Source organism: Chryseobacterium indologenes, from assembly GCF_001295265.1.
Lineage (GTDB): Bacteria > Bacteroidota > Bacteroidia > Flavobacteriales > Weeksellaceae > Chryseobacterium > Chryseobacterium indologenes_A.
Genome location: NZ_LJOD01000021.1, coordinates 1 through 49,788 on the forward strand (window position 1 = coordinate 1; position 49,788 = coordinate 49,788).

The 49,788-nt window shown below is 38.5% G+C and carries 51 protein-coding genes, 1 tRNA gene and 1 pseudogene; 32 read left to right on the forward strand and 21 right to left on the reverse strand.

What is annotated here, in order from left to right; genetic code table 11:
- The 4 genes from AOB46_RS20985 to AOB46_RS21000 all read left to right on the forward strand — a co-directional run.
- The coding region (locus tag AOB46_RS20985) for a hypothetical protein (RefSeq protein ID WP_131724432.1) at positions 1-236 on the forward strand (236 nt) is incomplete at its 5' end.
- Between the two features lie 207 nt (positions 237-443).
- Complete coding sequence (locus AOB46_RS20990) at positions 444-1,358, forward strand: bestrophin family protein (protein ID WP_062703102.1); 915 nt, start codon at positions 444-446, stop codon at positions 1,356-1,358.
- Between the two features lie 82 nt (positions 1,359-1,440).
- Complete coding sequence (locus AOB46_RS20995) at positions 1,441-1,932, forward strand: DUF488 family protein (protein ID WP_241489254.1); 492 nt, start codon at positions 1,441-1,443, stop codon at positions 1,930-1,932.
- A gap of 59 nt (positions 1,933-1,991) precedes the next feature.
- On the forward strand, positions 1,992-2,771 hold the full coding sequence (locus AOB46_RS21000; protein ID WP_062703106.1) for a hypothetical protein: 780 nt from the start codon (positions 1,992-1,994) through the stop codon (positions 2,769-2,771).
- A 104-nt stretch (positions 2,772-2,875) separates the two neighbouring features.
- On the opposite strand, the gene AOB46_RS21005 is transcribed toward AOB46_RS21000, so the two are convergent.
- The 4 genes from AOB46_RS21005 to AOB46_RS21020 form a co-directional block, all read right to left on the reverse strand.
- A complete protein-coding gene (locus AOB46_RS21005) occupies positions 2,876-3,247 on the reverse strand; it encodes a VOC family protein (protein WP_062703108.1) in 372 nt (123 codons plus the stop codon).
- 134 nt (positions 3,248-3,381) lie between these two features.
- Entirely contained in the window at positions 3,382-3,900 is a 519-nt protein-coding gene (locus AOB46_RS21010; RefSeq protein WP_062703110.1) for a DinB family protein, read from the reverse strand.
- A gap of 55 nt (positions 3,901-3,955) precedes the next feature.
- Positions 3,956-5,134 carry an FAD-dependent oxidoreductase gene (locus tag AOB46_RS21015; protein ID WP_062703112.1) on the reverse strand — a complete coding sequence of 393 codons (1,179 nt, stop codon included), beginning with the start codon at positions 5,132-5,134 and terminating at the stop codon, positions 3,956-3,958.
- Positions 5,135-5,159: 25 nt separating this feature from the next.
- Positions 5,160-5,915 carry a helix-turn-helix domain-containing protein gene (locus AOB46_RS21020; RefSeq protein ID WP_062703114.1) on the reverse strand — a complete coding sequence of 252 codons (756 nt, stop codon included), beginning with the start codon at positions 5,913-5,915 and terminating at the stop codon, positions 5,160-5,162.
- A 174-nt stretch (positions 5,916-6,089) separates the two neighbouring features.
- On the opposite strand from AOB46_RS21020, the gene AOB46_RS21025 reads away from it, so the two are divergent.
- The 4 genes from AOB46_RS21025 (at position 6,090) to AOB46_RS21040 (ending at position 9,850) form a co-directional block, all read left to right on the forward strand.
- Complete coding sequence (locus AOB46_RS21025; RefSeq protein ID WP_062703116.1) at positions 6,090-7,232, forward strand: tetratricopeptide repeat protein; 1,143 nt, start codon at positions 6,090-6,092, stop codon at positions 7,230-7,232.
- A 173-nt stretch (positions 7,233-7,405) separates the two neighbouring features.
- A complete protein-coding gene (locus tag AOB46_RS21030; RefSeq protein ID WP_131724433.1) occupies positions 7,406-8,128 on the forward strand; it encodes a hypothetical protein in 723 nt (240 codons plus the stop codon).
- Positions 8,129-8,529: 401 nt separating this feature from the next.
- Positions 8,530-8,892, forward strand: a complete 363-nt coding sequence (locus AOB46_RS21035; protein WP_062703119.1) for a hypothetical protein — start codon at positions 8,530-8,532, stop codon at positions 8,890-8,892.
- A 22-nt stretch (positions 8,893-8,914) separates the two neighbouring features.
- Positions 8,915-9,850, forward strand: a complete 936-nt coding sequence (locus AOB46_RS21040; protein ID WP_062703121.1) for a ketopantoate reductase family protein — start codon at positions 8,915-8,917, stop codon at positions 9,848-9,850.
- A gap of 101 nt (positions 9,851-9,951) precedes the next feature.
- Here the strand turns inward: AOB46_RS21040 and AOB46_RS21045 are convergent, their stop codons facing one another.
- From AOB46_RS21045 to AOB46_RS21065, 5 genes are all read right to left on the reverse strand, one after another.
- Positions 9,952-10,302: a 4Fe-4S dicluster domain-containing protein gene (locus AOB46_RS21045; protein ID WP_062703123.1), complete on the reverse strand. Its 351-nt coding sequence runs from the start codon at positions 10,300-10,302 to the stop codon at positions 9,952-9,954.
- Between the two features lie 145 nt (positions 10,303-10,447).
- Positions 10,448-10,765: a 2Fe-2S iron-sulfur cluster-binding protein gene (locus AOB46_RS21050; protein WP_062703125.1), complete on the reverse strand. Its 318-nt coding sequence runs from the start codon at positions 10,763-10,765 to the stop codon at positions 10,448-10,450.
- A 12-nt stretch (positions 10,766-10,777) separates the two neighbouring features.
- Positions 10,778-11,347 (reverse strand): NADPH-dependent FMN reductase, encoded by a 570-nt coding sequence (locus AOB46_RS21055; protein ID WP_062703127.1) that lies wholly within the window; start codon positions 11,345-11,347, stop codon positions 10,778-10,780.
- A 6-nt stretch (positions 11,348-11,353) separates the two neighbouring features.
- The gene (locus tag AOB46_RS21060) at positions 11,354-11,854 is read right to left on the reverse strand and encodes a DUF2480 family protein (protein WP_062703129.1); all 501 of its coding nucleotides are present in this window, start codon (positions 11,852-11,854) and stop codon (positions 11,354-11,356) included.
- A gap of 25 nt (positions 11,855-11,879) precedes the next feature.
- Positions 11,880-12,506 carry a superoxide dismutase gene (locus tag AOB46_RS21065; RefSeq protein WP_062703131.1) on the reverse strand — a complete coding sequence of 209 codons (627 nt, stop codon included), beginning with the start codon at positions 12,504-12,506 and terminating at the stop codon, positions 11,880-11,882.
- Between the two features lie 194 nt (positions 12,507-12,700).
- Between AOB46_RS21065 and AOB46_RS21070 the strand changes: the two genes are divergently transcribed.
- Positions 12,701-13,318, forward strand: a complete 618-nt coding sequence (locus AOB46_RS21070) for a helix-turn-helix transcriptional regulator (RefSeq protein ID WP_062703133.1) — start codon at positions 12,701-12,703, stop codon at positions 13,316-13,318.
- A gap of 115 nt (positions 13,319-13,433) precedes the next feature.
- On the forward strand, positions 13,434-14,159 hold the full coding sequence (locus tag AOB46_RS21075) for a sterol desaturase family protein (protein ID WP_062703135.1): 726 nt from the start codon (positions 13,434-13,436) through the stop codon (positions 14,157-14,159).
- A 12-nt stretch (positions 14,160-14,171) separates the two neighbouring features.
- Here AOB46_RS21075 and AOB46_RS21080 read toward each other — a convergent pair whose 3' ends face one another.
- The 5 genes from AOB46_RS21080 to AOB46_RS21100 form a co-directional block, all read right to left on the reverse strand.
- Positions 14,172-14,459, reverse strand: coding sequence for a hypothetical protein (locus AOB46_RS21080; protein WP_062703137.1), 288 nt, complete (start codon positions 14,457-14,459; stop codon positions 14,172-14,174).
- A gap of 45 nt (positions 14,460-14,504) precedes the next feature.
- Complete coding sequence (locus tag AOB46_RS21085; RefSeq protein WP_062703139.1) at positions 14,505-15,266, reverse strand: hypothetical protein; 762 nt, start codon at positions 15,264-15,266, stop codon at positions 14,505-14,507.
- 156 nt (positions 15,267-15,422) lie between these two features.
- On the reverse strand, positions 15,423-21,002 hold the full coding sequence (locus tag AOB46_RS21090) for a hypothetical protein (protein WP_062703141.1): 5,580 nt from the start codon (positions 21,000-21,002) through the stop codon (positions 15,423-15,425).
- Positions 21,003-21,076: 74 nt separating this feature from the next.
- Positions 21,077-21,922 carry a tail fiber domain-containing protein gene (locus AOB46_RS21095; protein WP_062703143.1) on the reverse strand — a complete coding sequence of 282 codons (846 nt, stop codon included), beginning with the start codon at positions 21,920-21,922 and terminating at the stop codon, positions 21,077-21,079.
- 44 nt (positions 21,923-21,966) lie between these two features.
- Positions 21,967-22,503, reverse strand: coding sequence for a TetR/AcrR family transcriptional regulator (locus tag AOB46_RS21100; RefSeq protein WP_062703145.1), 537 nt, complete (start codon positions 22,501-22,503; stop codon positions 21,967-21,969).
- Between the two features lie 215 nt (positions 22,504-22,718).
- Between AOB46_RS21100 and AOB46_RS23725 the strand changes: the two genes are divergently transcribed.
- The 8 genes from AOB46_RS23725 to AOB46_RS21140 all read left to right on the forward strand — a co-directional run bounded on the left by AOB46_RS23725 (position 22,719) and on the right by AOB46_RS21140 (position 30,549).
- Complete coding sequence (locus AOB46_RS23725; protein ID WP_206542268.1) at positions 22,719-23,333, forward strand: hypothetical protein; 615 nt, start codon at positions 22,719-22,721, stop codon at positions 23,331-23,333.
- Positions 23,334-23,521: 188 nt separating this feature from the next.
- Entirely contained in the window at positions 23,522-26,089 is a 2,568-nt protein-coding gene (locus tag AOB46_RS21110; protein ID WP_062703147.1) for a M1 family aminopeptidase, read from the forward strand.
- Between the two features lie 218 nt (positions 26,090-26,307).
- Positions 26,308-27,420, forward strand: coding sequence for a hypothetical protein (locus tag AOB46_RS21115; RefSeq protein WP_062703149.1), 1,113 nt, complete (start codon positions 26,308-26,310; stop codon positions 27,418-27,420).
- 35 nt (positions 27,421-27,455) lie between these two features.
- A complete protein-coding gene (locus AOB46_RS21120; protein ID WP_062703151.1) occupies positions 27,456-28,367 on the forward strand; it encodes a hypothetical protein in 912 nt (303 codons plus the stop codon).
- A complete protein-coding gene (locus tag AOB46_RS21125) occupies positions 28,354-28,989 on the forward strand; it encodes an ATP-binding cassette domain-containing protein (RefSeq protein WP_062703152.1) in 636 nt (211 codons plus the stop codon). The genes AOB46_RS21120 and AOB46_RS21125 overlap by 14 nt, the downstream gene beginning before the upstream one ends.
- A gap of 12 nt (positions 28,990-29,001) precedes the next feature.
- On the forward strand, positions 29,002-29,568 hold the full coding sequence (locus tag AOB46_RS21130; RefSeq protein WP_062703154.1) for an AAA family ATPase: 567 nt from the start codon (positions 29,002-29,004) through the stop codon (positions 29,566-29,568).
- A 187-nt stretch (positions 29,569-29,755) separates the two neighbouring features.
- The gene (locus AOB46_RS21135; RefSeq protein WP_062703156.1) at positions 29,756-30,103 is read left to right on the forward strand and encodes a DoxX family protein; all 348 of its coding nucleotides are present in this window, start codon (positions 29,756-29,758) and stop codon (positions 30,101-30,103) included.
- A 20-nt stretch (positions 30,104-30,123) separates the two neighbouring features.
- Positions 30,124-30,549: a hypothetical protein gene (locus AOB46_RS21140; protein WP_062703157.1), complete on the forward strand. Its 426-nt coding sequence runs from the start codon at positions 30,124-30,126 to the stop codon at positions 30,547-30,549.
- Positions 30,550-30,603: 54 nt separating this feature from the next.
- Here AOB46_RS21140 and AOB46_RS21145 read toward each other — a convergent pair.
- The 3 genes and pseudogenes from AOB46_RS21145 to AOB46_RS21155 form a co-directional block, all read right to left on the reverse strand.
- Positions 30,604-31,653: pseudogene (locus AOB46_RS21145) on the reverse strand (serine hydrolase domain-containing protein).
- 78 nt (positions 31,654-31,731) lie between these two features.
- The gene (locus tag AOB46_RS21150) at positions 31,732-32,439 is read right to left on the reverse strand and encodes a hypothetical protein (RefSeq protein ID WP_062703159.1); all 708 of its coding nucleotides are present in this window, start codon (positions 32,437-32,439) and stop codon (positions 31,732-31,734) included.
- A 181-nt stretch (positions 32,440-32,620) separates the two neighbouring features.
- The gene (locus AOB46_RS21155) at positions 32,621-32,986 is read right to left on the reverse strand and encodes a VOC family protein (protein ID WP_062703161.1); all 366 of its coding nucleotides are present in this window, start codon (positions 32,984-32,986) and stop codon (positions 32,621-32,623) included.
- A gap of 291 nt (positions 32,987-33,277) precedes the next feature.
- On the opposite strand from AOB46_RS21155, the gene AOB46_RS23495 reads away from it, so the two are divergent.
- Positions 33,278-33,421, forward strand: coding sequence for a bacteriocin-like protein (locus AOB46_RS23495; protein ID WP_157845090.1), 144 nt, complete (start codon positions 33,278-33,280; stop codon positions 33,419-33,421).
- A gap of 30 nt (positions 33,422-33,451) precedes the next feature.
- Positions 33,452-33,598: a bacteriocin-like protein gene (locus tag AOB46_RS24125; RefSeq protein ID WP_410470278.1), complete on the forward strand. Its 147-nt coding sequence runs from the start codon at positions 33,452-33,454 to the stop codon at positions 33,596-33,598.
- Positions 33,599-33,865: 267 nt separating this feature from the next.
- Here AOB46_RS24125 and AOB46_RS21160 read toward each other — a convergent pair whose 3' ends face one another.
- Positions 33,866-34,813, reverse strand: coding sequence for an NADP-dependent oxidoreductase (locus AOB46_RS21160; protein ID WP_062703163.1), 948 nt, complete (start codon positions 34,811-34,813; stop codon positions 33,866-33,868).
- Between the two features lie 123 nt (positions 34,814-34,936).
- On the opposite strand from AOB46_RS21160, the gene AOB46_RS21165 reads away from it, so the two are divergent.
- Positions 34,937-35,275, forward strand: coding sequence for a winged helix-turn-helix transcriptional regulator (locus AOB46_RS21165; RefSeq protein WP_062703165.1), 339 nt, complete (start codon positions 34,937-34,939; stop codon positions 35,273-35,275).
- A gap of 79 nt (positions 35,276-35,354) precedes the next feature.
- Here AOB46_RS21165 and AOB46_RS21170 read toward each other — a convergent pair whose 3' ends face one another.
- Entirely contained in the window at positions 35,355-35,732 is a 378-nt protein-coding gene (locus AOB46_RS21170; RefSeq protein ID WP_062703167.1) for a winged helix-turn-helix transcriptional regulator, read from the reverse strand.
- Between the two features lie 91 nt (positions 35,733-35,823).
- Between AOB46_RS21170 and AOB46_RS21175 the strand changes: the two genes are divergently transcribed.
- From AOB46_RS21175 to AOB46_RS21190, 4 genes are all read left to right on the forward strand, one after another.
- Complete coding sequence (locus tag AOB46_RS21175; protein WP_241489255.1) at positions 35,824-36,828, forward strand: alpha/beta hydrolase; 1,005 nt, start codon at positions 35,824-35,826, stop codon at positions 36,826-36,828.
- Between the two features lie 18 nt (positions 36,829-36,846).
- Positions 36,847-38,001 carry an MFS transporter gene (locus tag AOB46_RS21180; RefSeq protein WP_062703169.1) on the forward strand — a complete coding sequence of 385 codons (1,155 nt, stop codon included), beginning with the start codon at positions 36,847-36,849 and terminating at the stop codon, positions 37,999-38,001.
- 205 nt (positions 38,002-38,206) lie between these two features.
- On the forward strand, positions 38,207-38,659 hold the full coding sequence (locus AOB46_RS21185; protein WP_062703171.1) for an Hsp20/alpha crystallin family protein: 453 nt from the start codon (positions 38,207-38,209) through the stop codon (positions 38,657-38,659).
- 227 nt (positions 38,660-38,886) lie between these two features.
- On the forward strand, positions 38,887-40,041 hold the full coding sequence (locus AOB46_RS21190; protein ID WP_082377330.1) for a serine hydrolase domain-containing protein: 1,155 nt from the start codon (positions 38,887-38,889) through the stop codon (positions 40,039-40,041).
- 2 nt (positions 40,042-40,043) lie between these two features.
- Here AOB46_RS21190 and AOB46_RS21195 read toward each other — a convergent pair whose 3' ends face one another.
- The gene (locus AOB46_RS21195) at positions 40,044-40,235 is read right to left on the reverse strand and encodes a hypothetical protein (protein ID WP_062703173.1); all 192 of its coding nucleotides are present in this window, start codon (positions 40,233-40,235) and stop codon (positions 40,044-40,046) included.
- Between the two features lie 541 nt (positions 40,236-40,776).
- Between AOB46_RS21195 and AOB46_RS21200 the strand changes: the two genes are divergently transcribed.
- From AOB46_RS21200 to AOB46_RS21230, 7 genes are read left to right on the forward strand one after another with little or no spacing between them, the layout of a single operon-like run.
- Positions 40,777-42,024, forward strand: a complete 1,248-nt coding sequence (locus tag AOB46_RS21200) for an efflux RND transporter periplasmic adaptor subunit (protein WP_062703175.1) — start codon at positions 40,777-40,779, stop codon at positions 42,022-42,024.
- On the forward strand, positions 42,014-43,486 hold the full coding sequence (locus tag AOB46_RS21205; RefSeq protein WP_206542269.1) for a TolC family protein: 1,473 nt from the start codon (positions 42,014-42,016) through the stop codon (positions 43,484-43,486). Before AOB46_RS21200 ends, AOB46_RS21205 begins: the two co-directional genes overlap by 11 nt.
- Before the next feature lie 27 nt (positions 43,487-43,513).
- Positions 43,514-44,179, forward strand: a complete 666-nt coding sequence (locus AOB46_RS21210; protein WP_062703177.1) for an ABC transporter ATP-binding protein — start codon at positions 43,514-43,516, stop codon at positions 44,177-44,179.
- A gap of 7 nt (positions 44,180-44,186) precedes the next feature.
- Entirely contained in the window at positions 44,187-45,425 is a 1,239-nt protein-coding gene (locus tag AOB46_RS21215) for an ABC transporter permease (RefSeq protein WP_062703179.1), read from the forward strand.
- 17 nt (positions 45,426-45,442) lie between these two features.
- Positions 45,443-46,627, forward strand: coding sequence for an ABC transporter permease (locus AOB46_RS21220; protein ID WP_062703180.1), 1,185 nt, complete (start codon positions 45,443-45,445; stop codon positions 46,625-46,627).
- A 21-nt stretch (positions 46,628-46,648) separates the two neighbouring features.
- Positions 46,649-48,025, forward strand: a complete 1,377-nt coding sequence (locus AOB46_RS21225) for a sigma-54-dependent transcriptional regulator (protein WP_062703181.1) — start codon at positions 46,649-46,651, stop codon at positions 48,023-48,025.
- A complete protein-coding gene (locus tag AOB46_RS21230; protein WP_062703182.1) occupies positions 48,009-49,265 on the forward strand; it encodes a sensor histidine kinase in 1,257 nt (418 codons plus the stop codon). The genes AOB46_RS21225 and AOB46_RS21230 overlap by 17 nt, the downstream gene beginning before the upstream one ends.
- Before the next feature lie 440 nt (positions 49,266-49,705).
- Here the strand turns inward: AOB46_RS21230 and AOB46_RS21235 are convergent.
- Positions 49,706-49,788: transfer RNA gene (locus tag AOB46_RS21235), tRNA-Ser, on the reverse strand.

Here is a 49,788-nt window from a genome sequence, read left to right on the forward strand (position 1 = left end):
AAAAAGCATATGCTTATCTGGTGAAATCCATAGAGCCTATTGATAAAAAATTCAATGTTTTCATCAAAGAGCTTCAGCAGATGGGTAAAGAAAAGGCGGTGAAAGAATCTGAAAACGTACAGAAAATAACCCCTTTCTACCAGTATTTATTTGATGTGATGGAGCCTTTTGATTCTACTTATTCTAAAGAAAAAGAAGAGCAGATCACCAAAGCGCTCATCAAAGCAACTCAGTAATTTTTTCAATAAAAAGATCCTGTTTTAGCAGGAGAAGCAGAGCCCTCCGGTCCATGGCCGGGGGCTTTGTATTTTTGTAGGATTTCCGGCTTAAATAACGGAAAGAATTGTCTTATGGGCTTGCATGTTTACCTTTTACAGCTGCGGTATTGAGTAAACCGCCGGAAATCCGTATTATTGTAATGTTTAAGGTATACCACGGGAATTATGATTATAAGAAAAAAAGAACATTGGTTCAGAATGCTTTTTGTATGGCATGGTTCGGTACTTCCGGGATTACTGCCCCGGTTGGGGCTTCTTTTCATTTTATCGTTGATAGTGGTGTATTTTCATGGGACTATTTTGAATTTCAAAGTACCGCTTAATCCGGCTCCGCTTACCCTGTTTGGTTTTGTGCTGGCTCTTTTCCTGGGATTCCGGAATAATGCAAGCTATGAAAGATTCTGGGAGGGAAGGAAGCTTTGGGGAGCTTTACTTAATATTGCAAGAGCACTGACACGCCAGGCACTCACATTAGGAAAAAAGGCAGAACCGGCTGCTGTTGATGACTTTCTGAATATACTCAGCTCCTTTTTATATGCACTGAAACATCAGCTGAGAGGCACTGATCCACATGAAGACCTGCAAAAAAGACTTCATCCTCAACAGCTGAAGATTGTTGAAAATGCAAAGTATAAACCGGCTATTCTGCTGAGGTTACTGGCAGAATGGGTGGAAAAAGCCAGAGCGGAAGGGAGAATAGACTCTATTCAGCAGGGGCGGTTTGATGAAAATTTTGACCGGTTAGCAGATGTTGTGGGCGGATGTGAAAGGATTTTGTCTACACCTATTCCATACAGTTATCGCGTACTGCTTCACCGTACCGTCTATATTTACTGTTTTCTTTTGCCTTTTGGCCTGGTAGACAGCTTAGGGTGGTTTACACCGCTTATCGTTGTATTTATAGCGTATACTTTTGTTGCTTTTGAAGCCATTGCGGATGAGATTGAAGAACCTTTCGGAACCGAAGACAACGATCTGGCACTAAACAGTATGTGTGAGATGATCGAAAGTACCATGCATGAACTCGCCGGAAAACATCTTGAAGCAGTCTCCAGACCTGTAAATAATATTATCAACTAAATGACGACGCTGTTGTCGTGTATTCGGGATGCAGTCGCAAAAACCTCAAATCATATACACTATAGGCCATTCTACCCGGAGTATGGACGATTTTCTTGGCCTGCTGAAAGAGTTCGGAATTGAAGTGCTGGCAGATATAAGAAGATTTCCCGGCTCACGGAAATATCCCTGGTTTAATAAAGAAAATCTGGAAAAAGATCTTCGGGAAAATAATATCATTTATATTCATATGGAAAGTCTTGGCGGGAGGCGGAAAGTACAGGCGGATTCACAGAATGACCGATGGAAGAACGACTCTTTCAGAGGTTATGCAGACTATATGGAAACCGGTGAATTTAAGAACGCAGTGAAGAAATTAGAAGAAACAGCATCAGAAAAAACTACGGCGTATATGTGCTCGGAAGCCGTATGGTGGAGCTGCCACCGGTCTATGGTTTCTGATTATCTGAAAGCCGCAGGATGGAAAGTTCTTCACATAATGAATCAAGGAAAAGCAGAAGAACATCCTTATACTTCGGCAGCCCGTATTGTGGACGGGCAGGTCTGTTATTCGGATGAAAATTTATTCAGCTAAACCATAAAACACCGCTAATGAAAACAGAAAATTAAACGTGAAATACACAATATTAGATAATGAAAAAAAGAGTACTTACATTCATCCTTTTTGCTGTTTTTTTGCAGTCCTGTTTCAACAAAAAGGAAGAGCAAACAGTTACCAAGACAGCTTCTGAAACCAAAGGCTCCGATATTATTCAAAAAAAAGAACCTTCAGTAAAAGATATTCAATACGGTGTTGAAGTTGAAAAAATAGATTCAATACAGTTTTACACCGCAGAAAGAAAAGCAGGAAGCCGGCAGGAGAAAATAACGAAAATCGAGAATTTTGATGAAGCCCGGAAATTGTTGAAAGGCGTTGTGGAGTTTTCTGAAAAAAATGAATACGGCGAAAATCAGGCTGTAAAAAAGATCCGCTTCAGAAACGGAAAAGTATTTCAGAACGAAAGTGATTTTGACGGTGAATTTTTTATTGCCTACTTTCCTGAAGAAGATATACTGCTGTGCGAAGGCGGCCATACAACCGACATAAGCTTTAATCTGAAAAACGGCCAGAAAACGGAAGATACCGGAAACCCTGATATGATCGTAACTTCACCCGGGAAGACATTCAGACTGAATGGTCATTTCGGAGGGCAGGAATGCAGTTTCTATTTTATCCAGCGTAAAATCAACAATGAATATGTAAAGATTATACAGCTGGATGAAGAGTTCGAGAAACAGACCCAAACCTGGCTATGCATGATGGGAAAATCTTTCTGGGCAGACGAAGCAACACTTTATCTTACAGAAGGGAGCGATTATAGAGAAAATGGCATTAAAAAACGATATTATAAAATCAGGATTATTGAGAAATAAAATAGTACAGGATCAATGATCTGAGTTATAAAATGCTGAAACTCTTTATGTAAATTTTCGGCGGGCCGAAGGCCCGCCGAAAATTATATTATCTGCATACAATATTAATCAATCGGTTCCCACAGCTGAATTTTGTTGCCCTCAAGATCTAAAATATGAATGAATTTTCCATAATCATAAGTGGCAATTTCATCCAGGATCGTCACATTTTCTTTTTTCAGATCTTCTACCAGGGTTTCAAGATTTTCTACCCTGTAATTAATCATAAAGTCTTTTTCAGAGGGTTCAAAATACTTTGTATTCTCAGCAAAAGGGGCCCATTGGGTAAGTCCTTTTTTGCCATCAGTCTGAAGCCATTCAAAGCTGGTTCCGTAAGGACTGGTTTCAAGTCCGAGGTGGGTTTTATACCATTCGTTCATGGCATTTGGATCTTTAGATTTGAAGAGGATCCCTCCAATTCCGGTTACTTTTTTCATGTATTATTTTTTTATCGTTAGGGGTGTTCGGCAGAAGCTGAGACAGGCTTCAAATATAAGTAAAAACAGGAAACGCTGTATTGCATTTTGATTTCAAAGAATTTTTTCACAGACATTTATATGTTCCAGAGCTCTTATCCGTTTGAAGGAGTAGGCTTTACACTCATTTCCTGAACTTCCTCTGCCGAAAAACCATAAATCTGAGGTGTTTTTACATCCAGTAAATTAAGGTAAATATATAATTCACCCCTGTGATGGATTTCATGTTCAGTCATAGCCCGAAGCCATTTCCATATTGATATTTCACTGCCTGCGGGGGTGAGACAGCGCCGGTTAAGATCTTCGTCAGAAAGTCCATTAAGAATTCCCATCATCTGCCGGTGCATTTCATTAAAATATTTTACCGTATCATCATAGCCGTCAGCAAGTTCTTTACCACACCCCTGATAAGCGCTTTTTCTTCCGGAAATAGTTTCTCCGTACATATTCCGTTCAATAGCGGCAATATGCCTGATCTGGTCTCCAATGGTAAACTTTCCGGGTTTATAGGAAAAATCAATATGCTCGGGAGGAATCACTTCAATAAGCCTTATCGTCCGGGCTCTTATTTTCTCATAATAATCAATAAATGCTGCTGCAGATCTTATTTCCATGATCAGTTTTTTGTAGGGTTAAAGTATGGAAAAATAAAAAATATACAAAGGAATATTAATCGTTTTCATTACCCTGATGTCCGTTAAAAAATGCAAGCATTGTTTCCAGAGCTTTTTCTGCATGCATTCGTTCACCATTTTCAAGAGATTCCTGTATGGCTTTGGTGGCGCGTTTCCGCATTTGGCTTTCATACAGGGCAATGGCTTCTTCCATTGAGTGGCAGTTGTCGTTGGTAAGGTATTTACTGAGTTCCAGGGCGTCAAGCATTGCCATATTGGCACCTTCTCCTGCAAATGGAGGCATCACATGGGCGGCATCACCAATTAACGTTAAATTAGAACGGGTTTTCCAGCCTTGTGCTAAAGGCATGTAATAGATTGGGCGGGGAATAAAAGGAGATTCAGCATTCTCAAAAAGTTCATCCCAGATGTTATTCCATTCAGAATATTCTTTTTTATACCAATTCAGGATCTGTGGCTGATCAGAAAAATCAAGGCCGCTGGCTGAAGCCCAGTTTTCATCCGCTCTGAAGCTTGCATAAAACCCAAGGTTACCGTTTCCTTTCTGTCCAAGCAGTAAATTCCGATTATTTCCGAAGGCCATAATTTTTCCGCCTTTAAGAAAAGCTGTAATGGCAGGAGCTGTTTTTTCGGCCTGAAGAATATTTCCTTCAAGCATGGTAATTCCTGAATAGGCAGGCTCAATATCAGTGAGATAGGGGCGGACCTTAGAGTTGGCACCGTCTGCGGCAACAACGAGATCTGCATAAGCTGATGAACCGTTTTTAAAATACAGCATCCAGCCCTCACCGTGTCTCTCCATAGAAATAAAATGGCTGTCCCAGACTACGGTTTCCGGATGAAGAGATTTAAGCAGCATATTTCTTAACGGGCCACGGTCAATCTCCGGTCTGAAATGGGCATTCCCGAAATCCTCATCCGGTTTGCTCTCATGGTCGCTGTAGAATATTTCAGCTTGGTTGTTGACAATCAGGGTTTTGTCTGCTCCGGGACGGAAATTTTCTTTGAACTCTTCCAGAAGTCCTGCCCCGCGCAAGGCCGCCATTCCGGATTCTTCATGCATATCCAGAGGTGATCCCTGTACACGGGCCTTGCTGTTAAAATCTCTTTCGTATACTTTTACATCTGCATTTTTAAGCTGTAATAGTCTGGCCAGCGTAAGACCGCCGGGTCCCCCGCCAATGATAGCTATTGATTTATTTTTTATAAGCATCTTGATTGAATTTACAGATGCAAAGTTATTTTTGTTTTAAAACAGATAATAGTATAAATCGGTCGTCTTTATTTTTTGCCAGTTCTTTGGGAATCACCCCGGAAAATTTTTTGATTTCCTTAATGAAATGGGTCTGATCCGTAAAATTAAGCTCCGGGAAAAGCTTTCCTTCCGCAATATGTTCCAGAGAAGCCCGGAAACGTAGAATCGTAGAATATGATTTTAATGAAAGCCCGAACTGCTTATTGAAATAACGGTTGATCTGACGGCTGCTCCACGAAACTTTTTCAGAAAGTTCCATGACGTTGATCTCACCTTTTGAAGCATAAATGAATTCAAACAGAAGACGTTTTCTTGAATCTGTTTTTTCAGGAATCAATTCTTTTATAGTGTGGGAAATATAGTGGTAAAATGTTTCAAAATCATTCATGAGATCTTTTGTGAAGTTCCAGAAATCAATAGGAAGCTCTTTTGCCGTATTTAAAATATCCGCAATGGAAGTCCGCAGAATATATTCGGCTCCCAACGGCCGGAAGCTGACTACAAATGCCAGGGTATGAGGAGGAATGACCCTTTGTTCAGGAGCAGTTTCCAGCCCTATCAGCAGAATATGAAAGGATTCCGGCCCGGATTGTAAAAAAAACAGATCAACCCTTCCATCCGGAATAACCACCACTTCTTTAGGCTTATCCGATGGATTATGAAACATTCCTATGCTTTCAACAAAAATATCAAGGGAAGGGTCAGGAGAGAGAAATCTGCAATAAAACTCAGGGTTCATATTAGCCGGAATATATGATGGTGAATTTACAAAAAATGCTTAATTAAAACCTGAAACACTATATAATTGCTATTTTTTATTTCAAATGATGAAAAATATCCATGTGGTGAATTATACGGCTTAAAATTTGGAAAATCCGTAAATAACTGATATTTTAGTCAAAAATGACTAACCATGAAGAAATGGATTTCGATGTTTATTATTGTATTAGGGTTCAATACAATAAGTGCTCAGGCTGTAAATGTAGATAAAGAAAAACTGCTTGAATATTATGAGAACCAACGTTATGCTGATGCCGCACGATATCTGGAAAGCATTTATCCGCAGGACACTAAAGATGTAAAAGCACTTACTCAGATAGCCTATTGCAATATGATGGCAGGAAAACTTCCGGAAGCAGAAAAAAATTATATGAAAGCCAATACGGCAGAACCCAATAACCTTTCTGTTTTATTCAGCCTGGCGAATATCAACTCGCGCCGGGGAAATGCAGGGAAAGCTAAAGCCTATCTCACGCAGATCATGCAGCTGGACAGCCTTAATTTCAGTGCCTGTAAACAGCTGGCCGTTTATGCGGAAACGGCTGAAGCCAGGCTCAGCTACCTTAAGAAAGCAAACCGTCTGAACACTACTGATCCGGATGTTGCTTATGATCTCTCCATGGCCTATAAAGAACTGAAACAATATCAGCCTGCTTACGATGTTCTGAAAATAGCTATTGCAGCAGATACAGAGAATTTTACCCTGCAGCAGGCACAGCTTCCGGTAGCTAACCTTCTTGGAAAATATCAGGAAGTAATTGATACGGGAAAAAAGCTGATGAAAAATAATACGGACGCCAATGTGATTAATGAAATGGGGCAGGCTTATTTTTATTTAAAAGACTACCAGACCTGTGCCTCTCTTTTTAAAACCCTGGAAGATATGGGGATTCAGAATGAGGGTACCCTGTATTTTATGGCTTTAAGCTACCGGGAACTGAAAAATTATGATCTTGCAGCAACTTATGCTAAGAAAACCATTGAAGAAGGAATATCAAAACATACAGCCCTTTATTATACGGTGCTTGGAGGTATTTATGAAGCAAAAAACCAGTTTCCTGATGCAGTGACCGCCTATAAAAGAGGACTTACTTTTGATAGCAGCAATACGATTAATTACCGCTTGGGACTGCTTTATGATCTGAGTATGAAGCAGACTAAAAATGCTTTATCTTATTATAATCTATACCTTAAAAGCAAACCGGATCCGGAGAAAGAAAAAGATCAGATTGGCTATGCAAAAGCGAGAATTGCTGTGCTTACTACCTCAAAATAACAATTTCCTGTTTTAATACTTATGCAGATTTTCACCCCATGCTACCGCACTAACCTTTTAATGTGGCAGATAATAACACAAAACCCTGATGTTTTATCTGTAATGTGGTCACAATCCAGGAAAAATGGAATATTAAAATAAAAAACCTGTCAAACACAGACACTAAAAGAAGAATGAATAAAAATACCCGTTCTTTCCCGGTCTATGCCGCTGCCGACAAAACAGTTACATGGATGACGCGCATATTGTCATTGATTGGGCTTGCCGTTTTATTTTTATTAGTTCTCTTATTACCGGTAGCTTTTGCTGTTGATGATGGGTATAGGGTCTCATACAGCAGGAGTCCGGTGAATGCAGTGATATTTATTACACTCTATGAACTGTGCTTCTTCTTTCTTTGCCGATGGTTGGTAAAATGCTGGAAACGGGACCAGAATAAAGCAATTGTAAAAATGTGGATAGATGAGAAAGGACTGTACCGTCAGCAAAAAGATGGCCATATCCTTTCCATTTTATACAGCCGGCTGCGTTCTGTTCCGAAAGAAGGCAGATATGATGTTTATACTCAACAGGTCGGGACCGGAAAATATTCCAGAACCGCGCTGATGGTTAAGTACAGAGACGAAACAGGCGTTGTGAAGCCTGTAGAAGCCGAATTTATGATGAATATCTGGCATGCTTTCTATCCTGCTAATTCCATGGAACTGAGAGCCGCCTTTTTTCAGAATATAGCAGACTGTAAAGAAATAAGAATAAATCCTGAAGTATACAGACATTACCATATAAATCCTGTTACCTTTGAGTTTGATGCAAAAAAATACTGGATACAATGGACCCTGGTTTCTCTTGTGGTAATTTCCGTATTCATCGTTATTTTATTGTTGATAAAGGATTAAAAGTTATTGAAACTGCATATTCAACTTGATTTTAAATACATGAAAAAGCGTGTTATAAAATTTTTCATCATCAGTTTGGCCGTACCGTAGGGAATTGTTTATTAGTCTGGTCTTACTGACAGCAGCTTTTCCAAGTTTATCCTTCCGGAAATACAGGATCTTATTTTTTAATTCTTTAAAATATTTTGTTTTTTGAGTGCTGTCATTTTGCAGGCAGGTATTTGAGGCTACTGGAGCGCTCTTTTCCTCAGAACAGATGGAAAAAGGATTATGAGAACAGAAAACGAAGCGGAATTCTTTAGAGTATTCATAAAATTCCGATATTCAAAGGTTTTTGCGCTACACAGCCATTAAAAGTATTATATTGGCGGAATAAAAACAATAAACCAGATTCTCTTCCTATGAGTTATAATATCCAGCTTTTCAGATCAGAAACAAAAGAAAAAGAACAGACCGCTAATGACGAGAGTTTTTTTGACCGTGAAGACAACCTTATACCATTTGAAAAACAGCAGATTTCTGATTTAAAAGAACGCCTTTTGAGTTACAGGTATGAGCTGGTCAGAGAAGATGATTCGGGACTTCACTTCAGCCATCCTGATGAGGATTTTGGAAATGTATTGCTTTCAGGAAGAGGACTGTATTTCAGGGCCGGGCTCAGCGAAAGTTCTATTTTTGAAGTCGGAATGACAGCTTCAGAATTTACCGATACCGGAGAATTTGCAAAATACGATCCGCAGCAGGAAGGCTGGGAAGAATTTTAACTATTTTGTTGAAAATAAAACTATGAATAAAAAGCATATCGTTATAATTGGCCTCGGTGGTGTAGGCGGATATTTCGGATTTAAAATTAATCAGTTTAATGAGGCTTCAAAGCTGTATAAAATAACCTTTACAGCCAGAGGCGAAACCTATGAAAAAGTAAAAAAGGACGGTCTTGTTCTGCTGTCTCCGGAACATTCGGTAGATCATACTTTTCCTGATGCCGTTGAACAGCAGATCAGCAGCATTAAAGATCCGGATCTTATTCTGATTTGCGTCAAAGAATACGACCTGGAAAATGTCTGCACACAGCTGAAGCAGATCATCCATAAAAATACAGTACTGCTTCCCATGATGAATGGAGCCGATATTTATGATAGAATCAGAACAATTATTCCGGATAATGTTATTCTTCCCACCTGTCTCTACGTAGCTTCCCATATTAAGCAAAAAGGAATCGTAGAACATAAAGGGAAAGCCGGAAAAATAATCATGGGCAGAGACCCGCAGCATTTTTCAGCAGATATAGACTGGATCACTGAGCTGATGAAAGAAAGTAAAATTGATATCGATTTCAAAGATGATTCATTAACCGATATCTGGACCAAGTTTATCTTCATTGCAAGCTTCGGACCGGTAACCGCAAAATACAATTCATCTATCGGAACTGTATGTACAGATGCCCAGCAGAAGCATGAAGCAACGGAAATAATGAAAGAAATTAAGCAGATAGCCGGTGAAAAACAAATCCGCCTTTCCGGAGATATTATAGAGAAAACCTTTGAAAAAGCTTCTGCGTTTCCTTTTGAAACACCCACATCCCTGCAGCTGGATATTCATTCCGGAAAGAAAGATAACGAACTGGAATTATTTGCCGGAGCTATTTTAAAATACGGTAAGGAATTGGATATGGAAACGCCTTTCACCGAAAAGGTCTACAATGAGTTAAAAGGAAAATAATTATATCAATAAAGGCGATTTTGAGTCGCCTTTATTAATGCAATAGAAATTTAAATATAGGTTTTATTTTGACTTTTGTATATTCTCCGGGTTAATAAAAATTAAGCTCCATGCATGAATTTCTGCCGGTCTAATAATACTTCATCGGTTTCACGATGGTCCGGATCATCAATACAGCAGTCTACCGGACACACCGTTTTACATTGAGGCTCCTCATGAAAACCTTTACATTCCGTACATTTTCCGGGAACAATATAATAGACCTCATCAGAATAGGCTTGCTGGTACGCCCCTGCATCAGCTTCCGTTCCGTCCGGAAAAACAATCTTTCCCGAAAGCTTGGTTTTATCCTGCCAGCGCCAGTCAATAGCCCCTTCATAAATAGCTGAATTGGGACATTCCGGCTCACAGGCACCGCAGTTAATGCAGTCGTCGGTTATAATAATAGCCATGTTTTTAGTTGGTTTTAATAATTTTTAAAAAGGGATTTCCCAAACAGCATACACCGTAAGAAATCCCAGTCTAAACTTAAGTAAATAAACTCCGGCATCAACCGGAAACGTTGAAAAAATAAGCTGCAACGGCAGTTGTTCTTTTTTATTCTGCAATTTCTATGGAAAGCCCGTCCATTGCCGCGGTAAGCAGGATCTGGCAGGCTAATCTGCTGGAAGAATTTGTTGTAAACAGCTCAGACAAAAGAGCCTCTTCCATATCGCTTTTTTCCGGAAGTACAGATGTTTCGCTGAGAATATAGCAGTGACACGTAGCACACATGGCCATTCCTCCGCACATAGCTTCCATGGGCAATTCATAAGCTTTGCACAGATCTTTAAGACTAAGTCCCATTTCCAGAGGACAGACCAGCTGGTGGATATTTCCTTCCTGATCCTTTACCGTAATTGTAATTTCATCCATTCTTCAGAATAATTATTGATAAACCTGAGGTATTTTTTCTATCCTTTTTGTGGTGGCAATGCTGATGAGCTTCTCAAATTTATCCGAATATAAAGATGAGATCTTTGCCGGATCTTCCGGATCATATAAACCCGCACGGATAACAGGAACACTGAACGGTAACGGCCATGCACGGAGCGATTTGGCGATCACATCCATGGTATTAATGCCCTGCATCGCCTGCAGTCCGTCTGCCCAGCACACCAATCCGACTGTTTTATCGGTAAGGTAGGGCTGATAATGCCCGGAAGTAACTTCCAGCCAGTCCAGGCAGTTCTTCATCACTCCCGGAATGCTTCCGTGATACAGAGGAGCCAGCCAGAAATGAATATCAGCCTCCAGGAATAACTGTGTCATCCGTTCTACAGCTAAAGGGGTTTTACCAAGCGTAACATCAAACAGAGGAATACCGGATTCTGCCAGGGTGAAAATTTCGGTCTCTATTCCTGATTTGTCCAGCCTTTCTTTGAAAAACTGTGAAATCCGGCCTGAAGCAGATTCCGTTCTTCTTTCCAGGGATCCGTTGAATATAATAGCTTTCATTCTGATTTAATTTTTAAAAATGACTTTAGGCATGCCTATTTCTCCATACATAAGACTTTTAACTATGGGCTTCAGAAGCCCGGCTGCCAGTAAATAAAGGGCCGGATCATGATCTGCACGAGCCCTTACAACAACTTTCTGATCTTTATAATGCTTCAGATCTGCATACAAGAGACGGCGTTTCCAGAGATCCAGTAAAACCGTTTCAGCATTATTCAGGTCTGCATAAATAGCATAAGGAGATAACTTTTCCATGATCAGCATATAAACCCAGGGTGGAATGATGGCATCCGTAGAACAGACAATTCCCACGGCTTTTTCGTTGTATACAGAAAAATCCACGGCAGCAATAGATTCCTTAAACTCTTTCTCCTTCACAATCATTCCCATAAAAAGATGATCTTTAATATCCAGTTCTACAATTTCTATGGAAGGTTTATAATCCAAAAGATCAAGAGCGATAATGCCCGAAGCTTCTGCTTTATTAATGAAATTTTTCTGATTCATGACTCTCTTTTTAACCTGAAACAAATTATCTGATTTTGTTGAGTACTTCGTTGTACTTTTTTTCAACAGCAGCCCAATCCAGTACAGACCAGAAAGAGTCAAGATAATCGGCTCTTTTATTCTGATAAGCCAGATAATAAGCGTGTTCCCAGACATCAATTCCTACAATTGGAAAGCCCCTGTTAACCAATTGCACATCCATCATCGGATTATCCTGGTTAGGAGTGGAGGCTACAGCCAGCGAACCGTTGAACTTTACAAACAGCCATACCCATCCCGAACCGAACTGTCCAAGTCCTGCTTTTTTCATTTCTGCTTTTAAATCTTCAAGACTTCCAAAAGTTGAATCAATAGCTTCAGCAAGTTTCCCTTCTGGCCTCAATTGAGGATTAGGAGACAGAATTTCCCAGAATAACGAGTGGTTATAGTGCCCGCCGCCGTTATTTCTTACAGCCGGACCATATTCACTTACCCTTTGTAAAATAGAATCAAGGTCTGTGGAGGTTTCCTCTGCTTTTTCCAGAGCCGCATTCAGATTATCTATATAAGCCTGGTGATGGCGCTGGTGATGAATGGTCATCGTTTCTTTATCTATAAAAGGTTCCAGGGCATCATAGGAGTAAGTCAGTTGCGGTAGTGTAAATGAGTTCATAATAGTATCGTTTTTGATTAATACAGCTCAAAGGTAATACTATATTTTAATAAAACAACTATTTTGTTGTTTTATTAAACCTGTATGTTAACTAAATAATATGCTGATAATTAAATATTTGTCATGTAAAGTTAAAGGTTATAGAAAATACCTATATTTGTTGTTGAAAAATAAAACAACTAAAATATTGTCAAATGAAGAAGCCGGCTGCCGATCGCATTCTGATGTTTTTAAAAATGAGAGGTGAAGCTACCGCACTGCTGATCTCGGAAGAGCTGTCCATCACCAAAGAAGGGGCAAGGAAGCATTTGCTGAACCTGGCTCAGGAAGGTTTTATTATACCTTTTGTAAAAAGTGAAGGAGTAGGGCGCCCGTCTACTTATTATCGGCTGACGGAAAAAGGGTTTTCCCGGTTTCCGGATGCCCATGCCGATGTTACTGTACAGATTCTTCGGTCGGTTAAAAATCTCCTGGGCGAAAATGCATTGGAACTATTGATTAACGACAGAGAAAAAAACACCTATCAGCGGTACGAAAAATCATTAGCAGATGCAGGATCATTGGAGCAGCGTCTGGATATCCTTGTTAAAATCCGTAGTGAAGAAGGATATATGGCAGAATGGAAAAAAAAGGACGGAGAATATTTTCTGATTGAAAATCATTGTCCGATTTGTGCCGCTGCCACTGAATGCCAGGGGTTCTGCCGTGCTGAATTGTCTAATTTCCGAAATCTGATCGGTGAAGATTACCAGATGGAAAGAGTGGGTCATATCCTTTCAGGCGGACAGCGGTGTGTATATAAGATCTCTTGATTGAATGCGGGCTTGTTGAAATAATCCCGACTTTTATTCAATCATAGCCATGGAGTTGTATTTTGGTTTATGATGAAAATTCATACATTTACCTAAAGTTGACAGATGATATCGTATGGAGATGAGCGGATTTGAACTTTCTGAGACGTTAAAAATATTCTGGCAGTTTTCATGGATGCAATGGATTCTGTTTAGTTTAACAGTCAATATTTTTCTGTATTTGTTTTCTATAGGATTGTATTGGTTTATTGATAAAACCTGCCGTAAAGGGAAATTACAGCCGCAGGATCATCCCGTGAGCAGGTCAGATGTTTATCTCAGCTTTCTTACAATAGGCTGTAACAGCTTTGTGATGATATTGGGCGTTTTTTTATGGAAGAACGGATGGGTTATTCTAAGCCTGGATCAATCCGTGATTGCTGTCATTGCAGAAGTTATTGCCTTACTGCTTCTGATGGATCTTCTGATGTATGTCTTTCACTATGCAGCCCATATCCCTTTTGTATACAGGATTTTACACAGAAAACATCATGAGCATACAAGCATCAATTTTCTTAGTCTCTTTGTATTGCATCCTTTAGAGACTATTGGATTTGGAGTAATGATGTTAATTCTACTGATGATGTACAATTTTTCGGCTGTGGCAGTCGCAGTTTATCTGATGATTAACCTCGTTTGGGGAACGATCGGACACCTGAACCGGGAGTTTTTTCCGCCAAAAATGGACCATTTTTTTATAGGAACAACCCGGTTTCACCATCAGCATCACACAGACGAAAGTAAAAACTTCGGGTTTTATACCTCTGTCTGGGACAGGATATTCGGAACCTATAAGCCCTGATTAATTGAAGGTTTACAATTCCGCTTCTGTATTGAATTCTTTTGCTTCATCCCAACAGGAAACACAGACAATTTTAAAATCGCATCCGGTGAACCAGTTTTCGCGGTCTTCTTCCGTTTCAGTAAGATCCCAGGCATCTTCACACTGATTGCACCATGCATCAGGACGTCCCATATCTCCTTCATCATGCTCATGAAACCCGGACGGTTTATTATTGAACAGGCTTTGTGCCAGGTGAGTGCATAGCAAACCCATTTCCTGTTTTCCATGCGTTGAGCATTCTACATATTTTTGTTCCATCTTTCTTAATTGAAAATTGAAGTATTGTTATTCGTGTATAATCATTTAGGTATATTCAAAACAGATTACAGCTTTCCGGAGATCGCGGTCATAGAAAAGATAGATATGATCTGCCGAGCTCTGCTGGAAATCATACCCTTCAATGCAGCCGATATAGTCTAATGGCTTTCCGTTGTGAGCCGGTTTGCTTATCAGGTTACAGCCATCAAAATTACAGTCTTCAAGAATCTTTTTCTCAGAATTCAGTTCATCAAAAATGCCATGTATTTTAGCAGCATTCCGTTCTTCCATATACTCAGAATTTTCATCCTTTTCAAGGTCTTCCGGTGTAAGCAGGCGAAGTCTCTCAAGCCTTCTGATATCGTTTACAGTAAGCCCTGATCTGTAAGCATATTTATCATAGAGTTGGCGGTGTTTATTGAAATAAGCTTTTTTCAGCTGATACATCGCATCATTCATATTGTATTCAATTTCAACATCAGAAAACTCCTCGTGATACTGGTCCGGAGCAATTTCTGTGGACACTTTGAAATAGTTCCAGTCCGCATCAAATCTGTATTTTCCCTCAATAACATCAAAACCAAGCATATCAGCCTGAGTAAACGGAGTATAGAATGCAGTACTGTCTTCTCCAACACAACCGTCATAGATTTCTTTCACAGAAACCACATGGAGCCATTCATTCTGAGAAGCATCAATCAGTTTAAGATTAAAAGAGCAGATAGGCAGAAAGTACTTTTTATGATTTTCTATATCATCATGAAATACATCTTCATAGTCCGGAAAGATTTTCACAAGTTCATTCATAGAAATAAGATAATGACGTTTTTTAGGCTCCCGAAAATACGAATAAATCTTAGTATTTAAAACGCTTTAGGGAACTTTAGAAGAAATTCAGGTCCGGTGAAACTCAACGGAAAAGGCTGTCCGAAGACAGCCTTTTATGATAAAAAATATCTCTGTTTAATCATTATCAACCCTGATCCATTTTCCGTTTTCTATACCTTCGTAAAAATGGTCATTATGATAGATAACCGCTCCCTGAACGTGAGGTTTTTGAGCAGGAAGAGTAAGTGTTTCCGGAAGAGCATCAATGTTTCGGATCATCAATACATCACTTCCTTCTTTCACCGTAATTCCGGCTCCCGGGATGAGCTTTGTTGCCCCGGCATCAATAGGAGGATTAACTACTGTTACAGGATTAACCTCAGATAAACGTCTGGCTCCCATGCTGGCGGTACATCCTCTCAGAATGCCATTTATCAGCATGGTAACTCCAGGAACAGTACATTCCGGATTAATGTTGACTACAATATTTTTGTTATTCAAGGCAAGAGGGCAGGCTTCCCCGCTTGCAAAACGGATACTTTTCAGACGGTAAACAAATGTTCCTGCCTGGCTTTTCGGATGAAGAATCAGTGCTTCACCATTAGCCGCCGAAGTAATATCCTGATCCTGGCCATTGTTCACAGAATATGTGAAAATATATGTCTGTGCCAGAGATCCCTTGAATTTTACCTGCACATCGCCCGTTGTCTGTTGTACAGCGCTTACAGGAGTAACTACAGTATTATCAACCGGCATGGTAACAGAACTGATCGTAAAATTTTCGGTAATATTACATCCGTCCTGCGCATATACTACTTTAACACTGTAGTTTCCGGGCTGAGTGAATGTAACCAAAGGGCTGGTGCTGATTACTCCGCCACCCGGTTGATTCACTTTCGTCCATGTGTAAGAAGCGTTGGCATCCGTTCCGAACAGGGTAGCTGCATCGTAGGTTTTAGGAAACTCTGAAGCACAAAGCGTCTTATTTCCTCCAAAACCTGCAGCCTGAACATTGGTAGGTACAATCGTAAGGTTATTGGTATTTCCCAGATCCTGACTGTTTCCGTAAGCACTAACCATACGGGAGAAATTCATATCCCGGACTGAGGCATAGAACATGGTGTAGGAAGCTGCCGGATCCAGCGTAATTAAGCTTTGCCCGGAAGCAGCTGTTCTGCTGATATTGATCCTGTTACATGGAGTACCGGTCATAAACAGGTTTTCGGTAATGACCTGCCCGCCTGCAATAGTATAATTCCCGGGATTAAAATACAGGGTTTTGTATCGGCCTGCCGAGGTAAGAGTACTGGTTCCTGTTCCCCCAAGGAAAGTTACTTTATTGAAATTATGAACCGTAGAACCTCCGTTCAGCGTTCCGTATCCGGTAATAATAACTTCATTAAAATCTGAAATATTAGGAATGGTAACTGCAAAATTCTGGGTGGTAATTTTACTCCCTTCCGCATTAATGGTAACGGGAATACCTCCTCCGTTTACCGTGAAGCTATAAGATCCTGTACTGATAACAGACTGACCTAAATCCAGTACGGGGCTGACATTTTGATTATAATTAAAATTTACGCCGCCCGTTATCGGGAAATTATTCGTTTTAAAGCCTTTCACATTCGTTCCTGTTATATTTCCGAGGTATGGACTCAGCAGCTCAAAAGAATCTTTATCCGCATTTATTGCGATATTTACATTCACTCCTTTAGTATCAATATATCTGGCTTTTACCAATGCAGGGTCCTGAACCATATTGATGAAAGAATTACTAGAAAGAGTAGTCATAACAGGTTGAAGCGTAAGGTTTCCGTAAACATTCAGATAATAGGAAGAATTACTGCTGTATACGCCCAGATTAGGAGAATTAGGAGCATTATTAAAGGTTACATTATTGGCAAATGCATTGGTTCCTGTAATGGTAATGGATTTCTGGGATGCTGTGAAACCTGAATTCTGATCAAAAAATACATTGTCATTAGCTCTCGGAGGATTACAGCCTGTAACCGGTACACCACCCGAGGTCAGCGACCAGTGAAGGGGATCATTCCACTCGCCCTGCCCGCCAATCCAGTAGAGATCTCTCGGAGCTGATGTAAGTGTATCAGAAAAGCTGAAACCAGCCACACCTCCCAGGTTCTTACTGCTTGAGGTAATATACGTTTGCCCTCCGGAAGACGAAACATTTCTCAGCTGCACCCGGTCTATCACAAAATCCGTAGGATTGTAACTGGAAATAATGATCTGCCTTACCGAGTTGTCACCCGAGAAGATCACCCGCTCATCCTCCAGGCATCCTCCCTGCAAAAGCATGGAATTATTCACTGTAATATTGCTTGCTAAAATAACAGAGTTGGTTTTCTGGATGTTGAGGTGATTCACATTCAGTCCTGTGATCTGAAGAGCGTAAGGCTGGGTATAAAAAGTTCCCTGCAGCATATTGAAATGATTAACAAGTCCTCCCTGCATCGAAAAATAAGCAGTGGTATTAAGGTTAGTACTCTTATAATCAATCCGTTCAAAATAATGGGCCAGATTATTGGCTGAAAAATTACTTTGTCCTCCCAATACTGAATTAATTTTCAGAATACTGTTATTGGAGATAACCGGCAGCTGTGTGTTTACCACAAAAGCTCTTAGACTAATATCAGAATTGCTCAGCAAGACTTCCTTTCCGTTGAAAGACGCGTTGTTAAGATTAAGGATGGTTCCTGTAAGATCAAGAGTTCCTGCTGTATTGTTTTGATTGATATTACCGCCGTTTATATCGTAAGGCCCCGTTCCACGGTAGACTTTCCAGTTGGCATTACCGGAAAAAGTGAAGTAGGCACTACCTCCGTTGGGATAAACCGCTTTATTGATTCCTGCGGCTTTTCCTGCCGAGTTTATAAAAATAAATCCACTGAAATATCCGGCATCGTAATAACCGGGATGCAGCGTTAGATCTCCGTTGATCCCCATTGAATAATTATTATTGCTTCCTGCGAAATAAGACCGGGCTGAAGCCGGAAGCCCGCTGAATGTAAGATTATTTACCTGTACATTGTTTTCCAGGTTGATGCCTGTAATGTTGGTGGTTGAAAAGCCGGAGTACTGATCAAAAAATACATTGTCATAAATGGTGGGAAGCCCGCAGTTGGCCGTTACCCTTGCTGAAGACGGGTCCATAGACCAATGGCTGAGATCATTCCAGTTTCCGTTTCCTCCTTTCCAGTAAAAGTTTTTTGCTGTAGGAAGTGTAAAATTAATTCCGCTGTTGCTGCCATTGTCAATGGAATTATTGGCATTAACTGGCTTGGCACCTGCAACAGGATTCACATAGACGGCATTAATTCCGGATATCATCATTCTGTTCAGCTCTACAAAACCGGTTCCGTTGATGCTGTTTCCCAGAATAAGATTACTGCCTCCGTTTCCAGTAAGACTGGCATGAAGGTCACAATCTGCACGGTTGTACACAAAAGTATCGGTAGCTCTGAGGTTAGCATATGTGTTGAAAGTAATATTTGAAGGTGCATTAATATTTACGCTCTTTACCGTATTGGTATTTACCAGCGTAGTGTAGCTTCCTGAATTGATCTGAAACAGGTTGGCCTTCATATCAGAAAAAGTTACAGTACTGTTTCCTTCCTGATAAATGCTTCCAAAAAAATGGTTGGGATTGGCTGAATAATACCGGCCGTTATAGGTATTGCTGATGTACACAGCGGTATTTGGTGCATTAATCTGCTGAGCAGTAGAAACATAGAGTGCAGAAGTCCTGATAAGTGCGTTATCTATGGAAACATTTTTTCCGCCAAGCCTGAAAGAACCACCAACTGATATTTTTCTGCCGTCAGCAGACAAGCTGCTTACCAGAGCAGAAACCATATTTGATTCATTAAAATTAAATTCTGAAGTAACACTCACATCATAAGGTGCGCCCCAGCTTGCCGGAAGTAAACGGAATTCATCATTGATATTGAAGATAAGAATCCTGTTGACCGTTTGCCCTTCAAAATTCATATAACGCACAACCGGGGGATCGGTAGTTTTATATTTCTGGAAACTGAACAGGCCGGAGGATGTCGTCATATCTTTCTGAAGATAGATATTTCCGTAAATATAGTTATTGGTTACACCATAAACAGGATTTCCGGGAGCATTGTTCCAGGTCATATTACGGAAGTAGGCTACATTTCCTACAGGATTGGTAATGACATTATTTCCAGCTGTAAAACCTGAATTAATATCAAATACAACATCATCATACATGGTAGGAACACAGTTGGCAGAGGCTCCACCGGATGAAAAAGACCATTTGGAGGGATCGTCCCATGCTCCGGCACCTATCCTGTAATACGTTTTTCCCGTCAGTCCGGTATAGGTGATATTTCCAGTATTTCCACCGCCATCTATGGCTGCTGTTGCTGCTGCGCCGCCGGATAATAGGGTATTGGAGAAGGTATAGCCTAAGAAGTTAGCCCCGCTGCCACTGTTAATCCCGGCTGGGATGATAAGGTTTGCAAAATAGGAGCTGTTCATTCCCCCGAAAACTGGCAGGGCCGGGTTTTTACAGGACAGATTGGCGGTCAGGGTCTGAGTAACATTAAAAAAACCAGAATTGGCTGTAGAGTTAAACAGACAGTCACCACCATTCAGGATCAGATTATTGATAGTATACCTGGCCATATTGCCAAAATAAAATCTGCTGACTCCATTTCCCAGAGAACAGGTATTGATTTCATTTTCTGCCGCATAAAAATTGGTGGTTCCGCTGTCTGTGGTCAGGGTATTGATTTTAATTTTAGCAATATTATAGGAGACATTGGATGTTCCGATATTGTAATTGCCACTTCCTGATAAGCTCAGCGTGTTAATCTCATACTGGCCGGTTCCGGTAGTGGTATTAAGCTGGCCTCCAGATGCTCCGGTAATATTATCAGCCTTCAAATAAGTGCCCACAGAAATCTGGCTACGCATAATAATCTTTTTAATATCCTGAGTGGAAGGAATAGATAATTGCCCTGAAACAGTTGCCTGTGTAAGATTGGCAGCAGGCGTATAAGTTGCGGTTCCGTTTATGGATGTAAGCTGTGTTGTTCCGAAATCTGAAACTGCGGTAGAATTATAATTAATATCTCCGGTTACTCTGATGTTTTTATTATTGGGGTCAAAGACGCTGCTTCCTCCTATAGTAAAAGAGAAATAACCGGTGGTATAAAAATCACTGATAAGTTTAAAACTTCCTGTACCCAAAAAGTTAATGGACGACTGATAACTTAATGAGAGATAACCAGGATCTATGAGGTTTCCGGGAATGTCAATGGTATTGGGAGAAGGATTGGCACTGTCAGAATAAAGATTCATAATCATATTATAATAACTGCCCACATTTCCTTTCCATTTCAGATTTCCGTAAATATTGAATATTGTTCCCTGGCTGAAGTTGAGCTTCCCTGTAAAAGAATCATCTATAATGAAGTCTTTTGCAATGACGGAAGGAGTAGCGCTTATGCTTCCTCCTGAAGCTGTAAATCCGCTTCCGGAAGTAAAGTACACATTATCATAACGGGATGGAATGATGGTAGCCTGCTGTCCTGTTGAGGAACCAATGCGCCAGTGGTTCAGATCGCTCCAGTTGCCGGCACCTCCTACCCAGTAATAATTGTTCTGCGCGAAAATACTGCCGCTTATCAGCAGAAGCAGCACGAAATATAGTTTAATTTTCATTGTTTTGGAATTACAGATTAATAATGCCCTGAAACCTATAGGACTTCAGGTAGATATAAATTCGTGATTCAGTATTATTTTGCCTTTTTCAGGATCTGAATCTCTCTCTGTAATTCATTGATTTTTTTACCCTGTTCCTGAACTGTTTCCAGCAGAAGAGGGATAAGTTCATTATAGTTGACAGATTTATACCCGTCATTATCGGTATTCACAATATTAGGAAGGACTGTTTCTACTTCCTGAGCTACTAATCCATATTGAAGCTGGGCATTTCCGCCTTTCTTTTTTCCTTTTTCATTCCAGAAATAAGAAACAGGTCTCAGCTTTGAGAGTATTTCAGCAGAAGACTGTATAGGAGTAATATTCTGCTTCAGGCGCTCATCGGAATTATAATCTATTGCGCTGGCTTTAATGGTTCCGGCTACGTCAAGTTTAGCAGATGCAGAAGGAGCAGTACCTATTCCCACACTTCCGGTGCCTGAAAATACAAGGTTTTTACCGTTAAGATCTACATTTCTGGCTGCTAAAGGTGTTGTAATGCTGCCGTCCGCAGTGTATATATTTGAGCTTATACTTTCCCAGGAGCTTCCGCTCCAGTAATAATAGCCGGACTGGGTGATTTTTGACACCTTTGCAGTAGGAGAGGCCGGAGCAGAGGTAGCATAGATCATCAGGGATTCCGTTCCGGGTTGTATATTATTGGACATCGTCTGAATCTGGTCACCTGTGAGGCGGGGAATCAGTAAACCTTCTGTTTGAGAAGATCCGTTGGTTTTAGCCCGGATATCAAGGGTTGATTTAGGATCGGGGGTATTAATCCCGACTTGGGAAAATAGAAATGAGCCGGAAATAATACTTCCGATAAGGCAAAGCTTAGACACTGCAGTGCTGTGAGCCTGCATAACAGTAGAGTTTTTCATAGTTTTTTAAATGCTTTTTATTGTAGTAGTATATTCAGAATTCCTTAGTGTAGTTTTTTTAGAAGATCCCGCAGTATTATTTTTGATTTTTCAATGAGTTCATTTGACCTGTAAAGCTGGCTGGTGAGAATACAACTTTCAAACAGAAGGTAAATATGAGCTGCCAGAAGCTCATCCTTAATCTCGCTGCTGAAAGAAATTCTCAATCTGTTTTTATGATCCCGGATTACATCATGGATCGCGGTTTTCTCAGCTGAAACTTCAGATAACAGATTCAGGAAGCTGCAGCCTCTGAAATTTTCCTTTTTATTCATGTACATGAGAAAATCGAATGACATCATCAGCCTGTCTTTAAGGTCAACTGCTCCAGAGGTAAAACTGACCAGCTCAGATACCCAGTAATCATATCTCCTTTTCAGGAATTCAATGCACAGGTCATCTTTTGATTTGAAATGCTGATAGAAGCTTGCCTTTGAAACACCTGAATCCTCAATGATCTGATTGATCCCTGTATTGTTATATCCTTGTTGATGAAATAAAACAGAAGCGGTGTTTAAAATTCTTTCGCGAGGTCGATACATTTGTGAATTATTTCCACAAATATAAATAAAAGATGGACTGACTGGTCTGTTTGTTTGAAAAAATCTTAAAAATAATTTAATATTTTTATAGGAAAGTATCCCATATACTTCTTTAAAGGCTTATTTGATGGGGAAACTTAAAATAATTACCATGTCTCAAATATTTTTGCCATTTTGCATATTCATAGACAATCAACCCAAAACTGAAGTATGAAATGAGTGAATTTCCGAAAATTTTATCTGATAAAACAGTCCATGAAAGGCATATTGATTTCAGAAAGGCATTATTTGATCTTAATCCGGAAAACATAAGCCCGGAACATACAGATATTCTTACCGGAATTTATATGACCACCAAACAGATTGATTACCGCAACAAAATTCTGAGGCTGCTTTATGATTTCAGTACTCCCGAACTCAGATCTTTTTTTGAAACAGCCTATAAGAAAGAACGGTATCTGGATATGAAAATATATGCTCTGAGAGGTCTGGTGCAGTTTTCAGCAGAAAAAGACATTGAAAAGCTGGTCACTAAGCTGAAAGTTTCTCTTACAAAACGGGAAGAAACAACACCTTATAACTATCAGGAATACGAATTGTTGAGAGGGAAGAACGCATTGCCTTATCTTGTGGATAAATATGGTTATACTTGTTTTCAGGAGCTTTTAACACAGGTAAATGTACAGTACGGAAGAATGCCTGATGAATTTAAAGGACATTTTACAACCGATGAAAACGGAGGATTTGTTCCTTTAAGAACTCCTGCGGAAAGCTCAAAGCTGATTAACAGTTTTTTTGATCGGTTAAAAGGGAAGTCGTATTTTCTGTAAATTGTTTAAAGGTTTCTAAAAATGGTAGTGTCAGGAAAAGGCATAATGATTTTTAGATTAAGAGACGGCAGCAGATAAAAATTCCCTTCTTGTAGTTTTGGATTTCAATCATAAAATATTCAAATTAGTAATTGATAAATTAATTAATCAGCTATTAATGCCATCATTCCAATCCTTATATTTGATGTATGAAAAAAACAGGTCTCCTGGCAATATTTTTTGTCATTTTTAACAGTGGCTGCCATGCACAGGTACAATCTTTGTCCAAAATTGAATCGGGTGTTTCATATGAATTGGCCCGGTTAAGGAAAAGTACAATCAGTGAGATTAAATATGAGCTTACTCTGAAGATTCCGGAAAATAAAGCAGAAAGGATTTCCGGGGAAGAAACTCTTCATTTTAACTATAAGAAACAGAATGACACTCCGCTTCAGATTGATTTTAAAGAAGAGGCTTCTTCATTACTTGCGGTATCTGTAAACGGACAGACTGCTAAACCTGTTCTGAAAAATGAACATATCATTATTGATGCAAAATATCTGAAATCGGGCCCTAATCGTATTGATTTTACTTTTCTTGCCGGAAATGGGGCTCTGAACAGGCGTGATGACTACCTTTATGCTTTATTTGTACCAGATCGGGCACGAACAATGTTTCCGTGTTTTGATCAGCCCAATCTTAAAGCTAATTATTCTTTAACCCTTACCATTCCTGAAAAATGGAACGCACTTGCGAATGGAAAGCTGAAAAAAGAAACCATACACCAGGGGCAGAAGACTTTGCAGTTTAATCAGTCTGACCTGCTTCCTACGTACCTGTTTTCTTTTGCTGCCGGAGACTTTAAAACAGCTGTGCAGCAGATAAGAGAGCAGGATTCCCATCTTCTATATCGTGAAACGGACTCTGTGAAAATTAAGAGCAGCATGGATTCTGTTTTCACCCTATACCGAAACTCTCTGGCTTATTATGAAAAATGGACCGGTATTAAACATCCCTTCCAAAAGCATGGAATGGCTGCCATTCCTGATTTCCAGTTTGGGGGAATGGAGCATCCGGGCGTTATTTTATTTCAGAATTCAACTCTGTTTTTAGATCAGAACGCTACACAGAATGAATTAAATAACCGCTCGAATCTCATGGCTCATGAAGTTGCCCATCTCTGGTTCGGGGACCTGGTTACCATGGATTGGTTTAATGATGTATGGACGAAGGAGGTTTTTGCCAACTTTATGGCAGATAAAAGTACCGGAGCCTCTTCGGACAAACAGATTTATGATCTGAAATTTTTAACCACACACTTTCCGGCAGCCTATTCTGTAGACCGTACTTTAGGAGCCAATCCCATCCGGCAGGTTCTGGATAATCTGCAGAATGCAGGGATGATGTACGGACCTGTCATTTACAATAAAGCACCCATCATGATGCGCCAGCTGGAACTTCTGACAGGAGAAGACCGTTTTAAAAAAGGAGTAAGTGAATACCTTAAAAAATATGAATACAGCAATGCTACATGGCCAGATCTTATTGCTATTTTAGATAAGCATACCCCGGAAGACCTGCAAAGCTGGAATAAAGTATGGGTAAATGATCCGGGAAGACCCGTAATTGATTACGATCTGAAAGATAAGGACCATAAAATTCAACGTTTTACCATTTCCCAGCATCCGGAATATGGAAAGGAACCAAAATCCTGGCCGCAGGAATTTGAGATAAGTCTGTTTTATGCGGATAAGGTGGACAAAGTTAATGTAAAGTTATCCGGAAGACAGCAGGAAATTGCGGAATTAAGAGGGAAAGAAAAGCCTCTTTTTATCCTGCAAAACTCATCGGGAATAGGATATGGTGTATTCAAAACAGATAAGGCTGTAATGACTAACTTTTCTTTGGTGAAGGATCCGGTCAGCCGTGCCAGTGCTTATATTTCTTTATATGAAAATATGCTGGCCGGTTCTGGAGCGACCCCGCTGGATTTGCTGCATTTCTATGCCGGACAGCTACAGCAGGAAACCACAGAGCTGAACATCCGGCTGATAACCGGCTATATTTCTACTATTTATTGGGGATTTTTACCTGAAAATATACAGTTAAAAGAATCTGTAGATTTAGAAAATATCCTATGGAAGGCATTACAGGCGCAGACTGCAAAAAATAACAGGAAAATTTTATTTGATGCTTACCGGAATATTTTCCGGTCTCAGCAGGCTTATGATAATCTGTACACTGTCTGGGATAGAAAGTCCCCGCCAGAAGACGTATTCCTTAATGAAGATGATTTTACAAATCTTGCCCTTTCATTATCCCTGAGGAACAGTAATAATAGTGAACTGCTTCAGGAACAGCTGAAAAGGATTACCAACAAAGACCGGGTAAAGCGTTTTGAGATTATTATGAAGGCTGCATCCTCAGATCAAAAGGTTCGTGATGATTTCTTCAGCAGTCTTATGGAAAAGCAGAACAGAATGAATGAGTCAGCTGTTGGTGCAGCCCTGGGATATTTACATCATCCGCTAAGACAGAAAACCTCTGTGCATTATCTTCTTAAATCTTTGGAGGTATTGCAGGAAATACAAAAAACAGGGGATATTTTTTTCCCGGATAACTGGCTTCGTTCAACATTCAGCAATTATCAGGACCCCAAAGCATTTGAAATTGTCAATCAGTTTCTCTTACAGCATCCGGATTATAATGCAATCCTGAAGAATAAGATTTTACAGGCAACCGATAATCTGAAAAGAGCTCAGACCCTGATAAAATAAAGCAGGGTATATGAGTTATCAGGATACAGTTCCGGACAAATGATGCCGGAACTTTGTATTTTTTAATTACCCGTTGAAGTGTTAAAAAATCTTTCGGTTCTTTGTGGTTAAAAAAATACCCATGATATCTGAATAAAGCCGAGAATAGATACTTCACTCCGGATTTACGTAATTCATCGGGAAAAATTATATATCTTTAAGCAGCCATAAAAATTCAGATGAAAAAATTCATGATTATTACAGGGATTATTATCCTGCTGGTTTTCATTTTTCTTTATAATTTTTGGGGATTAGACCTGTATCTGATCAATAAAATGAACAGGTCCCAATTACCTGATGAATATAAGAGCTATCAGAATATTGATACGAAAAAGCCTGTTGTTTTCGGAAAACATGAATTGAAACTGATGTGGGATGATAGTTTTGAGCCGATCCGGCATTTTATAAGTTCAGAAGGAGATATGATCATTATAACGAGTGAGATACCTAAGGACAGAAATAAAGATGAGGTAGAAGATGAAGCCGGAGGCGGAGGAATCCGTTTCCATCAGGATTTTCATTTTTATAAGCTTGACAAAGATGGGAATATTAAGGATCATTATCTCTATAAGCGAACCAATAAGAACAGGGAAGAAGAGCTGTTTGGAGACTTTATAGTCAATAAGCATAAAAAATATTACCGGACATGGGTTACAGACGGAGATACACTGGCCAAACCGTTCATCCTTCAGAATGAAGACCTGAAATGGGATGAGGAACAGCAGGTGAGCATATATCATAAGATTTTTGAAGAAGCAGACTATTTTTATAATGTCAGTAAAAGTTATCCTGAGCAGGAAACGACCTATTACATGGATGGAAAATGGTATCAGGTAAGAACCAATACCAGGCTTACTGAAAAGATTTATAATCACGGAAGACCCAACGGAGGGAATGATCTTTTCAGGCACTATTCTTCCAGGGATATGGCTATGGTACCCAACAGCGTCCCGGAAATATCACCGGTTTATTTTCAGAGAACAGAACTGGTGGAGCTTACCCATAGTGTAGGAGGAGGTTCTGCTTCATCTACCGCAAAGAACTGGAAAGGAGAATTGTACTGCCGGCTTCCTGTTGATAAGGATACCCTGAAATTCAAAATACCGATGTATTTTGAGAAAGGCTTTACCACTCAGAAGTTTTACGAAAGCCCCGGAGAAAAAATAAGAAAATATAAAGCTGAACTGGAAAAACAATACTCACCATATTTCTATTTTGCAGATAAAAGATTTAATTTTAAGCTGTTTACCACCAGTGACCGGAAACTATACATTATCAAACCCATCCAATAAACCAATTCATTCATAAAAGAGAATTTTAGAAACCCTTGAAAAAACTATTTAACCATTTTAAATTCAGATTCAATCAGAGTTTTAGATTACTGAATTTAAATCCCAGAGCCAGCCTTCCCGCTTTGCTTATTTTCGGACTTTTGATTGTGGTAAAGCTTCCTAAGGACTATTATTATCCTGTTCTGTTCTTTTTGTTCCTGCTGCTCTTTCATCTTGAAAGAAAAGATATTCCGTTTCTGAAGAAAGTTTTTGTGAAAAGCTGGCAGTGGGTGATTACCTTAGAAGCAGTATGTATCTACAGTGTTCTTCTGTCGGGAAATATTAATTATACAATTGAAGAAGCAGGAGTCACCGGGTATCTTATGATTGTTTTACTGGCAGCAGTCCCACCGAAAACGAAACCCTGGCTTTCCCTGAAATGGGACTTTATTCCCAATGATTTATTTGAATGGAGGAGCTTTCTCAGAAAGAATACCTGGATGTTTTTAATAGGATATATTGCAGTTGTGTTATCTTCTTATCAACCTTTATTGCTTATCTTAGCAGGAACATTTGTGTTGGATCTGATTTCCCATATTTATGAACCTCATGAAAGTAAGGAAATGCTCGAAATGTACTTTAAAAAATACAGTTTAAAACAAAAACTCAGAAGAAATTCACTGTTTTTTAATTTTCTGCTTCTTCCTGTTTACTGCACATATCTCATTTTAAATCCGTTTGAAAGCATATATCTTATCTATTATTTTGTTTTCATGAACCTGTATTTTCTGCTGATTATCACAAGAAAGTACAGACAGTATACCCATAAAGAAAAAAGCAGTTATTATAACATGGCCGTTTTTATTGAGTACTCTATATGCAGTTTAACAGTAATTCCTGCCTTATTTATCCTAAATAACCATTTAAAAGTTGCCACTCAAAATATCAGAACCTATGTTGGAGATTAAAAATGTAAATGTTGAATTTAAAAACCAGAAAGTATTAAACGATCTGAGTTTATCTATAGAAGAAGGGTGTATACTGGGACTGCTCGGGAAAAATGGAGCAGGGAAGACCACCTTATTCGAGTCCCTGTACCAAAGTGTAAAATTCTCAGGAAATATCAATTGGAAAGATAAGCGTCTGAAACGCGAAGTAATTTCTTATCTGGAAACAGAAAATTATTTTTATCCTTACATGACAGGGGAAGAATACCTGGCTTATTTTATTTCTGAAAAAGAGGCTGACATTTCAGAAATCACGGAAAAATTCAATCTCCCTCTGAAAAAATATGTCCAGTATTATTCCAGCGGAATGAAAAAGAAGCTGGCTCTGATTGGAATGCTGATGCTGGATAAACCGATTAATATTCTGGATGAACCTTTCAACGGGGTTGATTTTGAAGGGGTACATATTTTATATGATGTGATCCGGCATCTGAAATCAGAAAATAAAATAGTCATTATAAGTTCCCATATCATTGAAACGCTTTTTCATACGTGTGATAAAATAGCCGTTCTGGAAAGTGGAAGCATTCATAGAATATATGAAAAGAAAGATTTCAATGAACTGAGCACCCTGAAGTTTTAAAATTATCCGAAAATGAAAAATTCAAACCAATATCTGTATGTGATTACCGGAGGACCCGGTGTAGGGAAAACCTCACTGCTTGAGGCCCTTGATAAGGACGGTTTCAGAACAGTTGCGGAAGAGGCAAGAAGGATTATTAAAGAACAGATGAATTCAGGAGGGGACGCATTACCGTGGAGGAATAAGATAAAATATGCTGAATTAATGCTGAACGCTTCTGCAGAAACCTATCGGAAAATTAAGAATACACATCCGGCGGAGCCCGTTTTCTTTGACCGTGGTATTCTTGATACGGCCTGTTATATGGAAATGGAGAACATCCCATTATCTGATAAAGCCCGGGCCATCATCCGGGAAACCACATATAATCATACTGTTTTTATTCTTCCGCCCTGGAAAGAAATCTATGAAAATGATTCGGAAAGAAAGCAGACATGGGAAGAAGCCCTGTCAACCTTCGGAAAAATGAAAGCAACCTATATGAAATATGGCTACCACGTTGTTGAGGTTCCAAAAGATACGGTGAAAAACAGAGGCCTGTTTGTCCTGGAAAAAATAAATTTTCATAAAGATCAATAAAGCAATCCTGTTGCTTTCACTTTCTTTTCGGATTAAAATAATAGGGACTTCCGGTAAATCACCTGAAGGGTTTCGTGTTCCAATTTGTTATGGAATGTAAAACTTACCAATAAGAGCGGCTGCAATTTTCCGAAAAATTCACCATTCGCCGGTCGTACATTTAATGCATATTTGTATAAAAAAAGCAATGATCTTAAAAATTATCAATGGTATCCTCATTCTGGTCGCTGTTTTTATGGGAATAAAGCAGGGAACGGCGATGGTTATGGGGAAACCAGAAATGACAGCAATGTTCGGGAAATGGGGTTTTGATAAAACGGGACTGATGATGAACGGAGCCGTTACCATTCTGGCCGCTGTGCTGATTTTATTCCCTAAAACTTTTATCTGGGGCAACTTTCTGATGGCTGCCGGAATTCTGCTGATCATCTGTTTCCATGTGGCAGACAAAGATTTTAAAGGGGTGATGATTGAGATCCCGTTTCTTCTGCTCAATCTGCTGATTATTTATCTGCAGCATCCTATCAAAAATTAATAGCTTATGAAAAGTATATCATGTTCATTATTGCCGTGATCTGCGGAATATGTACAGCATGCGGACAAAAAACACCCGGAAAGAAAGAACAGGATCTTTCAGTATCAACTATAAAAAAACAACAAAGTATGGATCTTTTAAAAATTACAGACACAGAGGTAAAGATGGCCGTGGAAGCATTACAGTCAGGTGATAAAAGCTGGTACAGCTTTTTCACAGAAAACCCGGTAATGACCGATGACGGAAATACTGTTAACTTCAGGTCGTTCTTCTCCAATGCCCTTGGAAAAGAAAAATTTCTTACCATAGATAAAGTAGAGAACGGCGGGAAGGATATTTACGGGGATTTCCAGGCAGGGCAGTGGGGGACATTTCCTGTATACTTCAAATTTCATAAAAATGAGGAAGGAAAGTTTGACAGGCTGGATATAGGCCAGAACAGATAACTGCCGTCAAAATTTCACAGGCTCTGTTTAAGCTTAAAAACAGAGCCTTAGATTTTATTTATTTTCCGGAAGATTGTATTTTCCGTTTTTCAGGATGGAGGTAATAGCAGCCGAAATTTCGAATAATTTTCCGTTATAATTGTTTCCTAGCAAAATAATAGTCAGCTTTTCATTCAGGTCAGACACTAAAATTGCTTCATAACTTCCGGATCTTCCGTCATGTAAATGTTCAGTTAATTTTCTGTTTTCAAATTTTGCTTGCCCTAAAGATGATTGGGTTTCCGGTAAATCAAACTGTTGCCCAAGTTCAAACAATGAATCTGAATTAATTATTTTATGGGAGTGAAGACAATCTGTCCATTTCAGCAAATCCTGAGTAGTTAAGTAAGTTCCGCCTGTTATGGGCAAATCTGGTTTGTCTGCCACTGAATTATTATTAAATCCCCGGGCAATATTTTTTTCATTTTCAAAAAGAGTCATCACAGAAGAGTTCATTTTGCAGGGTTTGAAAATAAACTTTTCCACATACATTTTAAAAGACATTCCGGTAAGTCGCTCAACAATAAACTGGCGCAGAAACAGATTATTATTGTTGTAATCGTAGTGGGTGCCAGGCTTGAAATCGAGTGTATCAATATGTTTCAGACCATCAAAAAGATCTTGGTCATTTTTAATTTTTTTCTATTGTACATTGGGAATACCGCTTGTATACTGCAGTAAGTCTTTTATTTTGACATCATGTGCCCATTTTGGCAGCTCCGGAATGTATTGGGAAACCACATCCGTTAATTTCAGTTTTCCCTGTTCCTGTAATTGCAGCAAAGCAACCGCACTAAATTCTTTGGTGATTGAGCCGATATTAAATCTGTGATCAGTCGTTAGTTTTTCCGTTTTGGCAGCATTCGTAAAGCCAAAAGATGTATTATAAATTATTTTATTATTTTTTGAAACCAATACATTTCCGTTAAACATACCCATTTTATTGGACCGCTTCATCAGAGAGTCAATCTGGCTGACTTTTTTTGTCTGTGCAACAGCATTATGCGTGAAAAGAAAAAGAGTAGCGAGAATAGAGAAGAACTGTTGGTAACAGGACATATTCATTTTTTTGTTTTTCAATGGTTTTTAGTAATTGTTAACCTGAGTTAGCAGATGTAGGTTTGATAGGGAATTTCCGGTCACTTATTGCCTGCCTTTTTTTACAGAGTCTATATTTTCAGCAAAGTCCTTATAATCGGAATGCCCGATATAACAGGCAAAATAAGGTTTAGAGCTGTATATCTTTTTCAGGCCTGCTTCATTGTTTTTCCAATCCATTAAATTTTTTAATTCAATAATATCACCATCCTGAAGGATTAATTTTGAATTGAATATTTCCACAATATCTTCCGGCTTTTGTTCTGGGGGCATTTCATAAAACGGTCCTTCGCCCCTCCGGAAATTCTCATAGCTTCCGTCTTTATACCGGGCCAGAAAAAAATGGGTGGGGGTATTGCTCATACTCTGAAGAATCCGTTCAGACATGGCATACTTACATTTTTCAACTTTTATAACATCAGAGTCAAACTTTACCGTATTTTCAGAAGTAAGAGTATGCTCAATAATTCCTTTCTGGACAAATTCTGTGTCATAAGGTCTTTTATCTATAATACCATACCGTTTTTTATGGAATGCATTATAGGTAAGCTCAACTGCTTTTCCCGTATGTCTGAATACAACACAGGGAAGATATGTTCCGTCATTCAATAAAACAGAAGCACAATATTCTGTACCATAAATGATGCTGGAAATAGGTTCAACATGCTTACTCAAAAGGTAAATGAGATCACCCTCATCTATTGTTGATCCGTAACGTTTAAAATTTTTTTCGTTTCTTTCAATGATAATCATTACTGCTCAGGTAGGTTGGTAGATAACTTATACATACAGTATCCCTGCATAGATGGGCTATCCAGGGACCGTAAACTTTTGCAATACTACATAAAAAACAGATACGGTGTAATGTTTATCTGCTTTTAATATTCCCGATACTGTAAAAAGGCGGGAAACTGTTTGTATACTAAACACAGTATTACATTTGTTGCAGGTTGAATACTGTGCCGGAAGGATCTGTAATCCAGTGCATGTTTTCAGGAAGCTCTTCAATTTCATCACAGGTTTCTACCCCATTTGATTGCAGATACCGGGTGGCTTCTTCTACGTTGGGAACAGTAAGCTGTAACCAGGTTTCAGAATGAGTATAGTTGTCTACACAATCCAGCCATATTATATTGTTTCCGAACTTCACCCGGTGCGTTCTTGAAACAGTAGGATTATCAATCGGTTTTTCCTCTACATCCAGCTTCAGAATATTCTTATAAAAAGCAACTGTTTTTTCGTATTTATTTTTGGGAATTTTTATAGCAATATTAATTCCGGCTTCAAATTTTGGATTCATAGTGTGGGTTTTTATGATTTTTGTACAGTAATTATTCAGGAGGCTTAAATACTTTTGGTTAAAATTATCAATTCACTATGAAAATGAAATTGCCAAAGGACAAGATTTTATGCTGATAATAGTAATTTCTTCATAAATTCTTTTAAATAGCCGTTTCCGGATTCATATTGTAACTTGTTTTATTTTACAGATTTTAAAGGAAATAAATTCATTTAGGATAAATATTTCTACAATAATTTACTTTGATTAGAAAAAAATGATTAATTTCGAATGCAAACCAAACCTATTATTATGAAAAATCTAAAAAAAATCCAGAGACAGGAAATGAAATCAATTAAAGGAGGTATTAACTGCCCTGGCGGACAGATATGCCTGATCGGCGGAAAATGGCAATGTATGCCTTACGATGGATGTGGTGGCGGAAATCAGCCATAACATATACGTTTAACCCATACTTACTTTATTATGAAAAATTGCAAGAAAATTTCAAGAGACCAGTTGAAGAATATCAATGGTGGAGCCGCGGGGTGCTCCGAAGCATGCTGCCCGCCACCGGGAATAAAAAAATGTCCATGGGTGCTTTGTTATGCACCGTGTGATATATTAAGCTAAGAAAAAGTATCAATTTAATTATAAAAAAGCCTTAGAGACAGAATTCTAAGGCTTTTATATGTCCTAAAGTCACCTTTGTTTATTAATCAGGACTCTTTTTCATCAGTATAATGATGCGGAACATTCTATAAATAAGTCATTAAGCTAGTTTGCAAAGGATTTTGAAGAGGTTTTAAGGTTCAATGCTGCGTAAGAAATTCCAGTCAGTGACCTTTTCCTCAATGAGAAGGAATTCTTCGGCTACGGCAGGATTTATTGTTCATGATTTTATAATAGGACAACTACTTTTCCGGTTACCCTTCCTGTTTCAACTTCAAGATGGGCTTCATGCATATCTTCAAAAGCGAATTGTTTATGAATACGGGTTTTAACTGCGCCGGCAGAAAGAAGGTCTGCGAGGGCATGTATGGTTTCTTTTTTAGATTCCACCATCATAAATTCAATGTTAACAAGCCTCTCTGCGGCTTTAGATTTTATTTCTTCGGGAATTTCCGGAGCAGGCAGTGTTACAATAATGCCGCCCGGGCACATGATATCCACAGAATTCAGTAATGTTTGCCCCTGAATAGTGTCAATAACAATATCGATATCTTTTACTTTTGATACAAGGTCCTCATGGACATAATCGATGTGCTCATCAGCTCCTAATGACATCACAAATTCCTTGTTTTTTAAAGATGAAGTACCAATAACATAGGCCCCGAAATATTTTGCAAGCTGAACAGCAATATGCCCAACCCCTCCGGATGCCGCATGGATTAATACTCTGTCACCTTTTTTTATTTTAGCAATTTCCACCAGTGCCTGATAAGCGGTAGAGCCTGCCATTGAAATTCCTGCTGCTTCCTGATGAGTAATTCCTTCCGGCTTCAGGGCAAGATGATTTTGCGGTACTGCAACATATTCGGCATATGCTTTTCCGCTGCCAAAAAAATTAACCATCCCAAAGACCGCATCACCACTTTTAAATGAATCTGCTTCACTGCCTGTGCCGGCAACCTCACCGGAAATATCCCAGCCCAGAATAATATTCTTTTCTTTTTTATAGATCCATTCCAGTACTCCTTCATATGCTCTTGCTTTCACATCTACCGGATTAATACTGATTGCTTTTACTTTTACAAGTACCTCATTGGGTTTTATGACAGGTGGAAGTGTTTCCTGTATTTTCAGATTATCAACACTGCCTGATTGGTTTAGAATAAATGCTTTCATTGTTTTATTTTGTTGCAGCAAAAGTAGTAACATCAGTATATTTGTAGCAAGTATGTACTTTTTGGTAATCTACATACTAAAAATATACTAATGTTGATTATCAGTAAAATAAAATTGTAAAAAATGAAAAAATATACAAATGAACCTGCCTGCTCTGTAGATTATGCTTTCAGAAGAATCGGAGGTAAGTATAAAGGACGAATATTGTGGTATCTTCATGCGAAGAATGTGATGCGGTATGGGGAATTGAGGAAAACATTAACAGATATTACTCCTAAAATGCTAACCCAAACTCTGCGGGAATTAGAAACAGATGAGTTAATAGGTCGAAAAGTTTATCATGAAGTTCCGCCAAAAGTGGAGTACAGGCTGACGGAGATAGGCCGGGAATTAATTCCATTTATTGCCCATTTAAAGGAATGGGGAGATAAGCAGATCCAAAAAATTAAGGATAAAAATTAAAAGAGATGTAATAAATATACCAGAGTGTACCCAATAGTCAGAGTAGACTAAAAACGCTGGTACACTCTGGTATATTGTATTAATGATCAGAGAGAAGGTCTTCCTGAATTAAATTTTTATGTTTTTTCCCCCAATCACTTAACTGTTTCCAGATAGGGATCAGTTCACCTGCAATCTCTGTCAGTTCATAATCTACCCTCGGAGGCACTTCTGCATGTACGGTTCTTTTCACCAAACCAGCTTTTTCCAGTTCGCGAAGCTGAAGTGTCAGCATTCTTTCTGTAATTCCTTTAATGCTGTTTCTGATCTCACTAAACCGCAGCTTTCCGTGCTCAAGCTTACACAGGATCAGCAATTTCCATCTTCCTCCGATCTTACAGATGGCATAACTAAGATCACACTCTGTAATATACTGTTCATTGATGCTATTCGTTGAATTCTCTTTTCTTTTTCCCATTACTTACAAATTTGTTCGTACCATACAATTAGCTGTGTACCGTGCAAATGTATCACTTCTATTTAATTTTGTCTGAAAATTTGGAAAGAATATGAAAAAACTCATCGGAATACTTATAATATCAGGGCTGGTTTCCTGTAAAACAATTAATAACAATACTAAAATGAATACAGTTCAATTAAATCCGGAAATAAGCAGAATAACAGAAAGCCTTCAAAAGATTCATGTTTTTGACAGCAAAGATATTTTGGATATGAGCCGGAAAGGATATGAGACTATGTCACTACAGCTGGGTGGCAAAAAAGAAGCAGTTAAAATGATTGAAGAGTTTAACATTCCTCACCATAACCATGAAATTCCTGTGAGAATTTACAGACCTAACGGAATTGAAAGTGAAAAATCGTCAGCCATCATTTATCTTCATGGCGGTTGGTTTGTTTCGGGAAGTTTTGAAACCCACGATGCGGTCGTTCGTCAATTAGCCAATGCTACAGGGGCTGCCATTATCTTTGTTGATTATCGTTTGGCGCCCGAATATCCTTTTCCTGCAGGCTTAAAGGATGCCCAATCGGCCACTGAATGGATTATAAATAATGCGGATCATCTGCATTTAGATAAAAATAAGATCGGAATTATAGGCGACAGTGCCGGAGGTGCTTTAGCCGTAAGTGTTTCAACACAGCTTGGCCACCTACTGAAGTTTCAGGTCCTGATTTATCCTGCGGCAGATAATACATTAAATACAAAATCGTGGAAAGACTATGAAAAGGGGCCTGTTATTAATAAAGAAGAAGGAGTCAGAGCCTGGAGCTGGTACCTGACCAGGCCTGAGGACTCACAAAACCCATTGGCAGTTCCTTTACTGATAAAAGATTTTAAAAATACGCCTTCAACATTCGTTTTATTATCTGAACACGATCCTTTGCGGGATGAAGGGCAACAGCTGGCAGAAAATATGAAAGCATCCGGAGTTCATGTTAAAATTGTGATTTATAAAGAAATGGTTCATGGTTTTATGCATATGGGAGGTGTATTAAAAGAAACCGGTGAGGCTGTTCAGGAAATTGCAGCATTTACAAAAGAAAATTCAAAATAACATCCAGAGAGTTTTTATATGAAGAAATATGCATATATCGGCTGTTTAGGACTTATTGCCGTTATTACTACCGAATTCGGGGTTATTGGGATTTTACCGCAAATTGCTGAACATTATAAAATCAGCATTGATAAGGCAGGTTACTTATTAGGTGCCTTTGCCTTGGTCATTGCCCTTACCGGACCATTCATGACATTACTGGCATCAGGCTTTGACCGTAAAAAAATCATGCTTACCTCTGTTGCCATATTCCTTATTACAGGTTTCGTCTCTTCGTTTTCACCGCCATTCTGGATTTTGATGCTCGTACGGATTCTTCCCGCATTTTTACAGCCAGTTTATATTGCTACAGCGTTGTCTGTTGCAGTTTCTGATGCTGATGATAATAAAAATGAATTAATGAGTATTGTATTCAGCGGGGTGGCTCTTGCAATGGTGACTACGGTTCCTTTTGCAACCTGGATAGCCGGGCTTTGGTCATGGGAATATTCATTCATGATTCAGACCGCTGTAAGCTTCATTGCCTTGGTTGTGATTTATTTAATGCTTCCTTCTATGCCCGTAAAAGAGAAAAAGTCCTACGGATCACAGCTTAAAATCCTAACTCTACCCTCATTTATTTTAAGTACTGCAGCCAATTTTTTCATGGTTACGGCATGGTTTTCTACCTATAGTTATTTTGCAGAGTATTTGAATAAGGCAAAAGAAATGAACGAAACCATGATAGGCTATATGTTGTTTGTTTTCGGAATTATTGGTGTTTTATCAACCTGGATTGCAGGAAAAATGCTCAAACGGAATGTGGCCGGAACAATGGCTTTTTTCCTTTCCGGAACTTTAGTAATTCCCGTCTTGTTATATTTTTCTGATGATAATTTATTACTCAATATAATTGTGATCGGAATTTGGGGCTTTATGTATTCGCCGGGTTTTCTGAATGCATCTACTTATATGATCTCATCAGTTCCGGATTCTTTAGAGTTTGCAAACAGCCTGGCAACCTCTTTCGGAAACCTGGGAGTAACATTAGGAACAACCTTAGGGGGCTGGATGATTGTAAACAAAGGAATTGAATACAATATATGGATTTGTTTCATATTTGGATTACTAGCTTTTCTGATGATGATGCTAAGGCATTTTTATGAAAAAAGGGAGAGGAATTTGGCTTTCTAAAGAATGGTTATTTCTGTTGGTTACAGGGAATTTTATCACTGAGTGTTATATCAGACATTGTAAGCATTAATCCTGAAATTTTGACAGAAATCGTGAAAAAATAGCACCATTTGCCAACTGGTATTTTTTTTGCAGTCTTTCAGATACAGCTGGCCAGCTGAAGTGTTATAAAATAATTGTTAAACTTATTTAAAAGGAGATTGCTATGAATAATCTAATGAGAAGAAACGGAAACAGCAACTTAGGCTTTTCAAACATCTTTGATGATTTTTTTAGTCGTGAACTTTTTAACTGGGGTAATAACAATTACTCATCCACCAGTACAACCGTACCTTCGGTAAATATAAAAGAAAACGGCGATGCATACGAAGTGCAGGTTGCTGCACCCGGAATGAACAAGAATGATTTTGAAATCAAACTGGATGGTAACCTTCTTACTATTTCATCCATGAAGCAGGAAAGTAATGAAACGAAAGATGACAATTTCACCCGAAGAGAGTTTAGTTACCAGTCATTCCAGAGAAGTTTTGAACTTCCAAAAGATGTTGTTGACCAGGATAATATCAATGCAAAATATGAGAACGGACTGCTTATGCTCACCATTCCGAAGAAAGAAGATGCAAAGCAGAAACCACCAAGAATGATTGAAATATCATAAACAGATGTAATAAAACGAGGCTGTCTCAATAGTGAGGCAGCCTCGTTTTTTATGCTGTAACTATTTATATTGATTATGTTCTATTTCTTGGTGCACTTTGATAAAAATCAAAAGTACCACATATTATAAGTAAACTGCTGAGTTCGCAACTTATTTATCAACAAAATAGTTTCGGATTTTTAATAGAAGAATGATTTATATTTGTAATCTTATCCGATCTAAAAACTATGAAAGCCAATATCCTTTTTATTCTCCTGTTAGTTTCACACTTTAGCTTTTCCCAGAAATTAATACAGCGCAAAGCAAGTGGATCTAAAATAACGATTTCCTCTAGAATAAAAGAGGTGGTTGATAGTACAATGAATAAAATGATCAAAAAACCACTTATCCATTCTGCTTCGATAGGGCTCGTCTATAAAGGACGTGAAATGACCGCACATTATGGAGAACTGGAAAAGGGAAAGAACAATACCCCGGATAATGAGACGATTTATGAAATCGGCTCTCTCAGTAAAACTCTTACCGGAATGCTGGTTGCAAAAGCAGTATGCGAAAAAAAGGTGGATCTTGATGATGACGTACAGAACTATTTAATAGATAATTATCCCAATTTACACTTTAAAGGACAGCCTATCAGAATCAAAGATCTTCTTTCGCACACAAGCGGAATCCCTAACATGCTTCCTCTTGAAGCGAATACTATCCTGCAGAATTTCGCAGCGCACGATACACCCGAAAAGATCAATACATTATATCTTAATTACGGAAAAAAAGATTTTCTGAACGACCTGCATCAGGTGAAAATAGATACACTGTCAGGTCATAAGTATGCATATTCCAGTGCGGGAACCCAGCTTTTGGCTTCTGTTGTGGAGAAAGTTTATAGCAGGGATTTTGAAATGCTCCTGACAGATTACCTGGATGAGAATACAGAGATGAAAAATACAAAAATCAATCTGAAGGGACAAGAACTGAAAAGACTTGCTTTGGGCTATCACAGTGATAATCCACTGCCTACATCACCTATGCCCTTGCTACCCTGGGGTGCATCCGGTAATGTAAAGTCTACAGTACCTGATATGCTGGAGTATATGAGATTTCAGCTTAAAAATGATAAAGTTGTCGCTGAATCCCATCGCACGCTGGTAAAATTCAGTCCTGGATTCAGTATCGGGTATTTGTGGAATATTATTACAGATGACAAAAAACTGGGAACATATTATTTTCATCATGGCGGTGTACCACGGTCACAATGTTATATCTATATCATTCCTCAACATCAGCTAGGCGTTTTCATTATCACAAATCAAAGTGGTAATGATACTGCTTTAGTGATGGAGGAGGCACTCAGGGAAATATTTGATAAAGTAATCAAGATTTAATCCTATAATAAAATCGTAAGGATATGCTGGCTTAAAATCAAAATCCCATTTCTATAGATAATCACAATACGTTTATACATTCGGAATTCTTTGATTTTACTGCTGATCGCTGTTTTAATTTTGTCTAGTTTCTCTTCACAATCTTCATTATGAAAGATGAACGATGTGAGGATGGTAGCTTTGCTAAATTTCATAATGCAATCTTTAGCGAGTGAAACAGTGAAAAACCTGCATGAAAATGATGATATGAAAAGTTCAGGGTATAAGTGTTTTTATGTTGATGAACTAAAATAATATTAGAAGAATAAATAAGGCCTACAAAATGGAGGCTTTGCTTAGGTATCGTGTTTAAATATCTGTTGTTTTGGTTTTAAGATAAGGTTAACGTCTTTTTCTGAAAGTCGTTCAATTACATATTATTCAAATTATAGAGGAACTTTCCTTACACGGTTGTCAATATATCCGGTAAATCTTTAAAACCACCATTTGCCTGTTTTCCAGGTATTAGAGTACTTTTTTATAGGCCAATATTCTGGTTTAAATGTTCTGTATCAATTTCCGAATCTTCTGGTGTGTCTCAAAAGTTTCTTCAAATGCCCGATATGAAACAAAATGTTCGATATCGGGCATTTTTTATATTGTTGTATTTTGTAATTTATTGTAAATCAATATTTTAAATATGGCATTGGCCTTGTAAAACACATAGGAAACTTACAAGATTAATAAAATTGCCATATGGATACACTGATTGAAGAAAAGGTTATTAACCGGAAAAAGAAGAAACTGATACTAATTAGCTGCGTAGTGATTGCACTGGTCATTGCGACTGCGTGGTTAATTCGTTATTATTTTAAACCGTCGGTAACGAGAGCCGATTTTACCACCGCAAAGGTATCAACAGGCATCATTGAAAATACGATTAATGCTACAGGCGAAGTATTGCCTGAGTTTGAAGAAATTATTGCCAGCCCGATTAATGCATCTATTAAGGACGTATTAATGGATGCGGGCAGCAAAGTAAACGAAGGCCAATCGATCCTTACTTTGGATAAATCAATCACACAAACAGCCTATGAGAAACTTCGTTTTCAAATGGAATCTAAGGAAAATGAGATCCGTAAGTTAAAACTTGACCTTGAGAAAAGTTTTTTTGATATTAAATCCAACAATTCCATCAAACAGTTGCGCATTAGCAATTTAAAAGATGCCGTTTCTTCTGCAAAGAGATTGCTTAATGCAGGAGGTGGCACTAAAGAAGATGTAGAACGTGCCCAGCTCGATTTAAAAGTTGCAGAGCTTGAGAAATTGCAATTGGAGAATGAAATCAAAAGCAAGCAACAAACGATGAAAATCGAAATTAGAGAAGCGGAAATTTCTCTGGCCATACAAAAAAGTGATTTAGATGCATTAAAACGGAAACTAGATTTAGCCGAAGTGGTAGCCACCCGGCAAGGTGTAATTACCTGGGTAAACAAAAATATTGGCGCAAGCATCAACGAGGGCGAAGCAATAGTCCGAATTGCAGATTTAAGCGGCTTTAAGGTTGCAGGGAGTATGTCTGAGAATATGCTGGAAAAAGTTAACAACCACATGGCTGCTATTATTCGGGTTGGTGATAAGTTGCTTAGAGGAACGATTGTTAACATTTCGCCAGCAGTAAAGAATGGCATTATTTCTTTTGATATCCAATTGAATGATAAAAGCAATGCTGCTTTAAGGCCGAATCAAAAGGTAGATGTGTTTTTAATTACTGACACTCGAAACGGCGTTTTACGCATTGCGAATGGGGCTGCATTCAATGGGTCAAACTTACAGGAGGTATTTGTTATAAAAAATGGAATTGCCGAGCGTAGAACTGTGAAAACAGGTCTGAGTAATTTTGATTATATAGAAATAGTAAGTGGGTTAAAAGAAGGTGATGAAGTAATTACTTCTGATATGACCTCCTATAAAAATGTTAAAACGATCACCATTGGAAATTAAGGATATGATGAAGAGAATTTTATTTTTTGTTGTAGTGATGATAACAGGCATCAACACTCGTGCAGCTTTGGCAGACACCTTAACATTGTCATTAAGTGAGGTTGTTGCAATGGCAAAATCGAACTCCATAGCCGCAAAACAAGCAATTACTGTTAAAGAAACTAAATATTGGGAATGGAGAACTTTCAGAGCTAATTATCAGCCACAATTGTCATTGCAGGGAATTTTGCCAGGTTACACTAAAACGTATACACAAGTACAGCAACCTAATGGATCGATTATATTTCAGCCGGTTCACAATAATAATTCCTCGCTTGTCCTTAATTTTAGCCAAAGTATAGCGGCAACCGGAGGCACCATTTATGGTACCACGCAATTGCAGAGGTTTGATGATTTTGATCGAAATAATGTGCTATACAACGGAATACCTTTTGGAATTGGCTATACGCAGCCTTTATTACAGTTTAATAGTTTAAAATGGGACAAGAAAATAGAGCCATTAAAATTTAATGAGAGTAAGCAGGCCTATATAGAAACACAGGAAAAAATTGCCATTACAGTTACTGAGTATTTTTTTGACCTTTTACTGGCTCAGGTAAATTTGTCCATTGCCGAAACAAATTTTGGTAATACCCAGCGTATATTAACCATTGCGGATACAAAATTTGAGTTAGGTAAAATTTCAAAAAACGAAATTCTTCAACTACAGTTAGAAGTGTTAAATGCAAAAAAAGCAGTAGGTACAGCAAATCGGGATGTAGAAATTGCGACTTTAAATCTTCGGAGCTATGTTGGAATTGGTGGAGATGATAAAATTATGCTCAATATGCCTGATGTAGTTCAGCAAATGACAGTTACTGCCGACAAGGTATTAGCAGAAGCATTTGAAAATAGATCTGATGCCATAGCATTTGTGCGCCGATTGGCAGAAGCACGAAGAGATGTCGCTAAAGCCAAAGGAGAAAATGGCTTTACTGCCACTTTGAGAGCCAATTTAGGATATTCAAATGCGGGCACCAGAATTTTTGATGTTTATCGTTCTCCAAAAAACCAACAGGCGATAGAACTGCAATTATCAATTCCCATAATGGATTGGGGAAGGTCTAAATCGAGAACAAAAACAGCATTGGCAAACGAACAGTTTACAATGTATACCGTTGAACAGGATAAACAAACATTTAAGCAACAAATCGTAACACAGGTAACCTTGTTTAATATGATGAATGAGCAGATTTTGCTTACCGATGCCGCAGAAAAAATTGCTGCCGAAAAGTATAAAATTGCCAGTGAGCGTTATGTGCTAGGTAACCTAAGTATCACTGATTTAAGCATCGCCTTTCAGGAAAATGACCGGGCAAAACGGGATTATGTCTCATCGCTTAGAGATTTTTGGGCAGCTTATTATCAATTGCGCTACTTATCTTTATATGATTTTGAAGAAAACAAAAAAATAACCTATTAATAAACTCTTATTTTAAAATATACCAATATGATACGTTTACAAAACATTGAAAAAGTGTACCGCACGGACACCGTTGAAACCCTCGCAATAAATAGTATTAACCTGAATATTGCGAAAGGTGAATTCCTTTCCATTATGGGGCCTTCAGGCTGTGGAAAGAGTACCTTACTTAATATAATGGGTTTATTAGACGAGCCTTCTAAAGGCAGTATTAGAATCAACAATCAGGATGTTAGCCAATTTTCAGATCAACAATTAGCGAAGTTTAGAAATGAAAAACTAGGCTTCATTTTTCAGAGTTACCATCTTATAAACGATTTGCGGGTGTTGGATAATGTAGAGTTACCACTGTTATACCGCAATTCGACTGCCAAAGAACGGAAGCAATTAGCTGTGGCGGCTTTGGAAAAAGTTGGATTAAGCAACCGTTTAAAACACTTTCCAAGCCAGTTGTCCGGTGGACAACGACAACGTGTTGCCATCGCAAGAGCTATTGTAGGGAACCCACAAATTATATTGGCCGATGAGCCTACTGGTAATTTGGACAGTGCCATGGGTAATGAAATTATGGAAATCCTGATCAATTTAAATAAAAATGAAGGGACCACCATTGTAATGGTAACTCACGACGAAAACATGGCGAATAAAACACATCGGTTGGTTCGCCTATTTGATGGTTCACAAGTTCAATAAGCATCTTATGTTAAAAAACTATTTTAAAATCGCTATTGCGGTATTGAAACGAAGAAAGTTCTTCACGTTTATCAGTTTATTCGGAATCAGTTTTACATTGACGATACTAATGGTAGGTGTTGCCTTTCTTGATAAAGTGATTAGCCCGGATTATCCAGACTATAAAAGAGAGCGGTCATTGTATGTGACCACTATGGAAACGTCGAACTCCAAAGAAGGGTGGTTAAATAGGTCTGATGTTTCTTTTTATTTTTTAGATCACTATGTGTCCCGACTTAAAAATATAGAAATGATGGCCATTTCCTCTAATGCCCGATCATCCAATGCTTATGTAAATAACAAGAAAATTGTGATAGACTATAAGCACACCAATGCTGATTATTGGAGGGTATTGGAATACCATTTCTTAGAAGGAAAACCTTACACACAAAGTCAAATTGACAATGCAGAGTATGTTGCAGTAATATCTGTTAAAACAAAACAAGCATATTTCGGGGATGAGCCAAAAGTTGTTGGTAAATACATTTCTGCTGATAATATAAACTACCGTGTAATAGGTGTGGTTGATAATGTTTCAAAAACACTTCACGGACTTGCCGGTGATATGTACCTGCCCTATACCGTGGCAAAAGACAATTACAACAAACCTGAATTAATGGGTAGCTTTAATGCCGTACTGCTGGCGAAAACTAAAGCAGATGTTTCTAAACTAAAAAAAGAATTTGATCAGATGATGAAAAAAATTCCAATCTCTACAAAAGAGTTTGACGCAGTATATAGCCACGCTGATCCGTATTTCACGAGTATCACCAGAAGGATCGCAGGTGACGGAAAAGACACAGGAACTTCGGCTGTAATCGGGATCGTTAGCCTTTTTGTACTCCTGTTTTTATTGTTGCCAACCATCAATTTAGTCAATATCAATATTACTCGTATTTTAGAACGTTCCTCCGAAATCGGAGTTCGAAAGGCTTTCGGTGCTTCTTCTAAAACACTGGTGTATCAGTTCATTGTAGAAAATATGATATTAACCTTTTTGGGAGGGCTAATTGGACTATTTCTTTCGGTATTTGTCATTTATTTTATCAATGATTTACAGCTGATCGAAAATGTCTATTTGAAAATAAATATTTCTGTGCTGTTGTATAGCTTCATCGCTTGTTTGTTTTTCGGATTGCTGTCCGGTGTATATCCGGCCTGGCGCATGTCTAGATTAAATGTAGTTAAAGCTTTAAAAGCACAATAACCTAAAAAGAAATGATCATGTTAAAACATTTATTTAAATTAATATGGAATAAACGAAAGCAAAACTTCCTGGTTTTGTCCGAGATCCTTGTTTCATTTTTAGTCATCTTTGCCTTATTTTCTTTCCTCACCTTTTACTATCAGAATTACACGAAACCTTTAGGTTTTGAGTATGAGCGTGTTTGGGTTGTTAACTATGATAATGGAGGGGTAACCAAGAATACCGACTCGCTGCAAATATTTTATCACAATTTGAAAAATTCACTTAAAGCTATGCCGCAAATTGAAGAGGTGACTTTTTCCAGTGCTAACTTTCCCTATTCAAACAGCAATATCAGTACCACTCTACGTAAAGACGGAAAGAGATTTGACTGGGTTAATTTGTATACCGATGCCGAAGACTATATGAAAGTTTGGAATATACAACTCATTGCAGGAAGATGGTTTAACGAAGATGATAAAGTGACAAAAAATAAAAGTATCATCATCAATGAAACTTTACAGACAGCCATATTTGGTAAGGGGAGCGCCGTTGGTCAGTTACTTGGCGATTTTGAAGATAAGAACAGAATGAAAGTAATTGGTGTAGTACAAGATATTAAAGCCAGTGGCGACTATTGGCCGGCGGGCAATGCAATGTTCATAAGATCAGATACTTCAGATTTACAAAATACTAACAATATTCTGATCAAAGTAAGAGAAGATGCAAATGCTGCTTTCGAGAGCGAGTTATACAAGTTTATGACAGGTACTTTTAAGAACTCTACCATTGGAATTGAGCACCTTACCGAAATGCGTGATGCAAAAAATGAAATAACGGTTATCCCGATGATTATTTTTATCATCATAGCTGCCTTTTTAATCATTAATGTGGCTTTGGGCCTATTTGGTGTGTTGTGGTACAACATTAACAAAAGGAAGGGAGAAATTGGGTTGCGGCGTGCCATTGGCGCAAGTGGGAATAGTGTTTCCTATCAATTGGTACAGGAGGCTTTAATTTTGGCAACTTTATCGCTGGCAGTAGGCTGTTTCTTTGCCGTTCAGTTTCCACTGCTCAACGTCTTCAATGTGCCTTCAAGTGTTTACCTCATTGCCATACTGCTGGCCGTGGTCTTCATTTACCTGCTGGTTTTTGCTTGCGCATTATACCCGGGTAAACAGGCAGCGGCGATTCAGCCCGCTATTGTATTGCACGAAGAATAATATTTTATCTTAACTTTGTATATGATTCTAATTGTTGATGACGATATCGCCGTAAGAACCTCACTAACGCTTTTGTTAAAAGGGGCCGGGTATGATGTGACTACAGCGAGTACTGCTATTCAGGCTTTTGAGCAAGTTCAAAATCAAAAGCCTGAGCTTGTTATTCTGGACTTGAATTTTTCTATACAAACTTCCGGAGAGGAAGGCATGAGCCTGCTCAAACAGCTTAGGGGGTATGATAGTATTTTACCGATTATTTTAATTACGGGTTGGGCCAGCATAGATTTAGCAGTAAAAGGTATGAAGTTAGGGGCGAACGATTTTATACACAAACCTTGGAATAATGACTATGTGCTGCAATCTATCTCCACTTTGCTACAACTAAACGGCAGTAAAAAAAACACTACAAAAACCAGAAAAGAGCTTGATAAAAAATATAAATTTCAACAAATTATTGGGGAAGATACAAGCTTATTAAACATCTTAGAAGTTATTGGAAGAGTGGCGACTACGAATGCGTCTGTACTTATTACTGGCGAAAGTGGTACCGGAAAGGAGTTAATTGCGGAGGCAATTCATGAAAACAGTACCAGAAGCGGAAAGCCGTTTGTGAAAGTAAACTTAGGCGGTATTTCTACCTCCTTATTTGAAAGCGAGATGTTTGGGCATGTTCGTGGTGCTTTTACAGATGCACGTTTCGATAGGGTAGGGCGTTTTGAGATGGCACATAAAGGAACTATATTTTTAGACGAAATTGGAGACCTTGAAGCCAGTAGCCAGGTTAAATTACTTAGAGTTTTGCAAGATAGAACTTATGAGGTGCTAGGAAGCAGCAGAACAAAGATGGTTGATGCAAGAGTGGTATGTGCTACCAATAAAAACTTAAATGAGATGGTTCAAATGGGTACTTTCAGAGAAGATCTATTGTATAGAATAAATCTTGTTACTGTTCACCTGCCAGCCTTAAATGAAAGGAAGAACGATATTCCGTTGCTTGTGAATTTCTTCATAAACAATCTTAAAGAAATTTATAACAGGCCAAAATTAACTGTAGAACCTTCAGCAATGCGTTGGTTGCAACAATTGCCGTTACCTGGTAATATCAGGCAACTTAAAAATTTAGTAGAACGCACTGTACTTATAAGCAACAAAGATAAGCTGAGTGTTGACGATTTTCAAGGACAAATACATCTTTCGCCTTTAAAAAACAATAATATTAAATTACCTGGAGTTGGCACTATTACACTCGACCAGATGGAAGCTGAAATGGTAAAACAAGCAATGAATTTTCATAAGAACAGGATTACCAAAGCTGCGGCGTCATTAGGCATTACAAGAAATGCACTATACCGTAGGCTCGAAAAGTATCAAATTCCTTTCAATGAAACTGAGGACTAAATATATCATCTTTATGGTAGCGCTTCACTTGGTTTGCCTGGTGATGAGCTATTTTATTTTTGAATCTCATAAACTGCTGTTCATTTTAGCTGAAGCTGTTATCCTTGTTTCTATCGTTATTTCTTTGAACTTGTATAAACAGCTTATCAACCCTCTCATTTATTTAAAACAGGGAGTTAATGCCATAAAGGATCAAGACTTTAACGTTAAGTTTTTGGCAACGGGGCAAAAAGAAATTGATGAGCTGGTAGATGTGTATAACCGGATGATAGATGAGCTAAGGACTGAGCGTACGAAACAACAGGAACAGCATTTTTTCCTCGAGAAGCTGATACAAACTTCACCAACAGGGATTGTTATTTTGGACTATGATGGTGAAGTGAAACAAATTAATCCGAAAGCAGAAGAGATTATCAGTGTTTCCTCAGACCTTTTAGAGCAGTTAAAATCGTTGCAGATAGGAGCTGCAAAGATTATTAGGATAGGTGGACTGCGTTCTTATAAGGTGCAGAAATCCAAGTTTATTGACCGTGGCTTTGAACGGGTTTTCATGATGATAGCGGAAGTAACTGCTGAAATTTTTGAAGCTGAGAAGAATGTCTATAGCAAAGTAATCCGGATGATGGCCCACGAGGTAAACAATACAGTAGGCCCCGTAAATTCTATCATGAATTCAGTATTGGCACATCAGCAAAACAATCCCGTAAAAAGTGATCAATTGTTGAATAATGCTTTGCAGGTAGCGATCGACAGAAATCAAAACCTAAATATTTTTATGCGCAATTTCGCGGATTTGGTAAAGCTTCCGGAAGCTAATAAAAAACAAGTTGATTTGATAAGTCTTGTAAAATCCTTGTATGAACTCATGCTTTTTTCTGCCAAAGAAAAGCAAGTTAAGATTGAATTGGTTTTGCCAGATGAACCCTATTACATTCAAGCCGATGCACAACTATTGGAACAAGCGCTAATCAACATTGTGAAAAATGCCATGGAAGCTATCGAACTTCAGGGATTGATTACCATAACTCTAAATCCAATTGAGCATCAGCTGATAATTACCGACAATGGGGGAGGAATAGCAAAAGGTCATGCAGAGCAATTGTTCAGCCCGTTTTTTAGCACTAAAAAAGATGGACAAGGTATTGGACTAACCTTGGTGAGAGAGATCTTATTGAATCATGGATTTGAATTTTCACTAAATACTGAAAGTGGGCTAACGAAATTCAGCATAGTGCTTTGACTTAAATGTCAGTATAGCTAATATTTACATCTTCCAGCTCATCAGGTTTAAGCTCAGTCAGTTCCAGTGTATTGGCTTTATAAACGGATTTTAAATCACCGATAAATACCTTTTTAGCCTTTACGTAATATATTTCTGGCTAATACGGATTTGATGTATCACACAGGTCAGAATCTCTGTGGTTGACTTTTCTATACGCCCCATAATGATGAAGGACAGGAAAGAAATTCAGCCCATAAGATTTTGAGTGTAATTATACAGGTTGATAATTAGTGTGTTAGTTTTTTTGTGGCACTTTTTCTAAAATTTTTAAGGTGCCACAAACTTTATAAGTCTTTTAAAAAAATATAACAGTTGCCGTAAACAAAAAAAAATCCTGCAATTCATTGATTTTGCAGGATTTAACCATTTTTTTTGAAAACTTTTGTTTTCGCATCTTGCGGAGAGTGAGGGATTCGAACCCCCGGACCTGTTACAGTCAACAGTTTTCAAGACTGCCGCAATCGACCACTCTGCCAACTCT

What these genes read in the sequence shown, in the direction of transcription:
- AOB46_RS24125 (WP_410470278.1), top strand. Translation starts at nt 33,452, where the DNA reads ATGAAAAATTGCAAGAAAATTTCAAGAGACCAGTTGAAGAATATCAAT.
- AOB46_RS21200 (WP_062703175.1), top strand. Translation starts at nt 40,777, where the DNA reads ATGGATACACTGATTGAAGAAAAGGTTATTAACCGGAAAAAGAAGAAA.
- AOB46_RS21210 (WP_062703177.1), top strand. Translation starts at nt 43,514, where the DNA reads ATGATACGTTTACAAAACATTGAAAAAGTGTACCGCACGGACACCGTT.
- AOB46_RS21045 (WP_062703123.1), bottom strand. Translation starts at nt 10,302, where the DNA reads ATGGCTATTATTATAACCGACGACTGCATTAACTGCGGTGCCTGTGAG.
- AOB46_RS21060 (WP_062703129.1), bottom strand. Translation starts at nt 11,854, where the DNA reads ATGAATCAGAAAAATTTCATTAATAAAGCAGAAGCTTCGGGCATTATC.
- AOB46_RS21065 (WP_062703131.1), bottom strand. Translation starts at nt 12,506, where the DNA reads ATGAACTCATTTACACTACCGCAACTGACTTACTCCTATGATGCCCTG.
- AOB46_RS20990 (WP_062703102.1), top strand. Translation starts at nt 444, where the DNA reads ATGATTATAAGAAAAAAAGAACATTGGTTCAGAATGCTTTTTGTATGG.
- AOB46_RS21050 (WP_062703125.1), bottom strand. Translation starts at nt 10,765, where the DNA reads ATGGATGAAATTACAATTACGGTAAAGGATCAGGAAGGAAATATCCAC.
- AOB46_RS21115 (WP_062703149.1), top strand. Translation starts at nt 26,308, where the DNA reads ATGAAAAAATTCATGATTATTACAGGGATTATTATCCTGCTGGTTTTC.
- AOB46_RS21220 (WP_062703180.1), top strand. Translation starts at nt 45,443, where the DNA reads ATGTTAAAACATTTATTTAAATTAATATGGAATAAACGAAAGCAAAAC.
- AOB46_RS21170 (WP_062703167.1), bottom strand. Translation starts at nt 35,732, where the DNA reads ATGGGAAAAAGAAAAGAGAATTCAACGAATAGCATCAATGAACAGTAT.
- AOB46_RS21000 (WP_062703106.1), top strand. Translation starts at nt 1,992, where the DNA reads ATGAAAAAAAGAGTACTTACATTCATCCTTTTTGCTGTTTTTTTGCAG.
- AOB46_RS21155 (WP_062703161.1), bottom strand. Translation starts at nt 32,986, where the DNA reads ATGAATCCAAAATTTGAAGCCGGAATTAATATTGCTATAAAAATTCCC.
- AOB46_RS21070 (WP_062703133.1), top strand. Translation starts at nt 12,701, where the DNA reads ATGAAGAAGCCGGCTGCCGATCGCATTCTGATGTTTTTAAAAATGAGA.
- AOB46_RS21085 (WP_062703139.1), bottom strand. Translation starts at nt 15,266, where the DNA reads ATGAATGAACTTGTGAAAATCTTTCCGGACTATGAAGATGTATTTCAT.
- AOB46_RS21020 (WP_062703114.1), bottom strand. Translation starts at nt 5,915, where the DNA reads ATGAACCCTGAGTTTTATTGCAGATTTCTCTCTCCTGACCCTTCCCTT.
- AOB46_RS21055 (WP_062703127.1), bottom strand. Translation starts at nt 11,347, where the DNA reads ATGAAAGCTATTATATTCAACGGATCCCTGGAAAGAAGAACGGAATCT.
- AOB46_RS21030 (WP_131724433.1), top strand. Translation starts at nt 7,406, where the DNA reads ATGAATAAAAATACCCGTTCTTTCCCGGTCTATGCCGCTGCCGACAAA.
- AOB46_RS21175 (WP_241489255.1), top strand. Translation starts at nt 35,824, where the DNA reads ATGAAAAAACTCATCGGAATACTTATAATATCAGGGCTGGTTTCCTGT.
- AOB46_RS21100 (WP_062703145.1), bottom strand. Translation starts at nt 22,503, where the DNA reads ATGTATCGACCTCGCGAAAGAATTTTAAACACCGCTTCTGTTTTATTT.
- AOB46_RS21150 (WP_062703159.1), bottom strand. Translation starts at nt 32,439, where the DNA reads ATGATTATCATTGAAAGAAACGAAAAAAATTTTAAACGTTACGGATCA.
- AOB46_RS21005 (WP_062703108.1), bottom strand. Translation starts at nt 3,247, where the DNA reads ATGAAAAAAGTAACCGGAATTGGAGGGATCCTCTTCAAATCTAAAGAT.
- AOB46_RS21095 (WP_062703143.1), bottom strand. Translation starts at nt 21,922, where the DNA reads ATGAAAAACTCTACTGTTATGCAGGCTCACAGCACTGCAGTGTCTAAG.
- AOB46_RS21160 (WP_062703163.1), bottom strand. Translation starts at nt 34,813, where the DNA reads ATGAAAGCATTTATTCTAAACCAATCAGGCAGTGTTGATAATCTGAAA.
- AOB46_RS21230 (WP_062703182.1), top strand. Translation starts at nt 48,009, where the DNA reads ATGAAACTGAGGACTAAATATATCATCTTTATGGTAGCGCTTCACTTG.
- AOB46_RS21180 (WP_062703169.1), top strand. Translation starts at nt 36,847, where the DNA reads ATGAAGAAATATGCATATATCGGCTGTTTAGGACTTATTGCCGTTATT.
- AOB46_RS21190 (WP_082377330.1), top strand. Translation starts at nt 38,887, where the DNA reads ATGAAAGCCAATATCCTTTTTATTCTCCTGTTAGTTTCACACTTTAGC.
- AOB46_RS21040 (WP_062703121.1), top strand. Translation starts at nt 8,915, where the DNA reads ATGAATAAAAAGCATATCGTTATAATTGGCCTCGGTGGTGTAGGCGGA.
- AOB46_RS23495 (WP_157845090.1), top strand. Translation starts at nt 33,278, where the DNA reads ATGAAAAATCTAAAAAAAATCCAGAGACAGGAAATGAAATCAATTAAA.
- AOB46_RS21215 (WP_062703179.1), top strand. Translation starts at nt 44,187, where the DNA reads ATGTTAAAAAACTATTTTAAAATCGCTATTGCGGTATTGAAACGAAGA.
- AOB46_RS21135 (WP_062703156.1), top strand. Translation starts at nt 29,756, where the DNA reads ATGATCTTAAAAATTATCAATGGTATCCTCATTCTGGTCGCTGTTTTT.
- AOB46_RS21010 (WP_062703110.1), bottom strand. Translation starts at nt 3,900, where the DNA reads ATGGAAATAAGATCTGCAGCAGCATTTATTGATTATTATGAGAAAATA.
- AOB46_RS21195 (WP_062703173.1), bottom strand. Translation starts at nt 40,235, where the DNA reads ATGAAATTTAGCAAAGCTACCATCCTCACATCGTTCATCTTTCATAAT.
- AOB46_RS21165 (WP_062703165.1), top strand. Translation starts at nt 34,937, where the DNA reads ATGAAAAAATATACAAATGAACCTGCCTGCTCTGTAGATTATGCTTTC.
- AOB46_RS21080 (WP_062703137.1), bottom strand. Translation starts at nt 14,459, where the DNA reads ATGGAACAAAAATATGTAGAATGCTCAACGCATGGAAAACAGGAAATG.
- AOB46_RS21140 (WP_062703157.1), top strand. Translation starts at nt 30,124, where the DNA reads ATGTTCATTATTGCCGTGATCTGCGGAATATGTACAGCATGCGGACAA.
- AOB46_RS21125 (WP_062703152.1), top strand. Translation starts at nt 28,354, where the DNA reads ATGTTGGAGATTAAAAATGTAAATGTTGAATTTAAAAACCAGAAAGTA.
- AOB46_RS21035 (WP_062703119.1), top strand. Translation starts at nt 8,530, where the DNA reads ATGAGTTATAATATCCAGCTTTTCAGATCAGAAACAAAAGAAAAAGAA.
- AOB46_RS21225 (WP_062703181.1), top strand. Translation starts at nt 46,649, where the DNA reads ATGATTCTAATTGTTGATGACGATATCGCCGTAAGAACCTCACTAACG.
- AOB46_RS21015 (WP_062703112.1), bottom strand. Translation starts at nt 5,134, where the DNA reads ATGCTTATAAAAAATAAATCAATAGCTATCATTGGCGGGGGACCCGGC.
- AOB46_RS20995 (WP_241489254.1), top strand. Translation starts at nt 1,441, where the DNA reads ATGGACGATTTTCTTGGCCTGCTGAAAGAGTTCGGAATTGAAGTGCTG.
- AOB46_RS23725 (WP_206542268.1), top strand. Translation starts at nt 22,719, where the DNA reads ATGAGTGAATTTCCGAAAATTTTATCTGATAAAACAGTCCATGAAAGG.
- AOB46_RS21110 (WP_062703147.1), top strand. Translation starts at nt 23,522, where the DNA reads ATGAAAAAAACAGGTCTCCTGGCAATATTTTTTGTCATTTTTAACAGT.
- AOB46_RS21130 (WP_062703154.1), top strand. Translation starts at nt 29,002, where the DNA reads ATGAAAAATTCAAACCAATATCTGTATGTGATTACCGGAGGACCCGGT.
- AOB46_RS21075 (WP_062703135.1), top strand. Translation starts at nt 13,434, where the DNA reads ATGGAGATGAGCGGATTTGAACTTTCTGAGACGTTAAAAATATTCTGG.
- AOB46_RS21185 (WP_062703171.1), top strand. Translation starts at nt 38,207, where the DNA reads ATGAATAATCTAATGAGAAGAAACGGAAACAGCAACTTAGGCTTTTCA.
- AOB46_RS21090 (WP_062703141.1), bottom strand. Translation starts at nt 21,002, where the DNA reads ATGAAAATTAAACTATATTTCGTGCTGCTTCTGCTGATAAGCGGCAGT.
- AOB46_RS21025 (WP_062703116.1), top strand. Translation starts at nt 6,090, where the DNA reads ATGAAGAAATGGATTTCGATGTTTATTATTGTATTAGGGTTCAATACA.